Below are 56,548 nucleotides of genomic sequence, written 5' to 3'. Positions count from 1 at the left end.
ACTGTAAAATCCGCAGTCCATCAACTGTTTCGGATCAATCGGCCATGGCGCATCCCGACGCAAACCTCAGCGACATCCTGAACACCGCCATCGGCATCGCCCGCCATGCCGGCGGCATCCTGCGCGAAGGCCAAGCCGCCATGCGGGCGCAGCGGGGCGGGGCGCTGAAGTTCAAGAGCAGCGACATCGATCCCGTGACCGAATACGACCTGCGCAGCGAGCAATACATCGTCGGCGAACTGCGCCGGCTGTACCCCGGTCACCGCATCGTCGGCGAAGAAGGCGGCGAATATGCCGGCGACGGCCCGCAGTCGCAACCCTACACCTGGTACATCGACCCGCTGGACGGCACCGTCAATTTCGCCCACGGCTTTCCCATGTACTGCGTTTCCATGGGGCTGGCCGTGGAGGGCGAGCCGGCTTTGGGCGTAATCTACAACCCCGCCACGGACGAGATGTTCGCCGCCGCCCAGGGTTGCGGCGCCACGCTGAACGGCGCGCCGATCCGCGTTTCCGCGACGTCGGCATTGAGCCGGGCGCTGCTGATCACCGGTTTTGCTTACGATACCCATACCAGCGACAGCAATATGGGCAATTTTCTCGCGTTCCAGCGCAGCGCCCAGGCCACCCGCCGCATCGGCTCCGCCGCCCTCAACCTGTGCTACACCGCCACCGGCCAGTTGGACGGCCATTGGGAAATGAAGGTGCAGCCCCACGACATCGCCGCCGGCATCGTGCTGGTGCGGGAAGCCGGCGGCACGGTCACCGACTTCGACGGCGGCGACACCATGATCGCCTCCGGCCGCATCGTTTCCAGCAACGGCTTGATCCACGCCGCCATGCTGGCCGTGCTGCAAGCCGCCGGCGATCGCGGCTGAGGCGGCGCGCGGCCCATGCGCATCGCCATCCAAACCTGGGGTTCCAACGGCGATATCCGCCCCATGTTGGCCTTGGCCGGCGGTTTGGCGCGGCGCGGACACGCGGTGACGCTGGTCGTGAGCAGCCTGGACAACCGTTACTACACCGCCGAAGCGGCCCAGCTGGGCATCGCCTACCGCCAAGTGCCGGAGCGCATGGAGTTCGACATGGAGGACTTCGCCCGGCGCACGTTTCGCATGCACGGCCTGCAATGGTTGCGGGCGTTGCTGGACGAGGCGCTGTTTCCGTATGAGGACCTGATTTTCCAAATCGGCCTCGAATTGGCCGACAGCCATGACGTGCTGATCGGCCATCATTTCCTCTATCCGGTCAAATTGGCCGCCCGGCTAAAGCGCAAGCCCCACGTGTCGGTGACTTTGTGCCCGGCGGCGATTCCAACGCCCACCCAGCCGCCCATGCACTGTCCCGATTTGGGGGCGTGGGGTAATCCTTGGCTGTGGCGATTGGCCCACCGCCTGTTCAATTGGTATTTGCGGCCCATGGAGCGCTTGTGGCGCGAGCACGGCCAGCCGCCCGTCCGCCAAGTGTTCGAAGACCAGCTCGCCTCCGACCGTTTGGACTTGGTGGCGGCCGAGCCGCTCTTCTGCGCCGGGCTGGAGCCTTCCGCCCCCCACCGGATTTGCGGCGTATTCAACTGGCAGGACGATGCGCAGGCCTGGACGATGCCGGACGGCTTGCGCGCTTTTCTGGACGAAGGCGACGCTCCGGTTTATTGCACGTTCGGCAGCCTGCAACAGGCCATGCCGGAGTGGTGCATGGATTTGTTCGTCGCCGCCGTCGCCAAGGTCGGTTGCCGCGCCATCGTCCAGACCGGCTCAGCGCGTTTTCCAGCGGATACCCGTCTGGGGGACTGCTACTTTGTCGGCCGCCATCCTCACCAACCGGTGTTCGAGCGCTGCCGCGCCGTGGTGCACCACGGCGGCGCCGGCACCACCCAGGCCGCCAGCCGCGCCGGTTGCCCGTCGGTGGTGGTGTCGTTCATGGACGAGCAGTTGTTCTGGGGGCAGCGGTTGCACGCCTTGGGATTGGCGCTGCCGCCGCTGCCCGCCAAGCGGGCCAATGCCGACCGGCTGGCGCAACGCATTCGAGCCGTGCTCGACGATCCCGCCATGCGGCAGCGGGCGCTGGATATCCGCCGCCGCATGGCGGGGGGCGACGGCGTGGCGGAGGCGGTGCGCCGCATCGAAGCGCTGGGGGCGGCAGCCGATTGAACCTTGAGCGCCGCCGCCGACGGCGAGTCGGAGGGGGCGCAAACGCCGGGGGCTAGGCCGCTCAGGCCCGGCCTTCCGTCAGAAGAAACGGGCGTTGACCCAGAAATGCACGGCGATGCTGGCGAAGTAGCCCAGTAGGATCACCGGCATCCAGCGCATGTGGTAGCCGAAGGTGTAGATGCCTTTGATCTGCCCCAGCAGGCCCACGCCGGGGGCAGAGCCGATGGCCAGCAGGCTGCCGCCGACGCCCAGGGTCAAGGTCAGCAGCAGCCATTGTCCGATGGGCATGTCGGGGTGCATGTTCAGCACCGCGAACATCAAGGTGCCGTTGTCGATGAATGCCGAGGAAAGGCCGATGAGGATGTTGGCGATGGTGGTGTTGATTTCGCCGAACAGGTAGTGGGCGATGGCGTCCAGGTAGCCGACAAAGCCCAGGGCGCCGATGATCATCATCGCCCCGTAGAAAAACAGCAGGGTGTCCCATTCCAGATTGCCGATCTTCTGGAAGATGTCGTAGTTGCGGTCGTCCAGCCAGGCAGCGGGCCGCGGCTCGTCGATAACGCCGTCCGTTTCCCGGTCCTTGGCGGTTTTCAGCAGGTAGAAACTGAACATCTGCAGCAAGGCCAGGCCCGCCATCATGCCCGCCGCCGGGGGCAGTTCCAGGTAGACGTTGGACAGCACGGTGATGACCAGGGTCAGGGCGAAGAGCGCGATGATGCGTTTGCTGCCGCGCTTCAGATTGACGGTTTGCTTGGACATCAGCGGCACTTCCTTGGGCACGAAGAAGTGCATGATCGCGGCCGGCACGAGGAAATTGACCAGGCAAGGGATGAACAGCGTCAGGAAGTCGGCGAAATGCAGGATGTGGTGCTGCCAAACGAACAGCGTCGAGATACCGCCCAGGGGGCTGAAAGACCCGCCGGCGTTGGTGGCGCTGACGATGTGCACGCAGGCCAGTCCCACGAAGCGGTGGTTGTTTTTGCCCACCGCCATGGCGATGGTTCCCATCAAGAGCCCCACGGCCAGGCCGCTGACCACCGCCGAAAGAAAGAACGCCAGCGTGCCCAGTATCCAGAACAGCTGCTGATAGCTGTATTGCCGGTTGAGCAGCCAAATTCTCATTCCATCGAAGATGCCCCGCTCTTCCATGGCGTTGAGGTAGGTCATGGAAACCAGGATGAACAGCAAGAGTTCCACATAGGCGAGCAGATTGCTCTCGAATCCGGTAACAGCGGCCTTGGCATTGCCCTGCATGGCGTAGTAGATGCAAATGGCAAACCATACCAGGGCCGCGCCCAGCACCATGGGTTTCGATTTGCGCAGCTCGATGACATCCTCGGTCATGGCTGCCACGTAAGCCAGGAAAGTGATCGCCAGGGACAAATAGCCGACGATGTGATTGGTCAAGTCCATCGGCAACGCCGGTTGCAGGCTGGGCGCGTCGCCCGCGAAAACCAGGGTGGGCATGAGCAATAGGGACAACAGGCCAAACGATGTTTTCATCATGGGGTCGGCAGTGGTTCGAATGGGGGTGGAGAGCGTCGCGCGCGCCCGGAGACGCGGCGGGTGCGCCGGTCGGCGCGCAACACGCGGTCGCGAATACGCGGCGGCGGCTGGTAAATTCGTTGTTCGCCGCAGGGCCGTTGGGCGTCAGATGGCCCCGCGACGCACGAATTGTACCAGCGAAAGCGATGGCCCGAAATCCGGGCCGTGGAGGGGAGGGTTAGAACTGGCGCACCCCGCAGGCGACGCCCCAGGCCGTCGCCCAGCGCGCGGCTTGTCGTTTATCGATTTTGGACGTGGCGCGGGCCGCCCGGTCGATAGCCAGGCCTACGCGGCGGACGGCGTAGATGCGCTGCTGACAGCTATCGCGCTTCAAGTCAAGGCTTGGCCAGCAGGTTGTCGATTTGTCTTTCGGCCTCGGCCCAATAAGCCTTGGCGTCTCCGGCGAAGCCGTCCCGTTGGGCGATGTAATAGGCCGCGACTTCCGTCATTTTGTAACGTTCCTCCGGCGACACGTGTGCGCCGGCGGGCGCCGCCGGTTTTTTGGCCGCGGCCCTTTTCGGAGCGGCGGCGGCTTTGGTCTTCGGGACTGCGTCGCCGGCGCTTTTCTTGTTGGCGGAAGCCGGGCGTCGGGTTGCCGGTTTGCTTTTGGGTTCGTTCATTGGGTCGCTCCGGTAAATGGATGGGGACGGCGCGGCCGCTCAGTCGGCCGGCAGTTTCGTCAAGTGGACGCCGTGGTCGAGTCCGTACCGCTTGGCTTCCTCCGTGACGTACAGGTCATGGCTTTTTATTTCCGTCTCCACGCCGGCTTGGACGATTTGAATGGCGTCGTGCAGCAACGGCGGTTTGGCGCATTGCCTGCACTCGTGGCAACGGTATTCGCCCACCACCAGGTATTTGGTTTTGTGCGAGCCGGCCGCGTGGATTTTCATGCAATACCCGTGCGAGTCCACGCTCAATGCGTTCGAGTAAATCACGACTCGCGGTGCCGGCGAGGCCGCGTCGGCGGCTTGATCCGTTCCCATCGGATTGATTCTATAGACGAACAAGGACGCATTCCCTCGGCGTTTGAAGCCATAAAATCCGCAAAAGATGCCTGTCGATAACGGATGCGCGCGTCGCCGGGGAGGTGCCGCGGCGTGTCTCGATTCGAAAGCCGCCTCCGTGGCAGCGATCCCCGCGTCAGCAGGCGAGTCGGGAGAAAAAACGCGTTTTCGCGCCGCTAACCCGCGCTCGGGCCGAGTCCAAGGAAAGGTCGTTTCTCTTGGTTCCGCCGTATTCTTGCGCGGATTTATTGCAGCTTGATGACACGCCGAGCGGGCGTTCGGCGCCGAGTTATCTGTCTTCGATCGCGTTCCTCGCGTCGTCCGGTGCGAGGTGGCGGATATCCTTGCCGAGGGTGTAGTAAACGACGTACTCGCAGATATTGCAGCAACGTTCGCCGATCCGTTCCATGGCGCGGGTCGACCACATGATGTCCAGGCAGGCGGGGATGGAGCGCTGATCTTCCACGATAACGGCGACTTGCTGGCGCATGACGCTCTCGGATTCGACATTGGCCGACTTGCAGTCATCCATGACCCGGAACGCCTGTTCCACGTCCATGCGGTCGAACGCGTCCAGGGCGTTGCGCAGCATCGTTCCCACGTGGGCGGCGAGATGCTTCTGCTCGGCGAACCGGCGGCGGTCGGGGAGCTGGTTGGAGAGGTCGATGGCGCGGTGCGCGATGAGTTTGGCCTCGTCGCCGATGCGTTCCAGGTCGACGGTGGTTTTGATGACCGCCAGCACCAAACGCAAGTCGCGGGCCGTCGGCTGCCTCCGCGCTAAGATCTGCGTGCATTCTTCGTCGATGGACGATTCCAGCGAGTTCACGGCGGCGTCATTGACCACCACTCGCCTGGCCAGGTGCGCGTCCCTGTCTTCCAGGGCTTTGATCGCTAGTTTTACCTGTTCCTCCACCAGCTCCCCCATGCCCTGGATACGGCGGCGGATGTCCTCCAGCTCCTGGTCGAACGGTTTGGAGATATGGTGCCGGGAGTCGTTGTTGTCGGGCATAGGAGTCACCGATTGGGTTGCGCTCGGGGTTCGGGATCGCCGGAACGGCTTCGCGCTCGCGGCGAAGGTGCAGGACGATGCCGGCTTATTATATGGCGGCTAGAGGCCGTTGGCCGCTGCCGTGGCCCCGTGCCGGCGGCGGCGGCGCTTAGCGGGGGCGCTGCGTCGGTTCTGTCGGCATGGGGCCGGACGGGTGATATGACGCCGGGTCGTCCAACGGTTCGATATGGGTGGATACAGCGGCGCCCGGCAGCGCCGCCTGGATGTCCGCCTCGATACGGTCGGCCAGGTCGTGGGCCGCTTTGACCGATAGATCGCCCGGCACCAGCAGGTGCAAGCTGACGAAGCGATGGGCTCCCGATTGGCGCGTGCGCAAGTCATGGAAGTCGACGCCGTCGCTAAGGCGATATTTCTCCAGCACCCGCAAAATGCCGGCGTTGTCCTCCGCCGGCAGGGCCGCGTCCAGCAATCCGTGGACGGACCGGTAAATCAGCGTCAGGCCGGACCAGACAATGTGCGTCGCCACCAGCAGGGCGATGATGGGGTCCAGGATGTATTCGCCCGTCAGCCACGCCAACCCCAAGCCGGCGGCCACGCCCACGGAGGTCCAGACATCCGACATGAGATGGGCCGCGTCCGCTTCCAGGGCGATGGAGCGGAAGCGTCGCCCCGCGGACTTGAGCGCCCGTGCGGTCAGCAGGTTGATCAGGGACGCCGCCGCGGCGACGGCCAGTCCCCAGTCCAGTTGCTGCAAGGGATGCGGCGCCTGCAGGTGATCCAGCGACGACAGGATGATCAGCGCCGCGGCGATCAATACCAAAAGGCCTTCGATGGCGCTGGAGAAATATTCCGCCTTGCCGTGGCCGAAGTGGTGCTTCTCGTCGGGAGGCTTCGCCGCGACGGTCAGCGCATAAACGGCGATCAGGGCCGCCAGCAGGTTGACGGAAGATTCCAGAGCGTCGGACAGTAGACCGATGGAGTTCGTCAGCCAGTACGCCCATGCCTTGAGCGCCATGGTCGCCAGAGCCGTTGCGACCGACAGCAGCGCGAAGCGGCGAGGGATCCCCGCTGCGGGGCGAGTGTTTTGCTGTGGAACCATCCGCTACCGTCGATTGATGCGAGCAGGCTGCGATCTGCCCAAGCAGAAGGAAGGGGCGGGCCGTCTTCCCGCTGAAAAATCAAAGTGGCGTCCCCAGGGGGGTTCGAACCCCCGTTGCCGCCGTGAGAGGGCGGAGTCCTAGGCCACTAGACGATGGGGACGTTGGAGGGCGCGTAGTGTAACCGAATGCGGTGCCTCGCGTAAAACTTTACGAGGCTCCGGCGCGAGGGCGCGCCCAAGGAAAGGGCGCGCCCGGCGGGATTACTTGGTGTTGTACATTTCCCAATTGGTGTTGTACGTCGTGTCCCGCGAGAAGTTTTCCCAGATGAACGCGGGGTTCACCATCGGCTTGGTGGGGATGAAAAACGTCAGCATTTCCACCGCTCCCATGCCGGTGCGGCCCATCATGTTGAACATGCCCTTGAAAAAGCCCATGGGAATGCCGGCGGCGGCTCCTTGCGTATTGGATTCCACATACATGCCTTTGGGGATTTCCCCGACGCCGGTGGCCATGTTGATGATGCCGTTGCCGAATTTGCCGCTGATGCGCGATAGGTAGGTTTCGGACGGTTCCGCGGCGTTGGCGCCGGCGGCGGCCAACAGGGCGCCGGCAAGCAGCAGCGATTGCAGTTTTTTCATGGTGCTTATCCTCGGTGTTTAGTGACGCGCGACTAGTATAACCAAAAAGCCGGTTGGGGAATTGCGTCTGAATGTCCGTTTAAACTATGGCAAATACCCGGGAGATTCTCGATGAAAGCCATAGCCGTCGATAGCGATCGTCAATTTGTGCCAGTGACTTTGGAAACGCCCAACCCGGGCCCGCGCGATTTGCTGGTGCGGGTGGACGCCGTCGCCGTCAATCCCATCGATACCAAACGGCGCGGTTTGTTGCGGCCGGGCCAGCCGCCCCAAGTGCTGGGCTGGGACGCCGCCGGCGTGGTGCAGGCAGTGGGGGAGGCCGTCAGCTTGTTCCGTCCGGGGGACGCGGTGTATTACGCCGGGGATGTGATGCGCCCCGGCTGTAACGCGGCTATGCAACTGGTGGACGAGCGCCTCGTCGGCCGTAAGCCGGCCACCCTGGATTTCGAGCAGGCGGCGGCGTTGCCGTTGACGACGCTTACCGCCTGGGAGTCACTGTTCGATCGTTTGGGCATCGCCGCCGACGGCGGCCATCGGGGCCGCAGCCTGTTGATCATCGGCGCGGCCGGCGGTGTCGGCTCCATCGCCATCCAGCTGGCGAAACGGGTGGCCGGCCTTCGGGTGATCGCCACCGCTTCCCGGCCGGAATCGCGGGAGTGGTGTCTGGAGTTGGGAGCGGACCTATGCGTGGGCCACGGCGACGGCCTGGTTGCCAATCTCAAGGCGGCCGGCGTGGCAAACGTCGATTACATCCTCAACTGCAGCAACGTCGATGCCTACTGGGGCGCCATGGCCGAGGCGGTGCGGCCGCAGGGAGCGGTGTGCTGCTTGGCGTCCGCCGAGGGACCGCTGGACATCAACCTTTTCAAGACCAAAAGCGCCGCTTTCGTCTGGGAGTTCATGTTCACCCGCGCCATGTACCAGACCGACGACATGGCGCAGCAGGGCGCCATTCTCAACCGGGTGGCGGCGCTGGTGGAGTGCGGCGCGATCCGTTCCACCCTGCGCGAATGCCTGGGGGCGCTGACGCCGGCCAGCTTGGCGCAGGCCCATGCCCGCCTAGAAAGCGGCCGGACGTTGGGCAAGTTGGTGTTGAAAGGCCTGGTTTAAACGGGGCGGGCGGCGCGGCTCAGCGCGGCAGCTCCGCCGTTTTCCCTCCTTTGCCAAGCCCACCCCTCGGGCGGGATAGGGGCGCGTCTTCCAGCGGCGGCCCACTTGTCGTTTCACTGAGTCCCTATAGCGGCGCGCCGCCTTGATCTCCGCCGGCCTGGCTTCCAGATCGGCGGTCGTCGGCGCGTCGGCCCGACCGGGCAGGACATTCTGGTGCCTCCCGCTCAAGCCGTGGTCTCGCCTGGCACGCTGCCGTTAACTACCGGTCGCCCGTTTGGCCGGGTAACCCTCGCCCGACTTAGCCCCGACGCCGTCGCTGTCGGTAGGTCTGCAAAAAACGTTACCAGGATTTGCAGATAGATCCCTTTTCCCCGCAGTTTTACTTCCTTTGGTCATTCCCAATGAACCGCGTCATTCGATGGAATACGTGGCTTTGCCGTGAGTTTCGATGCGTGGGTTTGTCTTGGCATGAATGATGCCTTTGCTGTCGATGTATCGGCTTTTGAATTTGGAAAAGCGTCGGCGTTCGATGGCGGCTTGGTCGGAAACGAGCGAACGTCGCGAAACGGCGTCATTTATGAATTTAGTTGTGCTTTGGTTAACGGCCTTCGCCTTATGTTTTGTCGTTTGGCGCGGTCTCGTGGGTAAGGTTTACTCGTTCGCCTTTTGGGCTGGTCAATTGCGTAAGACGGTATGTCAAGTGTTTGGCTGCTTATGGCATTGTCATGAATAGAGGACTTTTGATCCTTGCGTTGTGCGCGCTGTCGCTAACCGCTACTTTGCTATGGGCCGATACAGCGAACAACCCGTATACGCATGTCGTGACGACGCGGTTTCCTCGATGGATAGCGGCTCATCGAGGCGGCGAATTTTCCAACTTTCGACAAGGCACGATACCGCAGTTTCTGCGCGCGATCCACGATGGGGCCAACGTTCTTGAAATGGACGTGCGCTTGACTAAGGACGGTATCGCCATAATTCATCATAACGCCAGCCTCGGCAAGCTGAATTCCTGCTCTGGTAAGGTATCCGATTATACGCTGTCAGAATTGCGTGGCCGGTGTCAGATGGCCGATCAAGCACTGAAAGGCGAGTTTATCCCTACGTTGGAAGAGGTTTTGTCGACGGTTCACGGGGATGCGGTTGTGAATCTGGAGGCGAAGACGTTTGATTCGATCGGTCCCATGCTTCAACTGGTGGCGAAGCATCATGCATATAATTGGGTCTATATATCGGCTTATCCGGATTTTTATGCGGCAATTCGGCAGTATGAACGCCAATACGCGCTGTCTCAGCAAATCATGGTGGAATACAATCCTGCCGGAAGCCAGCAGCTGTTAGAGGAGGGGTTGCGCCTGAAAGACATCAACATCATTGCGATGCAGTTGCATCCGAAAACATTGACATGCAAAAACGTTCGAGCCATTCATGAAACCGGCTTGAGGGCATCGGCTAATTCCTGGCCATATGTAGGGTTCAACGAGCGTATGGCGTCGGGCTGCTCCGAGATTTTTCGTCGCGGCATTGACATCGCCCGCACCAATAACGTCCCGTCCTGTAAAGTCCAGAAAGTCGTCTCGCAGCACGCCGCGCAGAACGATTGCGAAAGCGGCTGAGTATTCCTTCTATTGATGCCGTTACCACGTCATGCCTCGAGGGCATAGCGCGTTTGCGCGCCTGTCTCAGCGGTCGCCGCCAACGCTCGGGACGCGGCCTCTTCGTGGTCTACCGTTCGCCGGATTACTGCCGCCTCGCCGGTTGCCGACGTGGTTGCGTCGTTGTCGGAAATGGAATTGTGCGCCGTTCACCGTTTGTTAAGGAAGGGGTGTCAATACTAATGCTCCCACACACAAAGCACTGCATTGTCATTCCTGCCGTTTCTCCCCGCCGCCGAATGCTGAGTCGTCATCGAGAAGCAACGAGATATTTTGCGAAATCAAATGCCCCGCCTGAATGAAAGCCTCAATATAAATTCATCCGAACCTTTTCAATTATCGGCTGGCGATCCGTATCGTCAAGATTACTTTTTAGAGCTTCATAACCGTTTTGGGTATAGCCCGCATGGACTGATCGGTATTTTGCCGAACTCGTGGGGCTGGATCGATTCGAAACAACGCGGCGCCATTAGTTATCTGGAGGTCGGGAATGTCTGGTTGGCTAGCGACCCTTTAGCATCCGAAAGTCATGTTCAGGATGTTGCCAAGCGTTTCATGAACGTGGCGAATGCTCGGGGTAAAATCGTCAGTTTTGTTCCGGCGACTATGCGGCTTGCGCAGGGCGCCGAATATCTCGACATGGACGCGGTGTCTATAGGGGCATCTCCGTATTTCGATTTGCAGGCGTGGAGCACTAAAGGCAGTGAGGCGAAAAAGGTGCGGGAAAGGGTGAACCAATCCATTCGTGCCGGCGTCGCGGTCGAGGAACTGCGTGGGGGCGATATTTCGAAAGCCGAATTATCGGAGCTGTGTAATGGCTGGTTGGATACTCGCCGGTCGATAGAATTCGGCTGGCTTTTTTCCCTCGATCCCCTGCGTTTCAGCGACCGCAAGCGGTACTTTTTGGCCAGGACTCCGGAAGGAAAAGCGGTCGGGCTGCTGGTGGCCAGTCCTATGCCTGTCCGGAGCGGTTGGTATCTGGAGGACGTGATTCGTCATCCCGCCGCACCGAAGGGCACTTCGGAGCTTTTAGTCGTCGAGGGGATGGCCGCGCTGGCCCGCTCCGGCTCTAAGATCGCTACGCTCGGAACGATGTTGGCCGCCTATTTGGACCTGGGCGAGCCGGTTAGCCGTGGCGATTATCGATTCGCCAAAAAGCTGTTCCCGCTGGCCTGTGGCCATATGGAATCGGTTTACAATTTCAAGGGCGTGCGGTGTTTTAAGGAAAAATTCGCGCCGAGCTGGATGGAGCCGGAATTTATTATGTTTCCGGCGGGTTTTTCTCATCCGGTGCGTATTGCCGTTGCGGCGGCTCGCGCGATTTCAGAAGCCGGTCTTAAAAACGCCATCGGGAAAAGAATTTCGGCATGGCGGCGCGCCCCTAACCGGGTTGTCCGTCAGTATTTGCTGAATTGCAATCAAGCTTGAACAGCGTCTTGCACGGCGGACGTCACGTACCTTGCCCTAGGTTTTGTTTCTTGGTTCCGGCTAGTCGGCTGTTGCCGATTCGATGCCTTCCATCGCCACTTCGGCCATAAGGCGGATTTCGTCGGGAGTGACGATATAGGGCGGCATGAAGTAGACGACGTTGCCCAAGGGGCGCAGCAGCACGCCGCGTTCCAGGCCATGGCGGTAGACGGTTAAGCCGCGGCGCTCCTGCCAAGGGTAAGGCTCTTTGGTCGCCTTGTCCTTGACCAGCTCGATGGCGAGGATCATGCCGGTTTGGCGGATTTCGGCGACGTGGGGGTGGTCTTGCAAAGGCGCGGCGGCTTCCGCCATGCAGCGGGACAAGTGGCGGTTGTTGCTTAATACGTTGGACGTTGGATGCGCCATGGTTGCCGACGCTTCCTTTAACTCCCTCACCCTGCCCTCTCCCTGAGGGAGAGGGGGCTCCGGCGGTCTGTCCGTGAGTTGGAATTCAAACAAATCCAGCGTCGCCAGCGCCGCGCGGCAGGCGAGGGGGTTGCCGGTGTAGCTGTGGGAGTGCAGGAACGCCTTTAATGTGGCGTAGTCGTCGTAGAAGGCCTGGTAGATCACCTCCCGCGTCAGCACCGCCGCCAGGGGCAAATAACCCCCGGTCAATCCCTTGGACAAACACATGAAGTCCGGCGCGATGCCGGCTTGTTCGCAGGCGAACAGGGTGCCGGTGCGGCCGAAGCCGACGGCGATTTCGTCGGCGATCAGGTGCACGCCGTGGCGATTGCAGGCTTGGCGCAAGAGCGTCAAATAGACCGGGTGGTACATGCGCATGGCGCCGGCGCACTGCACCAGGGGTTCGACAATGACGGCGCACACCTCCTGGGCGTGCCGTTCCAGGGCTTGTTCCATGTGGGTGAAGGCGCGGCGGGAATAGGCTTCCCAGCTTTCGCCTGCCTCTCGGTGATAGCAGTCCGGGCCGGGGACGGTGATGACGTCCATCAGCAGCGGCCGGTAGGTTTCCTTGTATAGGGCCACATCGCCCACCGCCAGGGCGCCGAGGGTTTCGCCGTGGTAGCTGTTGCTCAACGTGATGTAGCGCGTCTTCTGCGGCTTACCCGTGTTGCGCCAGTAGTGGAAGCTCATTTTCAGCGCCACTTCCACGGCGGCGGAGCCGTTGTCGGCGTAGAAGCAGCGGGTCAGGCCGCTGGGGGCGAGTCGGGTGAGGCGCTCGGCCAGTTCGATGCCGGGCTGGTGGCTGAAGCCGCCAAATATGACGTGCTCCAGGTTGTCTACCTGGTCTTTGAGGGCGGCGTTGATGTCGGGGTGGCTGTGGCCGAACAGGTTGACCCACCAGGAGCTGACGGCGTCCAGGTAGCGCTTGCCGTCGAAGTCTTCCAGCCAGGCGCCCCGGCCGCGGCGGATGGGAATCAGCGGCAGTTGTTCGTGGTCTTTCATCTGGGTGCAGGGGTGCCACAGCACCCGCACATCCCGCTCCATCCACCGCCGGTTGTCCATGGCCTTACTGCGGGGCGGGCAGTCCCAGGTTTTTCCAGAGGGCCAGCATGGTGTCCGCCTGGTTCATGGTGTAGAAGTGCAGGCCCGGCACGCCGCCTTCCAACAGGCGCCGGCACAGGTCGCTCACCACTTCCAGGCCGAAGGCGCGGATGGCGTCGCGGTCGTCGCCGTAGCATTCCAGTTGCTTGCGCACCCAGCGGGGGATTTCCGCGCCACAGGCTTCGGAGAAGCGCGCCAGCTGCGAGTAGTTGGTGATGGGCATGATGCCCGGCATGATGGGAATGTCGACGCCCGCCTTGTGCGCCCGCTCGACGAAGTTGAAATAGGCGTCGGCGTTGTAGAAGTATTGGGTCAGGGCTTCGTCGGCGCCGGCGTCCACCTTGCGCTTGAAATTGAGGAGGTCCGTTTCGGCGTTGGCCGCTTGCGGATGCACTTCGGGATAAGCCGCGACTTCGATGTGGAAATGGTCGCCGGTTTCCCGCCGGATGAATTCCACCAGTTCGTTGGCATAGCGGAACTCGCCGGTGGCCAGCATGCCGGAGGGCAGGTCGCCGCGCAGGGCGACGATGCGTTTCACGCCTTTTTGCCGGTAATCGTCCAGGATGGCGCGGATGCCGTCCCGGCGCGAGCCGATGCAGGACAGGTGCGGCGCGGCTTCGATGCCGGTGTGTTGGAGTATGTCGCACACCGTTTCGACGGTTTTTTCCTGGGTGGAGCCGCCCGCGCCGAACGTGACCGAGAAAAATTCCGGCTTGAGGGCGGCGAGGCGCTGGTAAGTCTGGCGCAGTCTGGCCGCCGCTTCGTCGTCGCGCGGGGGGAAAAATTCGAAACTGAACTTGTGGTTCACGGGCAATGTCCTTGGGGCGGGTGGGCCGATGCCCGGAGGGCGGCATGGCGTAAGGCGGTTATTTTATGGGGACGGCTAAAAATTGCCATCCTGGCGATTTTCGCCCCGCCATCCCAATCACTTGAGCCAGCCGATTTCCTCGGCGGTTTTGGCGCCGATTAGCACTTTCTGCAGGGAGGCGGGGATGGTGGCATGGTCGGCGCTGACCGGGGTGCGGCCCGCCATCAGTTCGGCCCATTGCTGCGGCAGGCGCGGGTTGGCGTCGGGCTCGGCGAACCCTTCCGGATAGCGGGGATAGTTGCCGACGGGGTCGTATTTGTCCGTGGCGCCCAGGGTGTGCAGCAGTTCGTGGGCGATGATGACGGCGTTTTGCTTGTGCTGCTTGCGGATACCGTACAGGTTGGCGGTGCCAGCCATGGATTCGCGCAGGGCGAAGGAGTTTTCCACCACTTCCCGTTGGGTCGGGTCCACGTAAACCAGGAACAGCTTGACGTGGGGCTTGAGGCCCGGCGCATCGCCGTGCCGCCAGGCCCACCAGCGGAACTTGAGGCTCCACAGCATGATATCCAGCTTGCTGCGGCCCTGGCCGGGCGGCGCGGGCGGCAGTTCGCTCACGGTCGGGCCGAGGAACAGGGTGATGGGGCGGAACATGCCCTTGCCGTAGCGCTTGGCTTCTTCTTGGAAAAACTCCTCGATGTCGTCGAAGTCCGCGTCTTGCAGGGTCTGGATATAGGCCGCGGCCTCCTGGCTGTTGTCGCCGTTGATGGGATAGACGGCTACGTCCAGCCCCATGGTCCAATCGGTGCGGTGATAGGCGCGCCAGCGTTCGGTGGCGACCACTACCAGGATCAACAATAAAATCGTGACGCGGATTTTTTTGAACATGGTCCTTTTCCGATGCGGTCCTTCGAGGAGGGGGAATTCTTGCGCCTACTGTAGCGCGAAAACGGCACCGCCGTAGCCCGGATGGAGCAAAGCGGAATTCGGCGTGGGGTATTGCCTACCCGGATTGCATTGCGTCCCATCCGCGCCACATCTGCCGCGCCCATGAAAAAGGGGCCTTGCGGCCCCTTTCTCTTTCCGGCTCTAACCGCGGATCAATAGCGGTAGTGGTTCGGCTTGTAGGGGCCGTTCTTGGGCACGCCGATGTAGGCGGCCTGTTCGTCGGACAGCACAGTCAGGTTCGCGCCGATTTTGCCCAGGTGCAAACGGGCCACTTTTTCGTCCAGGTGCTTGGGCAACACGTACACTTCGTTCTTGTACTTGTCGCCGTGGCAGAACAGCTCGATCTGCGCCAGAGTCTGGTTGGTGAAGCTGTTGGACATCACGAAGGACGGGTGGCCGGTGGCGCAGCCCAGGTTCACCAAGCGGCCTTCCGCCAGCAGGATGATGCGGCGGCCGTTGGGCAGGATGATGTGGTCCACCTGCGGCTTGATGTTTTCCCAGGTGTACTGCTTCATGGCGGCGACTTCGATTTCCGAGTCGAAGTGGCCGATGTTGCAGACGATGGACTGGTCTTTCATCTTCACCATGTGGTCGTGGGTGATGACGCCCACGTTGCCGGTGGCGGTGACGAAGATGTCGGCCTGGTCGCAGGCGTCGTCCATGGTCACCACGCGGTAGCCTTCCATCGCCGCCTGCAGGGCGCAGATCGGGTCGATTTCGGTGACCCACACGGTGGCGCCGAGGCCGCGCAGGGACTGGGCGCAGCCCTTGCCCACATCGCCGTAGCCCAACACCACGGCGATCTTGCCGGCGATCATCACGTCGGTGGCGCGCTTGATGCCGTCCACCAAGGACTCACGGCAGCCGTACAGGTTGTCGAACTTGGACTTGGTAACCGAGTCGTTGACGTTGATGGCCGGGAACGGCAAGCGGCCTTCGGCCTGCATGGTGTACAAGCGGTGCACGCCCGTGGTGGTTTCCTCGGTGACGCCCTTGATGCCCGCCTGCATTTTCGAATACCAGCCCGGCTTGGCGGCCAGGGTCTTCTTGATGGAAGCGAACAATACTTCCTCTTCTTCGCAGGTAGGGTTGTCCAGCAGGGACGGGTCTTTTTCCGCGCGGGAACCCAGGGTCACCAGCACGGTGGCGTCGCCGCCGTCGTCCAGGATCATGTTGGGGCCGGCGTCGCCCGGCCATTCCAGGATGCGGTGGGTATATTCCCAGTACTCTTCCAGGGTTTCGCCCTTGTAGGCGAACACCGGGATGCCGGCGGCGGCGATGGCGGCGGCGGCGTGGTCCTGGGTGGAGAAGATGTTGCAGGAAGCCCAGCGTACCTCGGCGCCCAGCGCCACCAGGGTTTCGATCAGCACGGCGGTCTGGATGGTCATGTGCAAGGAGCCGGAAATGCGAGCGCCTTTCAGCGGCTGGCTGGCTTTGTACTCCTCGCGGGTGGCCATCAGGCCCGGCATCTCCGTTTCGGCGATGCGGATTTCCTTGCGGCCCCAATCGGCCAGGGACATGTCTGCGACTTTGTAGTCGTTCATTCGAGTGGTCTCCAAGAGAATGAACGGGCGCCGTTGCGTTGATGAAACGCTTGCCACCGAGCCTGGCCCCGTAGTTTTCGGGGTTGCAGCGCCCCTCGGCGGCACGGCGTGAATTTAGCTAGGCATGGTTTTCTTGAGCGGTCGGCACGGTTTTTCTGTGCGGCCGAAAGCGGAAAGCGCGTTGGAGCGCTTTCCACTGCCAGTGGAACGGCGGATTGCCGGACTTGTCAGCTTACAGCCCAGCCGCGGCGCGCAGGGCGGCCGCTTTATCGGTGCGTTCCCAGGTGAAGTTGTCGCCGACGCGGCCGAAGTGGCCGTAGGAGGCAGTCGGACGATAGATGGGGCGCAGCAGGTCCAGGGCGGCGATCAGGCCTTTCGGGCGCAGGTCGAAGTGCTCGCGCACCAGTTGCACGATGCGTTCCTCGGCGATGCGGCCGGTGCCGAAGGTGTCCACTTCGATGGAGGTGGGTTCGGCCACGCCGATGGCGTAGGAAATCTGGATTTCGCAACGGTCGGCCAGGCCGGCGGCGACGATGTTCTTCGCCACGTAGCGGCCGGCGTAGGCGGCGGAACGGTCTACTTTGGACGGATCCTTGCCGCTGAAAGCGCCGCCGCCGTGACGGCCCATGCCGCCGTAGGTGTCGACGATGATCTTACGGCCGGTCAAGCCGCAGTCGCCGACCGGGCCGCCGATGACGAACTGGCCGGTGGGGTTGATGTGGAATTTGGTGTCCTTGTGGATCCATTCCTTCGGCAGCACGTGCAGGATGATTTCGTCCATCACCGCTTCCTGCAGGGTCTTGTAGGGCACGTCCGGCGAGTGCTGGGTGGACAGCACCACGGCGTCCACCGCCACCGGCTTGTCGTTCTCGTAGCGCAGGGTCACCTGGCTCTTGGCGTCCGGGCGCAGCCAGGACAGCATTTTGCTCTTGCGCACTTCGGCCTGGCGTTCCACCAAGCGGTGGGCGTAGGTGATGGGAGCCGGCATCAGCACGTCGGTTTCGTTGGTGGCGTAGCCGAACATCAGGCCTTGGTCGCCGGCGCCTTGTTCGTGGCTGGCCGATTCGTCCACGCCCATGGCGATGTCGGCGGACTGCTTGCCCAGGGCGACCATGACGGCGCAGGTTTCCGAGTCGAAACCGATGGCCGGGTCGTCGTAGCCGATATCCTTCACCACGCCGCGCACCAGCGCTTCCATGTCCACCCAGGCGTTGGTGGTGATTTCACCCGCCAATACCACCATGCCGGTTTTCACCAGGGTTTCGCAGGCCACGCGGGACTTGGGGTCCTGCGCCAGCAGCGCGTCCAACACAGCGTCGGAAATCTGGTCGGCCATTTTGTCCGGATGGCCTTCTGACACCGATTCGGAAGTGAAGATGTAATTTCTGCTCACTGTTGGGAACCCTTTTACTAGTGCGGTAAATTTGGAATTTCGGGAATCGTCGTCGATGCGGGCGAGCGCCCTGGGAAAACGATTGAAAACCGCGCAATTATATATCAATGGTCTTTTTTCGCCAGCTTCCTGCCCTGGGGGCCGCGGCGGTATATCTTCAGCACGAGCCGCAGGAACCACGGCGGGCGTTTTAGCACGATGTATAAAGCGATGAAGCCGAATATGGGCAGCGGCACCACCGCATCGACGAGGGAGATAAAAAACAGCGCGACTAGAAGTTCGAACCGCATCATGGGGTTCGCGCGCCTCTTTCGTGTTCCAAACGGCGCAGACGCTGGCGCGCCGCGCTGGCATGGCGCCGGCTGACCTCCACTGGTTCGGCCAGTCCCGCCAGACGCACGCGCAGCGTGCCCGCCGGGCTTTTTTCCAAGGCTACGATGTGCGCCAAAGCTACCAGGGCGTTGCGATGCACGCGCAGGAAACGGTCGGGGAATTCTTCTTCCAGGCTTTTGAGGGAGTCGTCGATCAGCGCTTCTTCCTTGGCGGTGTACAGCGTGGTGTATTTCATGTCGGCGCTGAAACAGCGTATTTCCTCCAAGGGAATCAGGCGTAGATTGCCCTGTTGCCGCACGCAGATGTGGCTGCGGGGGGCGGCGGGAAGGTCGCGTTGCAGTTGTTCCCAGCGTTCGGCGCCGAAACGCCGCGCCTTGCCCAGCGCCAGGGCGAGTCGTTCTTTGCGCACCGGTTTGAGCAGATAGTCCACCGCGTTCAAGTCGAACGCCGCCAGCGCGTGCTCGTCGTAGGCGGTAACGAACACCACCGCCGGCGGTTCGTCCATGCGCGCCAGCTCCCGCGCCGTCTCCAGGCCGTCCATCAACGGCATGCGGATGTCCAGCAGGACCAGGTCGGGGCGGGTTTCGGCCCAGGCCAACAGGGCGGAGGCCCCGTCCGCGGCTTCGCCGACGACGGCGGCTTCCGGCGCGGTTTCCGCCAGCAAGTCCTGAAGCCTTCGCCGCGCAGGGGCTTCGTCGTCGACAATGAGGATTCTCATCGGTAGCGTGGCCTCCCATGGTTATTCGTCATCGGCCCGGCTCAAATACGGGAAAGCCAGGGACGCGTGGAATACGCCGCCGCTCTGTTCCAGTTCCAAGCTCCCCTCACGGGGGAAGCAGGCGCTCCAGCGCGCCCGAAGGTTGTCCAGGGCTTGGTGGCTGCCGTCGCGCCGCTGTTTGTCCGGGCCGATGGGGTTGCTGACCGTCAGGCACAGTAGCGCGCCGCGCCGTCCCCGTCGAGTGCCGGCTATTTCCAGGCAGCCGCCTTGCGGCAAGGGCTCTATGCCGTGGTACACGGCGTTTTCCACCAGCGGTTGCAGGCTAAGGGGCGGCAGCAGGGCGTCTTCAGGCAGCGCATCCAAGCGCCATTCCACCCGCAGGCGGTCGCCCAGCCGCTGCTGTTCGATGTTGAGGTAGCGTCGGGCCAGGGCGGTTTCATCGGCCAGGGTGGTCCAGCGCTGGTCTCGTCGCAGGCTGGTGCGGAAGAGGTCGGCCAGATCCAATACCAGTTCCTCGGCTTGATCCGGCCGGCTACGCAGCAGGCTGGCGATGGTGTTGAGGCTGTTGAATAGAAAGTGCGGCCTCATGCGCGCTTGCAGGGCGTCGAGCCGCGCTTCCGCTTCCGCTTTGATCTGGCTGCGCCAGCGGGCGTGGATGGTCATGTGACGCAGCAGCACGGCGGCGATGATGCCGCTAACCGTCATATTGCGCGCCAGGACGGTGGGGATTTGGTCGGCCGGCACCAGCACGAAGAACCAGCCCATCGCCGGCAAGCCGAGGTAGACCAGCCAGTTGGTCAGCAGGGCTACCGCCTGCACCAGCAGGAAGGCGAGCGGACCGCTCCAGTGGTCCGGCAAGCGAGCCAGGGGGCGGTGCAGCAGGGTCAGCAGGATGGCGCTGCCCAGGGCGATCCACTGCATGAACAGCGACCGGCCGCCCAGGTCGATCCAGAAGTTCGTCGGCTCCGCGGACAGCGACAGCACTAGCGCCGCCAGCTCGGTGAGCAGCAGCAGCGGGAACAGCGCCTCGAATCGCCGGAAGTCCGGCAGGAAGCCGGCGGGCGGAGACTGCTCCAATGGCTTAGCGGCGTTAAGCGGCATGGTCTCTCGTGTCGTGGGCGGGCAAATAACCGGGCCGGCGGCGGCTTGGGACGCGCCGCGCGCTGTAAGGTCGATTATAATTAACGTCCGATATTGAATTAATCAAAGCCATTATGTCCAGCGACACCGCCAAACCTTGGGCCGGCCGTTTCACCCAGGCCACCGACGCATTCGTGGAAGCTTTCACCGCCTCGGTGGATTTCGATCAGCGTTTAGCTCCTTACGACATCCAGGGTTCCCTGGCCCACGCTCGCATGCTGCACAAGGTCGGCGTGCTGACCGAGGCGGAGTGCAAGTCCATCGTCGACGGCCTGGAGGCCATCGCGGTGGAGATCGAGCGCGGTGACTTCTTCTGGTCGGTGGAACTGGAAGACGTGCACATGAACATCGAGGCGCGCCTTACCGACCGCATCGGCATCGCCGGCAAAAAGCTGCACACCGGCCGCTCGCGCAACGACCAAGTGGCCACCGACGTGCGTTTGTACCTGCGCGCCGAGATCGACGCCATCGTCGCCGAGCTGGATCGCTTGCGCCAGGCGCTGCTGGACCTGGCCGAACGGGAAGCCGACACTATCATGCCCGGCTTCACCCATCTGCAGGTGGCCCAGCCGGTGACTTTCGGCCACCACATGATGGCCTGGTTCGAGATGCTTTGCCGCGATCGGGAACGGCTGCTGGACTGCCGCAAGCGGGTCAACGTCATGCCCTTGGGCGCCGCGGCCCTGGCCGGCACGCCCTATCCCCTGGACCGCGACTACACGGCGGAGCTGTTGGGCTTCGAGCGACCCAGCTACAACTCCCTGGACGCGGTCAGCGACCGGGATTTCGCCATCGAATTCACCGCCGCCGCCAGCCTCATCGCCGTGCATTTGTCGCGCTTTTCCGAAGAGCTGGTGCTGTGGACCTCGGCGCAATTCGCCTTCATCGACCTGCCTGACCGCTTCTGCACCGGCTCGTCCATCATGCCGCAGAAAAAGAACCCGGACGTGCCGGAACTGGTGCGCGGCAAGACCGGCCGGGTGGTGGGTCATCTGATGTCGTTGATCGTGCTGATGAAGAGCCAGCCCTTGGCCTACAACAAGGACAACCAGGAGGACAAGGAGCCCTTGTTCGACACGGTGGACACCATCAAGAACTGTCTGCGCGCTTTCGCCGACATGATGCCCCACGTGCAGCCCAAGCGGGAGCGCATGTACGAGGCCGCAAAGCAGGGTTTCGCCACCGCCACCGACCTGGCCGACTACCTGGTGCGCAAGGGCGTGGCCTTCCGCGACGCCCATGAAATCGTCGGCAAGGCGGTGCGCCTGGGGGTGGAAAGCAGCCGCGACCTGGCGGAGATTTCCCTGGCGGAATTGCAGGCGATTTCCCCTTCCATCGGTGAGGATGTGTACGGCGTGCTGACCCTGGAAGGCTCGGTGGCGGCGCGCGATATTCTCGGCGGCACCGCCCCCAACCAGGTGAGGGCGGCCATCGCCCGAGCGCGCGGGTAATTGGGATAAGCAAGCCTGAAGCTATGTCCGCTAACATCACGACCCTGGTGGACTTGATTCGCCATGGGGAGCCGGTGGGAGGGCGCTGTTATCGCGGTCATCGTGACGATCCCCTCAGCGAGAAAGGTTGGGCGCAGATGCGCGAGGCGGTGGGCGATCGTTGTCCCTGGCAGGCGGTCGTCAGCTCCCCTTTGAGCCGTTGCCGCGCGTTCGCCGAGGAGCTGAGCCGCCGTCACGGCCTGCCTTTGCAGCTGGACGATCGCCTGAAGGAAATCGGTTTCGGCAGCTGGGAAGGCCTGACGGCCGACGCGGTGGAGCGGGAGCAGCCCGGTGCTCTCATGCGCTTTTACGCCGATCCGGTGGCCAATCCGCCGCCCGGCGCGGAGCCGCTCGAGCGGTTTCGCCGTCGCGTTGCCGAGGGCTGGGAGGATTTGTGCCGGGATTACGCCGGTCGGCACGTGCTGGTGGTGGGCCATGCCGGCGTGATGCGGGTGTGCGTCGCGTTGGCCCTGGATTTACCCTTGGCGAGTTTGTTCCGCATCAAGGTGGACAATGCCGCCGTGACCCGCATACAGTGTGATCGAGCCAGCGACGGGCCGCCGTTTTACCAGTTGCTGTTCCATGGTGGCGTCTTATAGTTTTTAGTTTTCGGGAACCGCGCTTCGGGCGTTCCCGTTAATTTCGTTCGTGCGGAGTAGGGGCCTCAAAGGCCAATGTGGAACTGCGGATAGTCATTAACAGTGCATCGATGAGCAGCCAAGCGGAAAAACCGAGCGGAACGCAAACCATCACGACTCCCAGCCGTCGGGAGCTGGACACGGCGATTGCGCGTTTCCGCGCGCTCAATGGCCAGCGCATGCAGCGCATGATGGATACCTTGACGGCGCGTCAGGGCGATTTCCTGCACCTGCTGCCGCTGTTGTTCCATTGCAATTATCCGCAGCTGCCGGGGTACGTGACCGCCAGCACCCCCTGCGGCATCAGCGGCTACGCAGCAACGGAGGATACTCGCAAGGCCGTTTCCCGGCTGGCGCGCAACATCAGCATCCGTAGTCCGGCGGTTCGCCGTTTCCCCATTTACGGCTTGTACATTATGGGCAGCGTCGGCACAGTCGCTTATTCCAAGTCGTCGGACCTGGATATTTGGCTGTGCCACGCCCCATTCCTCGAGGCCGATGAATTGGAGGCGCTGGGAGAAAAGGCCAAGGCGGTGGAATTGTGGGCCGCCACCCTGGATCTGGAGGTCCATTTCTTTTTCATGGACGTGGATCAATTCCGCAGCGGCGTCGGCTGTCCCATTTCCAAGGAAAGCACCGGCAGCATCCAGCATCACCTCTTGCTGGAGGAGTTTTACCGTAGCGCGTTCTTTATCGCCGGCCGCATTCCCATTTGGTGGCTGGTGCCGCCGGAGCATGAGCATAGTTATGGCCTTTATACCGATATGCTCAAAGGCAGCGGTTTGGTGGCCGAATCGGAATACCTCGATTTCGGCGGGTTGGAGTCCATGCCCGCCGACGAATTTTTGGCCGCTTCCCTCTGGCATTTGTACAAGGCCATCGCCTCGCCGCACAAGTCGCTGCTCAAGCTGCTCCTCATGGAAAGCTACGCCAGCGAGTATCCCGCGGTGGAATGGGTCAGCACCCAACTGAAGCGCGCCGTATACGGCGGCTTGGTGGATGCCAACAGCTTGGACCCGTACATCCTCATGTACCGCAAAGTGGAGCAATACCTCGACGCCAAGGGGGAGCACGAGCGCTTGGAGTTGGCGCGGCAAAGCTTCTACCTCAAGGCCAACGAGGCGCTCAGCCAAGACAGCACCGGCCGGTCCAACCAGCAGCGCCGCAGCACCTTGTTGGGATTGATCCAGGAGTGGGGGTGGGGCAATCGGCAGCTGCATATCCTGGACAGCCGCCGGCGCCGCATGCTGCTCAGCATGATCGAGGAACGCAAGGAAATCGTGCGCGGCTTGCGCGGTTGTTACCAGTCCATTCGCCAGTTTTCCGGCGAGCACGTGCAGACCACCTCCTATGAGGACCAGGAGGTGGTGCTGATCGGCCGCATGCTGTTCGCGGCGCTGGAAAAAAAGCCGGGCAAGGTGGATATTTTCGCCGTGGACCAGGAAAAAGGCGTCGAGGAGCAGGAGTTCTCTCTTTGCCAGGTCCGCATGGCGGACGAAACCTACGGTTGGTGTCTTTATATCGGGCGCATTCGGCCGGCGGACGCGCGGCGCCGCGATCCGGTCAAAAAGGCCAGCAGCCTGCTGGAAATCCTGGTGTGGATGGTCGCCAACGGCATCTACAACGCGCAAACCCATTTCACCATCGAGACCATTCACAGCATCCTGCCGTCTCAGGAACTGAGCCGCGTCATGAAGCTGCTGGACAAATTCCTGGCGCACAATGTCCATGAGGGGGATTCTCTGGATGTGTACCTGAGCCCCTCGAAAATCCAGAACGTTTGCCTATTGATCAACGTGGGCGAGGAGTCGGCCGTCACGCGCATCGCCACCCAGCCGGCATATACCGGGCGCAACGATCCGTTTTGCTATGGCATGAATCAATCCAGCCTGGTGATCAGTACCGAACAGATCAGCCTCACGTCGTGGCGCGAGGTGATGACGCATCGCTACGAAGGGCTGGAGGGGTTGTTCGAGTGTTTGTGCGATATATACAACCAAGCCGGCGAGGGGCAGGCCAAGCCGGGGTTCCAAAGCCATTGCCTGATTCCTACCCGGGGCGACGCCATCGCCCGCCGGGTGCAGCAGCTGTACGACGATTTGGGGCGGGTGTTCTGCACGGCCGCGGAGCGCCAGCCCCGCTATGTGGTGCGGGGGGAGCGGAGCTTCTATATTTTCAGCCGGCGCGAAGGCGTCTTGCGCTACGACAAGGCGGCCAGCGTGGAGCGGCTGTTGCAGGTGATGTCGCTGCCCATCCCGGAGTTCAGTCCGGTGCGGTTCGATCCCATCGCGCTGGACGGTTTGCCGCTGCCGGACATTTGCGCCCTTAATCGCGAAGGGGTGGTGCAGGTGTTTGCCATGTCGGATAAGCAAAACGTCGACATGTTTATACTCGACGAGCGCGGCTCCCTGTATTTCCGCCGCCATGCCAGCTCTCAGGTGCAGCAAGTGCTGAATCCCTACGCCACGTTTCTGGAGGCGGTGCAGCAACGCTATGCGTTGGCCGGCGGCTCCGCCGTGGAGTATCACTGGGTGGCCAAAGGCAGCGGCAACGAATATGTCATAGAAAAAATCTCCTTCGTCGCGCGCGGCATTTCTTCCAAAATCGACATCCGCGTCATCGGCCAGGAAATGGCGCCGGGTCGCGTCGCCTACACGATCTACACCGACGAGCGCGAGTTTTCCACCATGGAGGACGGCCGCGAACTGTTCAAACGGGCCGCGGAATATGTGTATCAGCGGCGCCAGAGCGGGGAGCGCTATCCCATCTATGTCACCGACATGGACGTGCCGGTGTCCGCCATGGGCATCGATAGCCAATCCCAGCTGCAAACCATTTATTTCCTCAAATACAAAGACAAGATCGAGGCGATGCTTAGCACGGGCGGCGAGCCGGTCACTTAGTCGGCGCGGCCTGCTTCCGCAGGCCTACGCCCATTTCGTTCAAGTTTTTCAAGAAAATGCCGACAGCTTCACGGACAGCGCCGTGAAATTGTCGCGGCGCTCGACAACCCTTAGGAGGTCGCGCCATGCGTATCGAATCAGCCAAGATCAGTGCCGGTGCGCTGCATGAAGAGGTGCAGTCATCGGTAACAAAAGAGTCTTTGGAATTTTGGGTGGGCGATCGGCGGCGCCGAGCGCCGGAGCCGGCCAGCCCGCCGCCGGCTGCCGACAAGCTGTCCTTGACGCCCCAGGCCCAGGCCAGCCAGCCGGTCAGCAAAACGCTGAACGTCGACGACGATCAGCAGCTCACTCCCCGCGACCGGCTCATCGCCGACATTTTGCGGTCCATGATTAAGGCGCTTACCGGGCGCGATCTCAAGCTGTTTTCCCCGAGCGATTTGGCCGACAAAATCGCCCAGGCGCAGCAGTCCTCCGCGGAGGCGACCGCCCAGTTGCAGCAAGCCGCCGCGCAGCAGCCGTCGGCCGGCTTCGGCTTGGTTTACGATCATTACGAATCCCACTTCGAATCCGAAGCGGTTTCCTATAGTGCCCAGGGAACGGTCAAAACCGCCGACGGCAAGGAAATCCAGTTTTCCGTGCAGCTCAACATGAGCCGGGAGTTTTACACGGAAAACCGCGAAACCCTGCGTTTGGGCGATGCCAAGAAAGTCGATCCGCTCGTGATCAACTTCGACGGCAACGCCGCCGAGTTGGGCGACACCAAATTCCAGTTCGATTTGGATTCGGACGGCCGCCAGGAGCAAATCGCCGTGCTTAAGCCCGGCAGCGGCTTGTTGGCTTTGGACAAAAACGGCGACGGCGTCGTCAACAACGGCAGCGAGCTGTTCGGCCCGGCCAGCGGCAACGGCTTCGCCGAACTGGCCGCTTACGACGAAGACAAAAACGGCTTCATCGACGAAGGCGACAGCATCTACAACAAACTGCGCATCTGGCAGCAGGACGGGCAAGGAAAAGGGCAATTGCTGGCGCTGGGAGCCAAAAACGTCGGCGCCATCTACCTGGGCCACGTGTCGACGCCTTTTACCTATAAAAACGCCGCCAACGTCACCCAAGGCGACGTGGTCAGCACCGGCCTGTTCCTGCGGGAAAACGGCAGCGCCGGCACCGTGCAGCAAATCGACTATTCGGTTTAATCTCCCCGGCTTACGCACGGCGGAATCGGCTTCGACAGCCGGTTCCGCTTTTTTCTGCGGTCAGCGATGGCCGTCGGCGGCTGCGTCATCCGCCACCGTTACCCAGCGGGCGGCGAAAAATACCAAGCCCATCAGCGCATAGGCCTGTGCCCAAGGCCAAGCGGGCGTCAACGACAGGGCCGTGTCGGCGGGGGTCCAGAGGTAGCTATGCATCAGTCCGAGGGAGGATAAGAGCGCTGCGACGCCGCACCACGCGGCGGCCTGCAAAAAGCGCCGCTCGATGACCGCTACGGTGACGGCGGCAAGGATGGTGGATGTGAAAATAGCGCCCTGCTCCAAGGCGAAAGCGCCGTGTATCCACACATCGGCTTGATGGAACGCGTCCAGCAACGCGGGGGAAAAAGCCGGGCCGTCCGGCGTGCCGTAGCCGGCGGCGCGCAAGCCGCTTTTCGCCATCAGCGCGCCCCAGGCGGCGATGCCGGGCAGGATGCCCAGCACCACGGCCGGGCCATGGGCCGTGGGCGTCGCGCTGAAGGCCTGGGCGGCCATGACGATGCCGATCCACAGCATGATGGCCATGCCGGCATCCACGGGGACCGCCCAGGCGATGTAGCTCAAGGTGCCGGTTAGGCAAATGAAAGTGATGAATACGCAGTTGAGCACCGAGTACCCGGCGCGGGCGCCGAGGGCTTTCCAGCCGGGGTGGCCGATGTAGATGGTGGTGGGGAAGCAGGAGCCGAAGGCGCAGGCGGCCAAGGTGCTCAAGCCGTTCATCGCCAGCGAGCTTTCCGTGGAATAGCGGTCGCCGGCCGCTTCCGCCGACTCGATGTTTTGCAGCGAACCCAGCAGGTTGAACAAGCCCATGGGAATGATTACCGACAAATAGGCCGTCAACAGGTCGGCGCGCATGGACGCCAGCAAGTCGCCCAATACCGGCACCGGCCAGTGCCAGCCGGCGCCGCTGGGCGATGGCCCCACCGGTGCAACGCCGCTGAGCCACGCCAGCATGGTGCCCAGCAGCACTGCCACCAGGCCGCCGGGCAGGCCGCCTTTGAAACGCACCCGGCCGAAGTAGGTCAGCAGGATCACGCCCAGGGTGGTCAGTCCCACCACGGGATGGGCGTAGGCGCGAAACAGGAAACCCAGGGCGATGAAACCCAGGGCAATGCCGGCCAAGGTGGATAGCAGCGCCGCCCGAGGCGTGGCTTTGCGCAGTTTTTCCGCCACAAAAGCCCCGCCGAATTCGATGAGGCCGGAGCCGAAGCAGGCCAGCAAACCCGCTTGCCAGGCGGTCCGCGCCGGGTCGGCGGCGCCCGCGGCTTGGGCCGCCAGCTTGGCCGGCAGCATGACCAGGAACACGAAAGCGAACAGCGATACGGTGTTGATGCCGTAGGGCAGGGCGCAAACGTCGGTGCGGCCGGTGCTTTCCGCCAGCTTTTTCGCCTGCCAGGCGTAAAAGCCGTTGCCTACCAGCAGCGATACCGCGACGCCGGGCAGAATATGCCCGTACAGCAGCTCGGCGGGAAATCCCAAAAGGCCGCCGCACAAGCCGACGATCACCAAGAGTTGGACCAGGTTATCCAGCGCCAAGCCGAAAAAACCGTCGATATCGCCGCGCACCAACCAAGGCATTTGGCCCCCTTTCCGTTGCCGTAGAGAAAAGCCGCTTTTATAGGCCCGCCGGGTCATCGGCGCAAGGCCAATGACGGGTTCGTTTACATACAAGCGCTAGGGTTGGCTGAAAGGTAGAATTCGAGGGCCGAAGAGCGGTTTTACGGTGCGCGGCGAATGGAACGCGATTCGCCGGGTAGCGGAAGATCGCTTCTGCCTCGTAAATAAGAGCAAATTTCGATTGTTAAAACTCTGGAGAGATCTATGGCTAAAGTGAACAAACTGTTGGTCGGTGAAGCACTGTGCGGCGGCGGCAACGAAATCGCCCACATCGACCTGATCCTGGGGCCGCGCGGCAGCGCCGCTGAAAGCGCCTTCGCCAACTGCGTCACCAACAACAAGGACGGCTTCTCGTCCCTGCTGGCCGTGGTAGCTCCGAACCTGATGTGCAAGCCGAACACCGTGATGTTCAACAAAGTGACCATCAAGAACGGCAAGCAAGCCGTCCAGATGTTCGGACCGGCGCAGCGCGGCGTGGCCATGGCAGTGATGGATTGCGTGGAAGACGGCACCATCCCGGCCAACGAAGCCGACGATTTGTTCATCTGCGTGGGCGTGTTCATCCACTGGTTGGCCGAAGACGACGCCAAGATCCAGGACTACAACTATGAAGCCACCAAGCTGGCCATCAAGCGCGCCGTAGCCGGCGAGCCGAAGGCAGCCGACGTAGTGGCTCAGAAGGGTTCGGTGGAACATCCGTTCGCCGCCCACAAGTAAGCTGCTTCATCGCCGCCCCGCGGGTCGGGGCGGCGTGCGGTTTATCGCGAAAGCGCCCCTCGTGGGCGCTTTCGCTTTATGGGGCCGCGCTTTTCCTCCGTGGTTTCGCGGCCAAGCCCTGGGCGCGCAAAAACGAACGGCCGGTCGGGCATCCTGCGCCGACCGGCCGTGTCGCCGTCGAAAATCTTAAAAACTACCGGCTCTTCACCGGCACGGCAACCTGCCGACTGCGGCGGTATGCCCATGTGCTGGCCGATAGCACCAAACAAAAGCCCACGGTAAACATGATGCGTTCTCCTGGTGAAAAGCGGGCGATGATTCGTCCCACGATCAGGTTAGCGTCATGGCGGCGGAAAACTTGATTGCGGCGTTATCCGGCAAGTCGAGGTTTTATGCATAAGTTGCATTATATGAAAACCAGAAGAAATACTGAGTATCGCTAATAACTTGGCTGGATTAAAGTAACCACCAAGATGAACGACACCCCAGACCTTGCGAGGAAAGAATCATGACTCTGTTGGAAGCCGTATTGATAGCCGTCATGAGTGGCGTAGTTGGCGGAACCGTGGCCTTCTGCCGCGCCCACTACATCAGCGCCGAATCGTCGCAAGCCTCCTGATCGACAGACTCCTTGGTGCGAGAAACTTGGCCAGGCTTAGTTCTGGCCCCTTTTTGCCCTCCCAGCTATTCCGTTGTCTCCTCCCTATGGCCCGTCCCCGACGGGCTTTTTTTTTTTGCCCACCGCAAGGGCGGTTTTTCAGTCTTTCGTCGCCAAACGGAAATGTCGGTGTGCGCTGGTGGGGAGGGTAGCCATGGCGGCTAGCGGGAGCCGGGGCGGAGTGATTCCCGACGACGCCCATAAAAAAACCCGCAACAGTCGGGTTGCGGGTTTTCGAACTGGCGGAGTGGACGGGACTTGAACCCGCGACCCCCGGCGTGACAGGCCGGTATTCTAACCAACTGAACTACCACTCCAGTGTTTGGTGGGTGCTGCAGGGATCGAACCTGCGACCCTCGCCTTGTAAGGGCGATGCTCTCCCAGCTGAGCTAAGCACCCGGTCACTGAGCCAACCATTATACGGTTTTTTTTTGTCGGTGGCGATTTTTTGTCTTCTTTAAGTGATTGCGGAAAGGACGGCTTGCGTCTTGTTCTCTAAGTTGACGACCGGATCGGAGTATCGAACGATTTTTCCTTTGCCCGCCGCCTTGGCTCTGTACATGGCGATATCGGCGCACCGGATCAACGCATCCATGTCCGCCTCGCCGTCCGTGTCATCGGGATAGAGCGCTGTGCCGACGCTGGCTCCGATCTGGCAACGAACCTCGCCGAGCTGGAAGGCCGTGTTCAGCGCCTCGATAATTTTTTCGGAAACCCGCTGCATATCCACAGGGTCGGTCAAAGCGCCCAGGATTAAAGTGAACTCGTCCCCTGCGAGGCGCGCCACCATATCGGATTCGCGGACGCAGTCGCTGATCCTGTCGGCCGCCTGTTTGAGCAATTCGTCCCCCGCCTCGTGGCCGTACTGGTCATTGACGGCTTTGAACCCGTCCAGGTCGAGAAAGAGAACGCCCAGGCGCTCGCCGTTGCGGCGCGCCAAGGCCAACGCGGTACGCAGGTGGTCGTAGAATAGCGCGCGGTTAGGCAGCCCGGTCAATGTGTCATAGTGGGCAAGCCTCTCCAATCGTTGTCCGTACTCTTTTTGGGCGGTGATGTCGGTGAACAGGCTGACGTACTGCGCGAGTTCGGTCTGGGGGCCGCGTACTTCGCTGATGGTGAGCCGCACGGCGTAGCGCTCGCCGTTCTTGCGCCGGTTCCACACTTCGCCCTGCCAATGCCCTTCCTCCAGCAAGCGCCGCCACATCGCCGCATAAAATTCCGGCGGATGCTGGTCCGAGCGCAATAAACGCGGATTCTTGCCTATCACCTCCTTGCGGCTGTAGCCGCTGAGGCGGGTGAAGGTTTCGTTGACGTCGAGAATGGTTCCGTCCGGCCCGCTGATGACGATCCCTTCGTTGGCGTGGTTGAACACGCTTGCGGCCAAGCGAAGCTTTTGCTCGACTCTTTTGCGTTCGGTGATGTCCCTGGAACTGTTGAATACGAACTTTTTATCCCCCAGCACGACCGCAAGGCCGCTGACCTCCATGTCGATCATGCTGCCGTCCTTGCGCCGGTTGCGGGTTTCGAATTGGATCCGTGTCGGCGTTTCAAGTTGACGTTCGATTAAGCTGTTCAACTCCTCGTTGCCGAAATAGGCATCGATATGGGAGACATGCATGCCCAGGAGTTCCTCCCTACGGTATCCCAGCATGTCGCACAGCGAATGGCTAACTTCCACAAGCCGGCCCTCTGAATCCAGGATACCGATGCCGTCGCTTGCGTTGATGAGCAACGCCCGGTTTTTTTCGCTTTCCGCGCGCAAGGCCTGTTCGGCTTGTTTGCGTTCGCTGATATCACGCCAGACGCAATAGACGGCCCGCTCGCCCCGCAGGGTGATGTGGGTGAGGGTAACTTCGACGGGAAGCTGCGTGCCGTCCGCTTTGGCGTGGACCCATTCGAAGCGAAGCACGCTTTGCGATTCCAGGGCCTGCAAATGCCTTTCCGCTTTGGCCTGGGAGGGCTCGCCGTCCGGTTGCAATTCGGGCGAAAGCTGCGAAGGATGCAGGGACAGGAAATCGGCTTTGTGGTTGTACCCCATCACCTTCAGCGCGGCTTGATTGGCTTCAATGAAACGATGCCCCTTGGTAATCCACGCTGGGTCGGGCATCTGCTCGAACAGGGCGCGGAAGCGGCCTTCGCTTTCCTGATAGGCGGCCGACAGCCTGAAATAACGTAAGGCCACCAGCCCCACGCAGAGCAGCCCGGCCAACGTTGCGCCCAGGCTTTTGTAGAGCCAGGCGTGGTCGGCGGCGGGGTCGTTTTCGTAGAGGAATCCCTTCAGGTCGGCCGCTCGGTCGATCATGCCCACTTCCGCATAGGTGTCGGCGATGTGCTGCCAACGGCCTGGGTACATGTAGCCGGGTTCGATCAGGCCGACCTGCATAAGCCGCGCCATCGCAGCGGCCTCAAACTCGAGATGTTCCTGGGTTTTGTGGCGCGAATAGCGCTCCCGGATCAGCCGGATGATTTCGGCCGGATTTTCCATTGCGTATTTCCAGCCTTTCAGGCTGGCCGCCCTGAAAGCTTTGACGCGCTCGGGGTGATCCCGTATCTGGGCTTCCGTGGTGAACAGGTTGTCGCCGTAGAAATCTATGCCGGAAGTCAGGGGGCGGAACAGCAAATGCGGTATGCCTTGGCGTTCCACCTCGTAGAGTTCGTCGGTCACGTAGACGCTCATGGCATCCACGCGTCCTTTAATGACGTCCCGGACGTCGAAGTTATGGGATTCGATTCGCAGCGATGCGTTGTCCGGCAGCTTTTCACGGCGCAACATGGCGAACAGTTCGGCCGAGCCGGGCTCGATCATGATCGAACGTCCGGCGAGATCCTGGATGTTCTGGATACGGGGCGGCCCATGGCTCAGTAAGGCGATGGGCGAATGCTGCATGATGACGCCCAGCACCACAACGGGCTTTCCCCGCATGCGCAGCAACAGCAGTTCGCTGGTGCCCACCCCGAATTCGGCCTTGTTTTCCAGGACCGCATCCACCGCCGATTGTCCCGGCATCGCTTCGGCCAGTTTGACCTCCAGGCCCGCCTCTCGGTAGTAGCCTTTTTCCAGCGCGGCATAGTAGCCGGCGAACTGGAATTGATGGGTCCATTTGAGTTGCAGCGTAACCGGCTCGAGGGCGTGAGCCGGGGCGAACAAGGGCAAAGCGATCCATAGCGCTAAGAACCAGACCGCCCGCTTCGGAAAGATGTGTTTCGTATCGGCTCGGCGATCCAGCCTGGTCGAGCCTATTGGAGGGCGCCTAAAACTGAGCATTTTCAACGTTGATTCTCTTTGTTCATCCTTTGATATTAGCCAAGGAAAGGCTGTCGCGCCGAAACCAGGCGGCTGCGGTGCGGGGTCGTTTCTCGCAAAAATTTAGGCGGGTGGCAGGGAGCGAAAATGCGCCGGAAACAGGGCGCCCGGAGGAAGGCGCTAGGCGGCTCGTCCTTGGCCCGCATCCTTTCGGGGCCAGTCTCCGGCTGTTCAAGATCGCTTCGGGCGATGGAGTGAACCCGCCCCGCGGGTAAACAAAAAGGGCCGCCCTTTCAGGCAGCCCTTTTCGTTTAAGTTGGTGGAGGAGGCGACTACCGAAACACTGTTGTAGGCTATGGTTTTATAATTATTTTTATTTGTTACGCTTCGTTTATGCCCCCGTAAATGCCCCCGTGTTTGCTGTTCCAAGGTTGGTAAAATTTTTCCACGTGCGCGATTGAGCAACGTTCTGGACTGGGGGGGGGGCTGTTGTGCGTCACCCGCTGTCGTTGGATTTGATCGCAACCAGCTGGGCAGCCAGCGCTAGGTCATCACGGCCAGCGCGCACCAGCTTTTCGGTAGCGGTGCGCATTAGCTTTGTCGCTTCTGCCAATTCTTCGGCGCGTTCCGCTTCAGTCGCACGCGGCGGCAGCAGGAACACAGCGGCGTTTCGTTCAGCTTGGGCTACGGTCATCTTTTTCATAGCTCTTCGATTTCCTCAGGGGTGGGGACAGAATCGGCGGCCCGGTTCAGGGCGTCTTTGATTTCTGCGGTTAGAACATCCTTTATGCGGCGCTCGTTGGTCTCCCCGACGAGTGCAGTAATTACGCGCTGCGGGAGCTGCATCATGGTTATCTGAATTAGCCGGCAGCGGTGGCCCCATACCTTTTCAAATTGCTCTACCGGGGCCACCAAGCCCTTCTGACGTGCCAATTCCAGTTCAGCCAGGTCAGCATCGGCGCGCACCTTGCGCGTGCGCTCGCGTTGCAGCTCGCTTCCCTTGTCGGCGGCATCGTCCAGCAGCGCGCGGATGCTCGGCCCCAGCTCGTAGCGGCCACGCTCCACGCGCTCCAGAGTGCCGGCCTCGGCCAACTGGCGGATGCGTCGCGATGACACGCCGGTCAGGGCGGCCAGCGTGGCGTCTGTCACCAGGGTTTGTGGCGGGATGCTTTCAACCATTGCTACGCATTTGGCCCAGAATCGGGCGGTCAGCGTCCAGGCGCGCGGGGCCACGGTAGGCGCATCCCTTGGCCTTCAGCTTGCGGCGGCGGCCGGCTTTTGGGGTGGGCTTTGCGGGGGCTAGGGGTTCGGTGGTGGGCTTTTTTCTGAAGGGCATTTCCGCCCAGTAGCCCGCCAAGCGGGAAATGGTGTCGTAGATCATTGCTCGGCCCTCAGGCTGTCAGATATTTGGCCGCAGTGTCACGGCGGAAAAGGTCCCGGCTCCCTGTGCGCGCCGGGTTACGGTGTAGGCCCCACAGGGGGAGCATTTAGGCCCCACACAGCCTTTTGTCTCAGGTTCCTGCCACCCACCTGGAGGGGGCCGCGCTTCGCCGGCAGTACGAGAGGAACACCAGCGCGGGCAGTGTTGACCAAAAGCTAGTGGCCTTGTGCGGCGCGCTTCGCATCCAGGCCGGCGCGGATTAGCGCAGCAGCGGCGGCGGACATGCTCACACTCAAGCCGGTCAGGCTACGCAGGCTTTCGCGGTGGCGTTTGATGCTGTCCAGCAGTTCACGGCCAGCAACTACGGTCACTTTGGTTTGCTTGTCGTCGTGGGTTTCGGTTTTCATGGCGTGTGCTCAGTGGAGTTCTTCAATGCTGCGGATCGGCTTCCAGCTGGCCCACTCACTGCGGCGGCGAGAAGGTGCTGGCCCTTCGGATTGCGCGGCGCGCACCAGGCCGGCCACAGCAAGGCAAGCCTGGTCAAGCTGAATAGATGTCAGGGCAGGGAACGCCTCGGCCATTCGGGCGCGGGTGGTGTCCGTGTTGTGATACCAGGAGGCAACCCCGCCATCGGTCACCCATTGCAGCAGCGTGCGCGGGCTGCCTTCGCTATCGGGCCGGCTTATCACCGACAGGCCACACAGAGCGGATTCCACGCTCAGGGGTAGGGCTTCTACGGCTTCGGGTGCAGCCTTGCGGCGTTTAAATATGCCCAACATTTCAAGCCACCATGCCGAAGAAGGCCTTGTCCACCAGGCCGGGTTTGACGTTTACGTGGCACAGCACGTCCATTGCGCCAAGTACGTCATTCCGACGCAGCACTATGCGGGTTTCGTCACTCAGTACGACAAAGGCGCGATTGAATGCGCCGGCCACGGTTTCAGGAATGGCGGGGGCTAGTTCGGCGGGGATGTTGGCAGCGGTAAACATGCCATCGCCGCGCCAGGCAGCACCGGCAGCATTGGTGCCCACAATGGCGCGCAGTTCGTCAATCCGCACGTCATTGCCGGCCAGGGTGCCCAGACTGAACGCGCCGGGCGCGGCGGCCTTGATTGCCTCCAGCATGATTTTGTCCACCAGGTTAGCCACACCACGCGAAACGGCCAGCGCGATTTCGTAGGCCAGCAGGTCAGGGGCCAGGCTCTTTTGGCTCTTGCGCGTCACCTTGAAGAAAACGGAGTAGTTGGCGGCGTCGCCAATCTTCACTTCCAGCTCTTTGGCGGGGTAGTCGGTTTCGGCCACTTCCAGGCCATCGCCCAGCAGGGAGAAGGCGGCGGGTTTAATCAGGCGCAAACGCTCGGGACGGGTGTAAAAGCCAGGATCGCCGCCGGCTTGAGTGGTGCCCTTCGGGGCTTGGTTGGCTAGCACCAGATTGCCGCCGGCTTCACAAAAGCGGGAATGCTTGACCACCAAGTGCGACAGCTTCACAAGCTGGCCCACGCTGCCATCGGCCAGCGGCTGATAGTGAAGGCCCAGGGCTTCGGCAGCAGTTGCAGCCGGCAGGGTTTCGCCATCCAGGGACACAGTGCCGACAACGGCGGGCGTTACCGGGATGCGGTGGGTCGGCTCGTGGTAGCCGGTGGGCGTGTGGGTTTCAACGTTCGGCGCGGATTCGACTTCCGTCAGCATGCTGCGAAGGCTGCGGGTCTTGACTGCATCAAAAAGGGCTTGGCGTTTCATAAAGTGGCGGATTTCTCAGTAGTTGAAAGGGTTCCGCCAGTGTCGCCGGTCATTCGAGGCTATCCACTTGCGGGGATTTCCTCGAATAATGCCACGGTGTTCGGGGGTGTTCTTCCTGCGGGATTTCACCTCTTGGAAGTTTGGTAGTCGTTTTTGAAGCCCTCGGAAATGGTTAGCTACATGGGTACGTTACACCCGCCAGGCATACGGCCTGAATGGGACCCGCGATGCTCTAGGTGGCTCGCGTCCTCACTGGGCTTGCCGGTAGCCACCACGCGCCACTGCCGCCTGCATCGCTTCTGTGGCCTTCTCGCTATCCAATGCGCTGCCCAGGACATACTGCCCACCAGGAAGGACACGCACCACGCCCCGCGCTTCCAACTCCCTCAGCTTCCTGATTGTGGTGGCCCTTGGCATGCCAACATACAGCGCCCCCTTGCCCGCCTTCATCGGCTTGCCTTCTGCCTGCCCTACCGCCACACCAGCCACCAGCAGCAGGTCATCAGCATTTGACGCGGTGCGCTTCTTTCCCAGCAGCCTAGACACGTTCAGCACCAGGCGCAGCAGGTCGGCAGTCTGTTGTCTGTCCGTCATGTGGTCCATGTGGTCCAGGTAGAAAAAAATACCCGGACCGCTGAACCCCTTGCCATTACTGGCTTGGTCCGGGTGGTCCGGGTGGTCCAGGTAAAAATCAAAGTCGGTAAAAAGGTGGGATGGTGCGCTGTGTTACAGCATCGAAACTGGTCTGCAATTTCTCACAGCGATTTGGTTAAAAATACCCGGCCCACATGGACCACCCGGACCAGCCCAGTATTCATGCGGGTTTCGCCGGTCCGGGTAAATTGGGTGGTCCGGGTGCGTACCCGGACCAGGCGAAAAAAACCCGCCATGCGGGCGGGTTGTTGGGTTTGGTTCTCGATTAATACGGGCGGTCGTCTTCTTCTTCGATGCGCTCAACATCGACACCGCAGCACTTCTGAAAATTGACGGAGGCAGCAGCCCATCCCGGAACACGGTACGAAGGCACGCGGTTGTAACCGTCGCGCAGCTTGGCGGACGTTGCGCCGGTCGCGTTGATGAACTTCTTGGCGAAACGTGCCTTGTCCAGAAGGTGCAGCTTTCCGCGCTTGCGGCTGGCCCCCACGTAGGCGTCATACAGCGCGTCCTTGCCAACCTCCAGCGGTCCGTCCCATTCCTTGCCAACCAGCACGCCGTCAGAAAGCGCATCGAAAACAAACTGGTCGTGCGGCTCCAGGCTCAAGGCGCGTTGCTTGCGCAGGGCTTCGGTTTCCGGCACTTGGCGCAACTGGACGGAATGAAGCGGGAACTTCAGCAGCAGCGTCAGCAGCGCGGCCAGCCCGCCCTTGTCCAATTGGTCCTTGATCGCCTGAAAATATGCGAAGTCCTGTCGGTGGCGGTCACTCACGTCCAGCACGAAATAGCGGCGTTCGTCGCTGCTTGCCGGCGCTGCCCATTCGTTGTTCGTAATCATCATGATCCGGCACAACGAAGGCATTTCCACCGCGTCGATTCCCTTGGCCTCGATAGTCAGGCGGTCACTGGTAATCATGTGTTTCAGCGGCCCTTCGTCGGCCTTGTCGCCCGCCCAGTAGGATTCCTCTGCAACAATCAGCAGCTTGTCGGCCAGGTGGCGGTTAAAGTTGCCAGTCAGGTGGCGCATGTGCGAAACGCTCATGGCGTGTCGCCCCAGCAGTGCCGAAAGCGCTTCAGCGAACGTCGATTTACCGGTGCCCTTCAGGCCGCGCATAACCAGCGCCACGCCCTTCTTCCGGTCAGGGTCTTGCACCATGTCGGCGGCCCATGCCAGCAAGTAGCGGAAATACCGCTTGTTACCACCGCACAGGTTGAATTTCATGTGCGACAGCAGGCGGCGGCACTTCATGGCGGCGCGGGCCAGCGTGCAATCAACCGGCTCGGCAGTGAACCCGGACCACAAATTGTAGTAGCTGCTTGGCGCATTTTTGGCCGGCGCGAACGTTACGCCCTCATACTGGCGGCGCTCGGGCGATTTCAGCCACAGATCAGAAATCGGCACATGCTTGGTGATCGCCTTGCCGTTCTTGTCGGTCGCCTCCACGGCGGCGGTGCGGTTCATGTACCAGGTCTTGAAAGCACTCGTTGAGAGATACAGCACTTCCTTGCCGTCGCGCTCGCCGATAGTTTCGCGCAGCACCACCACCTTGTCGCCGGTCAGAACCAGGGCATGGCTTTGGTTCAATTCGGCAACCACCTTGCGATGTTCGGGTAGGTCGTTGTCATTCGCCGGGATGATTTCCCCGGTGTCCTTGTCGATCCTGCTAGCTGGTGCCCTCGGTGTGGATCGCATGCCTAGTTCAGAGGCTGCGGCGCGGACGGCGGCGCTAACGTCATTGCCGTGCTCGTAGTGCCGGAACAGATCAAACGGCGCGACAGGCTGGCCCGATTCGGTCGAGCACAGCGGGTCCGATGCATGATGAATAAACGTCCGGTTGTCGCCGATCAGATTGACGCCAGGCAGGCCCGTGGTGCTGTGCGGGGACAGCCAGCGGCGGCCCTGCCCGGTGTAGCCGTAGCGGGACAGCGCGGATTCGATGCTGTGGGCCGCGTTGTAGGCGTCAATGACGCTATCCCCGGCCTGCTGCACTCGCGGCTTGGCGGTCGTCTTGGGTAGCCGGCACGGTGCCCAAGGGCATACGGCCTCAAGCTGCGGCTTCAGGGCGGCCCAGTTGTTCCACAAGGCCAGCAGCCAGCGCGGCGGTTCGCTGAAGCCTTGTACGGCCTCGGGTGGCGTGATCCAGGTGTAGGGGCTGCCTGTATCCGGGTGGATTGAAGGCGGCAGCACGTCCTGCCGCTGCTGTTCATCGGCTGCACGCACCTCGAACACGGTGAAACGGCCTTTGCTCTCGCGCTTCGGCCAGGTAAGCGCGTGGTATGGCAGCGTTTCTCCCTCGGGCACGCGGAACATTACGCGCACACCAGGGGCCTGGCCTTGAATGGTCGGGTGGGCGGCGGTTAGGTCGGCGAGGCTCCAGCCGAATTCAGCGCAGATCAGGTGGAATGCTTCGGCGTCGTCAATGTCGAGTGAGCAAAGCCTTGAGGGTCCCAGAGCCGCCCCCAGGTTCTTAGAAGGGTTTGCCAGATAGTGGGCGCGGGCGGCTTCGGGCGTGCTCAGCAGATTGCACGGTAGCCCCCAATCGTCAACTTTCGGCCGCTTCATGCGAGGCGGCAGCGGGACGATGTGGATTCCGTACTCGGAAACATAGCGCGCGGCATCATCGGCGATTGGCGGCACGTTGTTTTTTGCGGGCGCACTCATACTTCACCCCTCATTTTCAGGAGGTGCAGCGCATCAATCGCCATCCGCTCGAATGCCAGCCGGTCAAGCGGGCAAGGCGCATCTGGCGGTGCTAGGTGCGCCCAAGTTGCCAGTGTGGCGGCAATGCGCATCCGGTTATAACGAGGATTCACCCGTTTGGACGTGAAAACCATCCGCAGCAGCCACCAGGCCATATATTGCGTGCAGGCGTGCCGGTGGGCTTCGCTCAGAAATTGCGCAGGGCGCGGTGTAACGATGTGGGTTGCACAAGCCCCCCAGGCGCGGACCAGACCCTTTTCCAGTGGCTTCCCAAAATCCCGGGCTTCAAACGGTGGACGCTTCATGCTGCACCGCCTTTACGAACCAATGCGGCGGCGGTCACAATTTCAGCCACCAGCAGCCTGGGAAGACCTGCATCATTCAGCAGGCGCAAATAATGGATGGCGGTTGCTTGAGTTTGGCTGATCTTCAGTAATTCGTGGGATAGGCGATAGATCGCTGCGCAGGCTGGCGTGTATTGACGGGCCTTCGCAACTTTTCGAAAAAACGGAAGGTGCTCACGGGTGGATTGATTCCCGTTTTTTCTTTGTTTAAACTTGCGAGCGGAAGTATTTTTAAGGGGTGCCATGTCGGTGGTATCCCTTTTTTATTGGCCGTTGCGGGCGTTTATACGCTCGGCAATCCACTGTTCTATTTCAGCTAAAACCCAACCGGCAGCGCGCGGACCAAGGCGGATAGGTCCCGGGAAGTCGTTGCACGAGATTTTTGCGTAGATTGTGCTGCGAGCCAGCCCGGTGAGGTCCATTACCTGCGGCAAGCGGACGATGCGATTCAAGTTGCTCATAAGGTCTCGGTGTGTCCAGTTAAAACCGGGACGCATTTTCAAAACTTGGCTGGCTTCGCTCTTCCTGCGGGATTTCCAAAAAGTCGAGTTTCCGCCGTGATGCCGACGGCAATAAGCCGGCATATTTCACGGCGAGTCATGCAACTTCAGCCCCGGTCATAATGAATAATCACTACGGAACTTATAGTTGCCTAAAGGTGAATAGATAGCTTCCTTGTTGTGGAGTTTTTTGTATAAAAAAGCCCGCCAGGTGGCGGGCTTTAGTGAGGGCTTATCCTCGGCTTTCGCGTAACTGCTCGAGGTAGTCCGCCCATTGCTGCATCATCTTCCGGCGTTCAGAAAGGTGCGCTGTACGGTTATACGCTCGGCCGTTGGGGTCGCGCACCGCATGGGCCAGTTGGTGTTCGATGAAATCGGGACGGAAGCCCAGGACTTCATCAAGAACGGTGCGGGCTAGCGCCCGGAAGCCGTGGACGCTCATCTCATCTTTTCCAAAACCCATGCGCCGTAGGGCGGCCAGCAAAGCAACGTCTGACATAGGCCGCGAGCCGTTGGGTGTTCTCGCGGAGGGGAACACATAGCGACCATGCCCGGTTAGCGGATGAAGCTCGCGCAGAATTTCCACGGCCTGAGTTGCCAGCGGGACAATATGCGGGGTTCCGGTTTTTGTCACAACGTAACTCCACTCTGCGGCGTCAAGGTTGAAGTGTGCCCATTCCGCCTGCCGTAGCTCACCGGGGCGGACAAAAACCAGCGGAGCCAGTTTCAGGGCGCAACGCACGGGGAGGGTGCCCTCGTATGCCTCAATAGCCCGGAGCAATTCTGCCGCCTGTTTCGGGTCGGTCATCGCTGCAAAATTTCCTCCCTTGACGGGTGTGAGCGCTCCCTTTAGGTCACCAGTAGGGTCTCGCTCTGCTCGGCTGGTGGCAACGGCGTAGCGGAATATCTGCCCGCAGTTCTGCAAGGCCCGGTGTGCGGTTTCCACGGCTCCCCTGTTTTCGATTCGGCGAAGTGCCCCAAGCAGTCTGGGGGCATCAATGCTGCGAATGGGGGCATTTCCTAGCCAAGGAAAAATATCCCTTTCCAGTCGGCGCAAAGTGCGGTTGCTGTGATTTTCGGCCCAGGTAGGCGCATTCTTGGCGAACCATTCCCGTGCTACCACTTCAAACGTGTCAGCGTCAGCCGCTAACGCTGCTTTCATAGCCTTGCGGTTTTGGCTAGGGTCAATGTTTTGGGCTAGTTGCTTGCGGGCCTCGTCGCGCTTGTCGCGGGCTAGTTTGAGTCCGGTTTCTGGATAGACGCCCAGAGCAAGCCGCTTCTCCTTGCCGCCGAAACGGTATTTCATGCGGAAGTATTTCGAGCCGTTCGGCATGACTTCCAGATAAAGCCCTTTCTCGTCGGCCAGCCTGTAGGGTTTCTCCTTGGGCTTGGCATTTTTGCAGGCGGGATCGTTTAGCATGTCCTACTCCGTCCAGTTGTGATGCGGCTTGCGCGTCGCTTGGGGGCATCCGCGCCGGGGGCATGAGCCTATGCCCCCGTATGTGCCCCCAAAATCACAGGGATGTTGGGGCATCTTGTTGGACGCCAGTGGACGAAGTATAAACAAAAAAGCCCGCATTTAGCGGGCTTGGTAGGTGTCTTTGGATGTTGCTAGATATTGAATTGGTGGAGGCGGCGGGAATTGAACCCGCGTCCGCAAACCCTCCGCCTTCGGCTCTACATGCTTATCCCTGTCTATTGATTTAACTGGCGGCTGCCCGACGGGCAGGGAGCGCAACCAGCGATTCCGAAAAGTTTTAGCGGATCGGTCCCGGACCTACCTCACCGCGTAGCTTATGCTTGGATGCCCCCCGAGAAGAACGCCCATAAGCAGGCATTCTCACGAAGGCTGGCTGACTTAAGCAGCCAGAGCGTAGTTGTCGTCGTTGGCAACTATAAAGTTTGCAGTTGGATTTACGAGGTCCTCTGCGCCTCGGCATGCACCTAGGGTTTCGCGATCCACGTCGAAGCCAAGTCGCCCCCGGTACTAACAATATGACAGTATACCGTCCCAAAAGGTTCCGTGGTAGTGACAGATTTTTGACGCCCGTTTGCCGATGGCTTCAGCGGCCGTGTTTCATCAGCTGTTCTTTCTCGCGCTGCCAGTCGCGGTCTTTCTCGGTGGCGCGCTTGTCGTGCAGTTTCTTGCCTTTGGCCAGGCCGATTTCCAGCTTGGCTCGGCCGCGCTTCCAATGCAGCTTGAGGGGAATGAGCGTATAGCCCTTGCGTTCCACCGCGCCGATGAGGCGGCTCAGTTCTTCCCGATGCAGCAGCAGTTTGCGGGTGCGCAGGGCTTCGGGGTGGACGTGGGTGGAGGCGGACAGCAGGGCCGAGATGTGGCAGCCGAACAGGAAGGCTTCGCCGTCCTTGATGACGACGTAGCTTTCCTTGAGCTGGGCGCGGCCTTCGCGCAGGCTCTTCACCTCCCAGCCGTGCAGCACCAGGCCGGCTTCGAAGCGGTCCTCGATGAAATAGTCGTGGGTGGCTTGGCGGTTCAGCGCGATGACATCGTTGTCGGACTGGCCTTTGCCTTTTTTCGCGGACATTAAATCGCCTTAAAACGAACTGACGGAAGGGGAGAAGTTTGCTATTTTACCCGATCTTTTCCCAGCCCATCGCCGTAAACGCCCGGCTTCATCCATGACAGTCATTCAGAAGAGCGCCTTGGTGCGCTTTCCCGCCGCCGCCATGTACGATTTGGTGAACGATATCGAACGTTATCCCGAGTTCCTGCCCTGGTGCAGCGCCAGCCGCGTGCTGAGCCGCAGCCCCGATGTGGTGGAGGCGGAACTGGACATAGCCCGCGGCGGCTTCAACAAATCTTTCGCCACCCGCAACCTGCTCAAGCCGGGGGAGGAAATGCGCATGACCTTGCTGCGCGGGCCGTTCGATTTCCTGGAGGGGGTGTGGACATTCACGCCGCTGCGGGAGGACGCCAGCAAGATCGCGTTGGACTTGCGTTTCGAGCTGTCGGGCGCCTTGGCCAGCTTGGCGTTCGGGGCGGTTTTCAATCAAATCTGCGGCACCATGGTGAGCGCATTCAGCGAGCGGGCGAAGCAATTGTATGGTTGATACGAAAATCCGAGTGGAAGTGGCCTACGCCAAGCCGGAAGAACAAGTGCTGTTGAGCATCCTGGTGGAGCCTGGCGCGACGGTGGAGGAGTGCATCCGCCGTTCCGGCATCCTGGCGCGCTTTGAGGAAATCGACTTGGCCGAGGCCAAGGTGGGCATTTTCAGCAAGGCTTGCGGCATGGACCATGTGCCCCGCGCCAACGATCGCATCGAAATCTATCGGCCGCTCATCGCCGATCCCAAGGAAGCCCGCCGCAACCGCGCGGCGAAAAAAGGCGACGCCGCCGAAGGCTGAGGCTCAGCCGGCGCCTTCTTGGCGCCAAGCCTGCGGCGCTTGCCATTGCCGTACCCACTCTATGACTTCCTCCGCCGGCATGGGCTTGGCTATGCCGTAGCCTTGGCCTAGCTCGCAGCCCATGCGCAACAGCTCCTGCCCGTGGCCGACGGTTTCCACGCCCTCGGCCACCACTTGGCGGTGGAATGCCTTGGCCAAGCCGATCACGCCCTGCACGATGGCGTGGTTTTCGTCGTTGCTCAACAGGTTGCGCACGAAGGACTGGTCGATTTTCAAAGTTTTCGCCGGCAGGTGTTTGAGGTAGGACAGCGAAGAGTAGCCGGTGCCGAAATCGTCCAGGGAAAATCCGATGCCCAGGGGTTCGCACTCGGTCATCAACTGCGAAATATGGCGAAAATCCTGCAGGGCGACGGTTTCGAGGATTTCCAGCTCCAATAGGTCGGCCAAGTCGGCTTCGCCATGCCGCTTGAGCAGCGCGCGCAAGCGGTCGGTGAAATCCGGGGTTTGCAGCAGCCGGGCGGACAGGTTGACGCTGACCGGCATCCGCACACCTTGTTTCAGCCAATCGGCCGTTTGGCTCAGCGCGGTTTCCAGTACCCACCAATCCACTTCCTGAATCAGGTTGCCGTTTTCCAGCGCGGGCAGAAATTCTCCGGGCAGCAGCAGGCCGAGCTCCGGATGGCGCCGCCGGATCAGCGCTTCCATGCCGACGACCCTGCCGCGCCCCATGTCCACCTTGGGCTGGTAGTGCAGCAGGTATTCCCCCCGGGCCAGCGCCTCGCGCACATTGGCCTGGGCTTCGAGACGGACGCGGGCCTGCCGGTCGCGCTCCGGGTCGAACAGGTGTATGCGATTGCGGCCCGCTTGCTTGGCCTGATACATGGCCTGGTCGGCGTTACGCAGCAGGGTGTCCGGATCGCTGCTGTCTTTGGGGAACAGGCTGACGCCCAGGCTGGCGGAAATCTGCGCCACGCCCTGGTCCAGGGTGAACGGCCGTTGTATCGCTTCGTGGACGCGCCGCAAGGAAAGGTCGCAGGCCGCGGTGTTGTCCAGCCCGCCGAGCAATACCACGAACTCGTCGCCGCCGATGCGCGCCACGGTATCGCCGGAGCGCACTGCTTCGCGCAGGCGCTGGGCGACGGCGATCAGCAAGGCGTCGCCGGCGGCGTGGCCCCAACGGTCGTTGACCGGCTTGAAGCCGTCCAGGTCCAGGTAGCACACCGCCAGCAACGTTTCGTCGCGGCGGCACTGGGCCATGATCTGCTGCATGCGGTCGGCCAGCAAAGTGCGGTTGGGCAGCTGGGTCAGCGGGTCCAAATAGGCCATTTTTTCCAGCATCAACTGGCTGTTTTTCACCGCCGTGATGTCTGTGGCCAGGCAGATGTAGTTGAGCACCTCGCCTTTGTCGCCGTATATGGCGCTGATGCGGGTGAGCTGGGCGTAAAGCTCGCCGTCGGCGCGCCGGTTCCACAGGTCGCCGTGCCAGTAGCCGTTTTCCAGCAGGCTGCGCCACATGTCTTGGTAGAAGGTTGCGTCCTGGGCGCCCGATTTGAGCAGGCGGGGATTGCGTCCGCGCAGCTCGTCCTGGGAATAGCCGGTCAGCGTGCAATAGCTGTTGTTGGCTTCGACGATTTCCCCTTTCGCATCGGTGATCATGATGCCTTCGTGGGCGTGGCTGAATACGCTGGCGGACAGGCGCAGCCGCTCTTCCGCCGCCTTGCGTTCGGTGATGTCGCGGAACAGCGCGATGGAACCGACGCGTATGCCCCGGCTGTCGTAGACCGCTGCGCGCAATATCTGGCCCAGGATGAGGCGTCCGTCGCGGTGCCTGAATCGGGCCTCGCCCAGGTTTTGCGTGCCGTTGCCGCTACCCAGCTGGGCGGTCGCTTCGTATTCTTCGCGGCTGGCGTAGACGACTTCGATATTGCGGTTTTGCAGTTCTTCGGCCGTGTAACCGAACATGGCTTCCGTGGCCGGGTTGACCATGCGCACCCGGCGCTCGTCGTCCGTCACGATCACCGCGTCGGGAATGGCGCGGAACATGGCGGCGAACTGCGCTTGGGAGTTGGCCAGCTTCTGGTGCGCGATTTCGTTTTCCACCGCCCTTTCGTGCAGGGCGTCCAACATGCGGTTGAAGGCGGCCGCCAACAGGCCGATTTCGTCCTCCCGCCGCACGTCGGCGCGCTCGTTCAGGCTGCCGCCTTTGACCCGCGTCGCCACGCGGGAAAGCCGCCGCAGGTCGGAGGTGAGCCCTCGCGCCATGAGCAGCGCGAACGCCGTGCCGAACAAAATGGCCATGGCGGTATAAATCAAGCCGTTGCGCGTTACCAGCGCCAGGCCGTTGGCGATGTGCTCCTGGCCGATGCCGACGCGGGCCCAGCCGATAAGCCGGCCGTTGGCCAGTACCGGCTCGGCCACGTCCACCGAGCGGGCATCGTTCTGCAAGGTTTGCGGATTGGGGTTGTGGATGCGCAGCAGCGCCAAGCTGGTCGGGTCGCTGATGTACTGGCCGGTGAAGGCCGGGTCGCTGTGTCCCAGCACACGGCCCTGGGGCGACAGCAGCATGGCGTAGCGCAGATAGGGATAACGGGTTTGCGCGCGCAAAATTTCCTGCAAGCCGGAAACGTCTTCGGCCAGTACCCAGGACACGCTGTTGGCGGCGAGGGTGCCCGCCAGGGAATGGGCCTGGTCCAGGCTCTGCGCCAGCAGGAAATCCCGCTGGCGTTCCACCAAGTCGTAGACGAACAGGGTCATCAGCACCGCGTGCACGGCCATGATGCCCAGCACCAGCTGGCGACGGATGGAGCGCGTGAAAAATTTTACCGGTCGGTGCCACATCGCTTCAGTCCACCGGCCGCACTTGTTTGCCGAAGCGCTGCAGAAACTCCTCCACCGGTTTGTAGGTGCTTTCGTCGGCCGCTTCGAAACGGCTCAGCGCCATGCGCGCCAGCCATAGCTTGCCGTCCTTGTCTTCGTGCAGGGTCAGCAGCAGCCGGGCCACTTCCTGCACGACCGCTTCCGGCACGTCGTCGCGGGCCACCAGGCCGTTGTTGGGCAAGGATTCCGTCGTCCAGGCCACGCGCAGGTTTTCCGCCACTTCCGGGTGCTCGCGGCTGAAGGCCTGCCACGGTGGCGGCCAGGTGGCGCCGGCGGCGACGTTGCCGAGGTGGACGCTCATGATGGAGGATTCCTGCGAGCCGACGTAGCGGATGTCGATGTCGTGCATGACGTCCAGGCCGTGCTGGTAGAGGAAGTATTGCGGCAGCATGGTGGCGGCCAAGGCCGTGGGAGCGGGGAAGCTCACCGCCAAGCCCTTGAGATCGGCCACTTCGCGCACGGGGCTGTCCTTGCGCACCAGGATGATGCCGCGGAAATTGAAATCGTCGCCCATTTTGCCGAACACGCGATAGCCGTGCTGCAGGGACTTGATGGTTTGGTAAGGGTTGGGCAGGGCGAAATCGAAATCGCGCCGGACCAGCTTGTCGTTGAACGAGGCGTAGTCGCGGGACGCTTCCAGGCGAAACGACGCGCCGGGAATATGGGCGCTGAGGTGGTCCATGATCGGCCCGAACAGCACGTGCAGCCGCTCCGGATTGTGCAGGGGGTGAACGCCGAAAACATATTCCTTGAAAGGTTCCGGCGGGCTGCGGCTGTACTGCGGATGATAAGCCGCCGTTGTCGATGCGTCCTCGCATCCGATCAGCATCCCTACGAATAGCAACAGGTACAATAGGCGCATAGCTGCATTCTAGCATTTCGCCAAATTGCCGTTTGGCCGGGCGATGGATGCGCGGCGCTTGCTGACGTAAGGACCATGCTGGACGACCTCGACCCGAAAACCTTCGCCGCCCACCTGCTGCAACAGCTGCCGGTGCCCACTTTCGTGCTGGACGGCCGGCACCGGGTGTCGATGTGGAACCGCGCCTGCGAGCAATTCACCGGGATCGCGGCCGCCGACGTGGTCGGCACCGATCAGCACTGGCGGGGGTTTTACACCGAGCGGCGTCCCTGCCTGGCCGACCTGCTGCTGGACGGCGAACTGGGCGGCCTGTCCCAGCTCTACGCCCACGCCGCCCGTTCCACCTATTTGGCCGACACCTGGCACGCGGAAAACTGGGGCGTGATGCCCGACGGCCGCCCAGTCTACGTAGCCGTGGTGGCCGGACCCATCACCGACGCCCAGGGGCGGGTGGTGGCGGTGGTGGAAAGCCAGCGCGACATGACCGCGCAAAAGCTGGCCGAACAGGCGCTGCAGGACAGCGAACAGCGCTTGTCCGCCATCCTCGGCTCGGCCATGGACGCCATCGTCACCGTGGACGACCGGCACCGCATCACCCTGTTCAACGCCGCCGCCCAGCGCATGTTCCGCTGCGCCGCCGACCTGGCGCAGGATCAGCCGCTGGAACGCTTCATCGTCCCGTCCCACCGCGCCTTGTTCCAGCAGTTCCTCGACACCCGCCAGGCGCCGGCCGCCTGGGCGCCGCAGGGACTGATCGCCCAGCGCGCCGACGGCGAGGCTTTCCCCATCGAGGCGACTTTCTCGCCCCTGGAACTGGCCGGCCGCCGCTATTGCACGGTGATCCTGCGCGACGTCAACGACCGCCGCCAGGCCGAGCAGGCACTGAGCCGCTTGCAGTCGGAGAAGGGCTATCTGGAAGAGCAGGCCAACAGCGACCACAACTTCCAGGAAATCGTCAGCGGCGCGGCGGAAATGGCGGCGGTGTTCGAACAAATCCGCCTGGTCGCCCCCGCCGATACGCCGGTACTGCTGCTGGGCGAAACCGGCACCGGCAAGGAACTGCTGGCTGGCGCCATCCACAACCTCAGCGGCCGCCAGGACGGCATGCTGGTCAAGGTCAACTGTGCCGCCCTCCCGGCCGAGCTCATCGAAAGCGAGCTGTTCGGCCACGAAAAAGGCGCCTTCACCGGCGCCACCCAGCAGCGCAAGGGCCGTTTCGAGCTGGCCGACGGCGGCACGCTGTTCCTGGACGAAGTGGGCGAGCTGCCGCCGGCGGCCCAGGCCAAGCTGCTGCGCGCTTTGCAGGAGCAGGAATTCGAGCGGGTCGGCGGCACCGTTACCTTGAAAGTGAACGTGCGCCTCATCGCCGCCACCAACCGCGACCTGGCGGAGGAGGTGGCCGCCGGCCGCTTCCGCGCCGATTTGTACTACCGCCTCAACGTCTTCCCCGTGCAGGTGCCGGCCCTGCGCGAGCGCCGTTCCGACGTTCCCCTGCTGGCGCGGCATTTCCTGGCGAAATACGCCAAAAAGTTCGGCAAGCCGGTGACGGACATCGCCCCCGCCGCCCTGGCCCGTCTGTCCGACTACGCCTGGCCCGGCAACGTGCGCGAACTGCAAAACGTCATCGAACGCGCCGTCATCCTGGCCCGCGGCCCGCTGCTGGAAATCGACCAAGCCTTGTCCCTAGGCCTGCCGGACAGCCGCCCCGCCGCCCCCGCCGGCACCCTGGAAGAGGTGGAACGCAACCACATCCTGCAAGTGCTGGAACAAACCGGCGGCGTCATCGCCGGCCCAAGAGGCGCCGCGGCGGTGCTGGGGCTCAATCCCAACACCCTGCGCTCGCGCATGCAGAAGCTGGGCATCGCCAAGCCGCGTTCGTATTAAGCCCCCGTATTGCCGACGCTGGCCGGCGCATCGCGCGTTGATTCAGGACGAGAGGATCATCCCGGTCAATGGGGCGTGCGACGGCGCATGGAGATGCGACTCGATTGAAAAGCGCCAGATAAACCGGGTAGGCTGGGATGAAGCGCTAGCGTAATCCCGGCAGCTCCTATCCAAGCACCCCCCGCCATCCATAGGAAGGAAAATCCGATGCGGAACTACAAACGCCTGAGGATCGCCGGGGCCATGAATTTCTTCACGGTCAATCTCGCCGAGCGACACGGAAACGATCTCCTCACGCGGCACATCGCCGAGTTGCGCCATGCGTTCCGGAAAACCCGCCAGGATCACCCGTTTCAGATGGTGGCAGCCGTGGTTCTGCCGGATCACCTGCATTGCCTTTGGCAAATGTCGGAGAACGACGACGACTTCTCCACCCGCTGGCGCTTGATCAAGGCACGCTTTTCCCGCAGCATCGAAACGGGCGAGCGGATTTCCCCGAGTCGTCGACGCAAAGGGGAAAGAGGTCTATGGCAACGCCGCTATTGGGAAAACGCCATCCGCGACGATTTGGATTGCCAACGCCACATGGATTACATTCACTACAACCCGGTGAAGCATGGCTATGCACGCTCCCCGCAAGAATGGCCGTATTCCTCGATACATCAGTGGGCCAAGCGCGGCGCGTATCCTGTGGATTGGGCCAAGCCAGTGGATATGGTCGAATATCCCTGGGATTGATGCGGCAGGGAAGGTTAATCACAGCGGTCGTGTGGGCTGGGATGCAGCGCAGCGAAATCCCTGCAATGACCCAGGAATGCTGGGTTTCCGCTTCGCTCCGACCCAGCCTACGTGCTTTATCGCAGGAGATATGCGTTGAAAGATAGATTTACATCGGTTACGTTCAAGAACTACAAAGCGCTAAAGAAATATTCCTTGTCTCTGAATGAGTTTAATGTGCTCGTTGGGCCAAATAATGCTGGAAAATCTACGATTATAGGTGCCTTTAAGATACTGTATGAGGGTATGCGTAAGGCATCGGCGCGTAAGGCTCAATATATTGGCGCGGCTGGTGTGAGCGCATGGGGGTATAATATACCTTTGGATGATATACCGGTTGCAATTGATAATATTTTCACGGATTACGATGATTCTGAGCCGGCTATTATTGAGTTTAGGTTGTCTTCTGGTAATAAGCTGCGACTGGTGTTTCCGGAAAACCGCGTTTGCTACCTTGTATGCAATCCTAAAGGAAAGCCTGTCAGGACGCCATCTGAGTTTAGGGCTGCTTATCAGGCTTCTATTGGGTTTGTGCCAGTGCTCGGTCCGGTGGAGCATGATGAGCCACTTTACCAACAAGAGGCTGCCAGGCAAGCATTGCTCTCGCACAGGGCATCGAGAAACTTTCGAAATATTTGGTATCATTACCCGGAAGATTTTAACGAATTCCGGGAGATGCTGCGTACAACTTGGCCTGGAATGGATGTCGATCGGCCAGAGGTAGATCGGACGCATGATAAGCCTTTGTTGCATATGTTTTGTCCGGAGGAGCGCTATCCTAGGGAGGTGTTTTGGGCCGGTTTCGGCTTTCAGGTATGGTGTCAGATGCTCACTTACATTGTAAGGTCCCGGAAGGACTCGCTTCTAATAATTGATGAGCCAGATATATATCTTCATTCCGATTTGCAAAGGCAGTTGGTTGAGATACTAAGGCGTGTGCCGCCTGATATAATAATAGCAACCCATTCTACCGAAATAATTTCCGAGGCAGATCCGGGGGATTTGTTGGTTGTAAACAAGAAGAGCCAGTCAGCAAAAAGAATCAGCAACCCTTCTCAGCTTCAAAGTATTTTCGGTGTTCTTGGTTCTAACCTTAATCCAATACTGACTCAGTTGGCAAAATCTAGAAGAGCTGTTTTTGTTGAAGGAAAAGACTTTCAGATATTGTCTGCCTTTGCACGAAAGCTCGGAAAACAGAGTGTCGCAAATAGATCAGATTTCGCTGTAATTCCTGTTGAGGGATTTAACCCGGTAAAGGTTAAGGATTTCTCAGAGGGTATTGAGCTTACATTGGGGGCAAAGATCTTGAAGGCTGTTGTTTTTGATAGGGATTATCGGGCTCCGCATGAGGTTCTAGATATGCTTAAAACCTTTGATGGATATTGCGCTCTTTCTCACATACATAGCAGGAAGGAAATGGAAAATTATCTGCTTGTCGGCAGCGCATTGCAGCGCGCTATAGAAGGCAGAGTAAGTGAGCGATCCGCGCGATCAGGGGTAATAACGACTTTTACTGAGAACGTTGAAGACATCCTTGATAGGTTAACGGGCTGTATGAAAAGCAGAATTAGTGGCCAGTTTCTATCTAAGCAAGGCGCTTATTTGAAATCGCTAGATCCCGGATTGGATTTTGCTACGATTAACCAGCGCTTGCTCGATGAGTTTGAGGCGCTGTGGATTAACTTAAAGGATAGGTTGTCTCTTGTTCCTGGCAAAGAGTTGATAGGACAACTGAATGGATATCTCCAAGATGTGTATGGCGTTACAGTTACGCATACAGCGGTTATTGGGGCAATGAAGGCGTCTGAGGTACCAGATGAGATTGTGCAGTTAATCGAAAACCTAGAGAAATTTAGATGTGCTTCTGTATGACGCCTTGAGCGTATGGCTCTGGGCGGGTTCCCTGCCGATCACCAGAGTTGGTGTCAGATCTTGCTTTTTTGTCGTTCCCACGCTCCGGCGTGGGCATGTAGCCGACGGCGCTCTGCGCCGTGTCACGAAAGCCGCGGGGCAACGCAAAGGTAGGGTGTGGAACGCAAAGCGTCCCTGGTATTGTTCCCACGCGTGAGCGTGGGAACGATGAAAAACTTTGCTGTTTACGTCTAAAGGCGGAGTCGCCAAGGGGCACTGGCATCCGCGGCACATGGGGCGGGTTAGCGTCCTCACGTAACTCGTCCCACAGCACTCGCGGTATGCAGAAGCTGGGAATCGCCAACTGCGTTGAGTCACGCCATGTCGTGTAGTCACGATATATCGTTTCTCGTTGCGCGTTTCCCATAGCGACTGGCTTCTTTCTTTGTAAGCCAAGTCATTGAAAGTCATTCACTAAATTCCTATTGACCGGCATCGGCAAGGGTTTTGCTCAGAGCCAGGTAACGCGGTGCAGCCGCCTTACCTCGTTCACCAAACCCAGCCATGTCCTCCATAGCCCATCCCGCCGCCCGACCGTCCGTCCCATCGCCGTCGCTACGCGCCAAGCATGCTTTGCGGCTGGTGGCCGTTGCCGGCGAAACGCCGCGCGATTCCCGCTTCTACGCTCTCAACCTGGCGCTGATGCTGGGCCACCTGCTGGTGCTGTTCAATTCCGGCGCTTTCGCCGCCGTCACCCTGCACGCCACCGGCGCTTTGGCGGTCAGCCCCAGCTACGGCACCTGGACCCAGACTTATTACTTCGTCAGCTTGGGGTTGGCGCTGCCCCTGGCCGGCCGCTTTGCCCAGCGTTTCGGGGCCGGCCGCGTGTTCGTCGCCGCCATGCTGGCGATGGCGCTGGGGTCGGCGGCTTGCGCCGTCACCGGCGATTTCGCCTTGTTCATCGCCGGCCGCGTGCTGCAAGGCTTGGGCGGTGGCGTGGCTCTGCCGGTGGCGCAGAACCTGTTCCTCGCCGGCTACGGCGAGGCGCAGCGGCCCCGCGCCATGGCCTTGTGGAGCGTGGCTTCCCTTAGCCCTTTCACCGTCGGGCCGCTGCTGGGCGGTTGGATGGCTGAGGTGTGGGGCTGGCGCGGCCTGTTCCAGTTCAACCTGCCCCTGGCGCTGTTGTCCGCCGGCCTTGCTTGGGCCTTGCTGGACGCGCAGGAAACCCGGCGCAGCGGCGCTCCTTTCGACTGGATCGGCCTGGCGCTGCTGGCCGTGGCCCTGGCTTGCTTGCAAACGGTGCTCAACCGCGGCCAGGACGAGGACTGGTACAACTCGCCGCTGATCCTGGCGTTGGCCGCTGTCGGCCTGCTGGCTCTGCTCGGCTTCGTGCTGTGGGAGCTGGGCGAGCGCCATCCGCTGCTCAACCTGCGCCTGTCCGCCAAGCGCAATGTCGCCGCCGGCGTGGCCGGCCTCAGCCTCAGTTTTTTGATGATGTACGGCCTGCTGTCGGTGCTGCTGGGGCGCTTGCAGTCGCTGGCGGGCTACAGCTCGTTCCTGGCCGGCGCGACTTTGGTGCCGCTGCTGTTCTTCGCCAAGCCGGTGGGCGCGCTGCTGCAGCACTGGGTGCAGCGCTACGACCCTAGGGTTTTGGCCTGCCTCAACCTGTCGGCTTTCGCCGTGTACTGCTTCTGGACCGCGAGCTACGACTTTTTCGGCCGGCTGGGCTGGTTCGGCGACATGCTCTGGTCGCAGGTGTTCGAAGGCGTGTGCCTGGGCGCGCTGTTCGCGCCGCTCACCGCGCTGTTCCTGGCCGGGCTGCCGGCGCGGCGCCAGGGCCAGGCGGCGGAACTGGGCGGCATGTTGCGCGTGCTGGGCGGTGGCGTCGGCTCGCCATTGCTGACGGCGGTGTGGGAGCGGCGCAGCGCTTTCCACCAGTCGCGGTTGGCCGACGGCCTGTCGCTGTACGAGCCCTGGGCGCGGGAGGGCATGGCCAAGCTGCACGCGGCTGGTGTTCCGCTGCAGGCGGCCCAGGCCAAGCTGGCCGGTTTGGCCCACCAGCACGCAGCCATTCTCGGCCTGGACGATGTGTTCTACCTGTGCGGCTGGCTGTTCCTGCTGCTGGCCGCTGTCGTCTGGCTGCTGGGCCGTGCGCGCACCGCGCGTCCGTTGACGCCCAAGCAGGCCCTGCGCCGCGCCGCTTTGCAGGATTTGGTGGAGGAGCCATGAGCATGCGTACCCAATCTCTATTGATGTTGCTGCCTTTGCTGGGCGGCTGTGCCCTGTTGCCGGAAGACGGCAGCCAGGCCCAGTTCATGGATACGCCGCAGCTGGAGCAGACCGTAAGCGACGCCGGCCACGAGGTGGAGCGCAGCGCCGACGCCTGGCCCCATGCCCGCTGGTGGCAGGTATTCCGCAATCCCGGCCTGGACCGGCTGATGGACACGGCCCTGCAAGGCAACCCGGACCTGCGCATCGCCGCTGACCGCTTGCGCATGGCCCAGTCCCTGGCCGATTACCAGGCGGCGGAAATGCTGCCCAGCGTCGGCGCCAGCCTGGCGGTGCGGCGCTGGCACGTGTCCGAGCACGACATCTTCGGGCCGCTGGGCGGGCAGACGGTGAATGCCGCCTATCTGGACCCGGTGGTGTTCCGCTACCACCTGGACCTGTGGGGCAAGGACCGCGCCGCGCTGGATTCCGCCCTCGGCCATGCCAAGGCCCAGGCGGCGGAGCTGGCCGTGTCCCGTTTGGTCCTTAGTACTAACCTAGCGCGGGCCTATTTCCGCCTGGGCGCCGCGGCGGAGGAAACGCGCCTGGCCGGCGACCTGCTGCGGCGGGCCGAGGCGGTGCTGGAACTGGCCCGCGTGCGCTGGGAGAAAGGCTTGGCCGCCATGGACCCGGTCCGCGCCGCCGAACAGGGCGTGGCGGCGGCGCGCCAGCGCCTGGCCGCCCTGCAAAAGGAAAGCGAACTGTTGCGCCATCGCCTGGCGGCCCTGGCCGGCCAGGGCCCGGACTGGGGCAAGGGCATCGCCGTGGCGGATGGCGGCCTCCATGGGCCGTTCCCCTTGCCGGAAAGGCTGCCGCTGGAGCTGTTGGCCCACCGCCCCGACGTGGCGGCGGCGCGCTGGCGGGCGGAGGCGGCGGCGCAGCGGGTGAAAGTGGCCAAGGCCAATTTCTATCCGGACGTGAACCTGGTGGGCTTCGCCGGCCTGCGCAGCATCAACCTCAAGGACCTGTTCCTGTCCCACGGCTCCAGCCTGGCGTATTCGATTGGACCGACCGTCACCTTGCCGCTGTTCGAAGGCGGCCGGCTGGAGGCGGAACTGTCCCACGGCGAAGCCGGCTATGACGCGGCGGTGGACGCCTACAACGCCGCCTTGCTGGGCGCGGTGCAGCAGGTGGCCGACGCCCTGGCCGAATGGCGCGACAGCCACGCCCAGGACGCCGCCCAGGAACAGGCGGTGCGGGCGGCGGAACAGGCTTTGGCCCTGGCGCAGCGGCGTGATCAGGCCGGCCTCAACACCCGCGACGAGCTGTTGGCCGCCGACGCCGCCTTGCTGGAACAGCGCTTGAAGCTGAGCCGGCTGCAGGGCGAACACCAGCAGGCCGCCGTGGCGCTGATCGAAGCGCTGGGCGGCGGTTTCGACAGCAACGACATCCATTGACCTTTAACCCGGCCTGAGCGGCCTACGACCATGACCACTGCATCCATTCACGGCAAACGACGTTTCCACTCCGCCCGCCGGCAGCGCATCCGCCGCCTGCGCGTCGTGCTGGCGGTCGCCGTCGTGGCGGGATTGGCGTTCGCCGCCTACTGGTGGGGCTACGCGGCGCGCTACGTCACCACCAACGACGCCTACGTCGCCGGCAACCTGGTGCCCCTGAAGGCGCAAACCGACGGCACGGTGGTGGAAGTGCGCGCCGACAACACCCAGTTCGTCCGCCAGGGCGAGGTGCTGGTGCGACTGGACGGCCTCAACGCCCAGGTGGCCCAGGAAAAGGCCGAGGCCGATCTGGCGGAAGCGGTGCGCCAAGTGGAAACCCTGTTCAGCGCCGCCGAAACCCTGCGCCAGCGCCTGGCCGCCCAGGAAGCCCAGGCCGAGCGGGTGCGCCGCGACTTGGCCCGCTACCGCAGCGTGCGCGGCGACGGAGCGGTGTCCGCCCAGCAGGTGCAGGACACCGAATTCCAGTTGCGCGAGCTGGAAGCCGCCGCGCGGCAAATCCGCGCCGAACTGCAGGGCGCCGAAGCCCTGGTGCAGGGCACGGCGGTGGCCGAGCATCCCAAGGTCAAGCAGGCCGCCGCCGCCTTGAAGCGCGCCTATCTCGACCGGGTGCGCCAGGACATCGTCGCGCCGGTGTCCGGCTACATCGCCAAGCGCGCCATCCAGCCCGGCGAAGCGGTGCACCCGGAAACGCCGCTCATGGCCATCGTGCCACTGGACTACCTGTGGGTGGACGCCAATTTTCTGGAGCGCGACCTGACCGAGGTGCGCCCCGGCCAGCCGGTGGAACTGAGCGTGGACCTGTACGGCTCCCATGTCGTCTACCACGGCAGCGTGCTGGGCCTGAACCCCGGCACCGGCAGCGTGTTCGGCCTGCTGCCGCCGGACAACGCCAGCGGCAACTACATCCACATCGCCGAGCGCGTGCCGGTGCGCATCGGCCTGGATACGGAGGAGTTGAAGGCCCATCCGCTGCGGCCGGGGCTGTCGGCGGTCGCCCGCATCGACACGAGCCGGCCGGGAAGTCCTGTGCTGGAGCCGGCCACCGCCGTGCCGGACGGGGCTTACCGCAGCGAGGTTTACGCGCGGCAGTTGGAAGGGGCGGATACGTTGATTGCGGGGATTGTGGAGCGGAATGCCGTCAAGAGGGATATAAGTCTGTCTCGTTAAAATGCAGGGGCTTCCGGTCCCCTCTCCCTGCGGGAGAGGGCTAGGGTGAGGGTGGGTTAAATGGTCGCGACCTTTGATGGTGTGGTTGAATGGCCTCCACACCACTTTTTAGGCCCAAATCATGGCCCACTGATGCCTC

50 protein-coding genes, 3 tRNA genes, 1 other RNA gene and 1 riboswitch are annotated in these 56,548 nt (G+C 61.9%); of the genes, 18 read left to right on the top strand and 36 right to left on the bottom strand.

Going from position 1 to position 56,548, the window contains the following annotated elements; all coding sequences use genetic code 11:
* Window positions 1-44 precede the first annotated feature (44 nt).
* Together K5607_RS14210 and K5607_RS14205 are read left to right on the top strand one after the other, a co-directional pair.
* Complete coding sequence (locus K5607_RS14210; protein WP_054773520.1) at window positions 45-878, top strand: inositol monophosphatase family protein; 834 nt, start codon at window positions 45-47, stop codon at window positions 876-878.
* 15 nt (window positions 879-893) lie between these two features.
* Window positions 894-2,150 (top strand): glycosyltransferase, encoded by a 1,257-nt coding sequence (locus tag K5607_RS14205; protein WP_221047400.1) that lies wholly within the window; start codon window positions 894-896, stop codon window positions 2,148-2,150.
* Between the two features lie 78 nt (window positions 2,151-2,228).
* Here K5607_RS14205 and nhaD read toward each other — a convergent pair whose 3' ends face one another.
* From nhaD to K5607_RS14165, 8 genes are all read right to left on the bottom strand, one after another.
* Window positions 2,229-3,653, bottom strand: a complete 1,425-nt coding sequence (gene nhaD / locus K5607_RS14200; RefSeq protein WP_221047399.1) for a sodium:proton antiporter NhaD — start codon at window positions 3,651-3,653, stop codon at window positions 2,229-2,231.
* 220 nt (window positions 3,654-3,873) lie between these two features.
* On the bottom strand, window positions 3,874-4,029 hold the full coding sequence (locus tag K5607_RS14195) for a hypothetical protein (protein WP_156302258.1): 156 nt from the start codon (window positions 4,027-4,029) through the stop codon (window positions 3,874-3,876).
* Between the two features lies 1 nt (window position 4,030).
* Window positions 4,031-4,315 carry a DUF2934 domain-containing protein gene (locus K5607_RS14190; protein ID WP_221047398.1) on the bottom strand — a complete coding sequence of 95 codons (285 nt, stop codon included), beginning with the start codon at window positions 4,313-4,315 and terminating at the stop codon, window positions 4,031-4,033.
* Window positions 4,316-4,354: 39 nt separating this feature from the next.
* Window positions 4,355-4,585, bottom strand: coding sequence for a hypothetical protein (locus K5607_RS14185; protein ID WP_156302259.1), 231 nt, complete (start codon window positions 4,583-4,585; stop codon window positions 4,355-4,357).
* Between the two features lie 403 nt (window positions 4,586-4,988).
* Window positions 4,989-5,708, bottom strand: a complete 720-nt coding sequence (gene phoU / locus K5607_RS14180) for a phosphate signaling complex protein PhoU (RefSeq protein WP_054772650.1) — start codon at window positions 5,706-5,708, stop codon at window positions 4,989-4,991.
* A 148-nt stretch (window positions 5,709-5,856) separates the two neighbouring features.
* Complete coding sequence (locus K5607_RS14175; protein ID WP_221047397.1) at window positions 5,857-6,807, bottom strand: cation diffusion facilitator family transporter; 951 nt, start codon at window positions 6,805-6,807, stop codon at window positions 5,857-5,859.
* A gap of 85 nt (window positions 6,808-6,892) precedes the next feature.
* A tRNA-Glu gene (locus tag K5607_RS14170) sits at window positions 6,893-6,968 on the bottom strand.
* Between the two features lie 100 nt (window positions 6,969-7,068).
* Entirely contained in the window at window positions 7,069-7,446 is a 378-nt protein-coding gene (locus K5607_RS14165; RefSeq protein WP_221047396.1) for an exosortase system-associated protein, TIGR04073 family, read from the bottom strand.
* A gap of 111 nt (window positions 7,447-7,557) precedes the next feature.
* Between K5607_RS14165 and K5607_RS14160 the strand changes: the two genes are divergently transcribed.
* The 3 genes from K5607_RS14160 (at window position 7,558) to K5607_RS14150 (ending at window position 11,639) form a co-directional block, all read left to right on the top strand.
* Entirely contained in the window at window positions 7,558-8,556 is a 999-nt protein-coding gene (locus K5607_RS14160) for a zinc-binding alcohol dehydrogenase family protein (RefSeq protein WP_054772652.1), read from the top strand.
* Between the two features lie 725 nt (window positions 8,557-9,281).
* Complete coding sequence (locus tag K5607_RS14155) at window positions 9,282-10,172, top strand: glycerophosphodiester phosphodiesterase family protein (RefSeq protein ID WP_054772653.1); 891 nt, start codon at window positions 9,282-9,284, stop codon at window positions 10,170-10,172.
* A 312-nt stretch (window positions 10,173-10,484) separates the two neighbouring features.
* Window positions 10,485-11,639, top strand: coding sequence for a DUF2156 domain-containing protein (locus tag K5607_RS14150; RefSeq protein ID WP_221047395.1), 1,155 nt, complete (start codon window positions 10,485-10,487; stop codon window positions 11,637-11,639).
* A 60-nt stretch (window positions 11,640-11,699) separates the two neighbouring features.
* Here K5607_RS14150 and bioA read toward each other — a convergent pair whose 3' ends face one another.
* From bioA to K5607_RS14110, 8 genes are all read right to left on the bottom strand, one after another.
* On the bottom strand, window positions 11,700-13,145 hold the full coding sequence (bioA, locus tag K5607_RS14145; RefSeq protein WP_221047394.1) for an adenosylmethionine--8-amino-7-oxononanoate transaminase: 1,446 nt from the start codon (window positions 13,143-13,145) through the stop codon (window positions 11,700-11,702).
* A 4-nt stretch (window positions 13,146-13,149) separates the two neighbouring features.
* Window positions 13,150-13,992: a methylenetetrahydrofolate reductase [NAD(P)H] gene (gene metF / locus K5607_RS14140; RefSeq protein ID WP_246598868.1), complete on the bottom strand. Its 843-nt coding sequence runs from the start codon at window positions 13,990-13,992 to the stop codon at window positions 13,150-13,152.
* A 117-nt stretch (window positions 13,993-14,109) separates the two neighbouring features.
* The gene (locus K5607_RS14135; protein ID WP_221047392.1) at window positions 14,110-14,877 is read right to left on the bottom strand and encodes a hypothetical protein; all 768 of its coding nucleotides are present in this window, start codon (window positions 14,875-14,877) and stop codon (window positions 14,110-14,112) included.
* Between the two features lie 212 nt (window positions 14,878-15,089).
* On the bottom strand, window positions 15,090-16,481 hold the full coding sequence (ahcY, locus tag K5607_RS14130) for an adenosylhomocysteinase (protein ID WP_221047391.1): 1,392 nt from the start codon (window positions 16,479-16,481) through the stop codon (window positions 15,090-15,092).
* An 18-nt stretch (window positions 16,482-16,499) separates the two neighbouring features.
* Window positions 16,500-16,584, bottom strand: a riboswitch (S-adenosyl-L-homocysteine riboswitch).
* Between the two features lie 129 nt (window positions 16,585-16,713).
* Complete coding sequence (gene metK / locus K5607_RS14125) at window positions 16,714-17,874, bottom strand: methionine adenosyltransferase (RefSeq protein ID WP_221047390.1); 1,161 nt, start codon at window positions 17,872-17,874, stop codon at window positions 16,714-16,716.
* A 104-nt stretch (window positions 17,875-17,978) separates the two neighbouring features.
* Window positions 17,979-18,167 (bottom strand): hypothetical protein, encoded by a 189-nt coding sequence (locus K5607_RS14120; protein WP_054772655.1) that lies wholly within the window; start codon window positions 18,165-18,167, stop codon window positions 17,979-17,981.
* Window positions 18,164-18,925: a LytR/AlgR family response regulator transcription factor gene (locus K5607_RS14115; protein WP_054772656.1), complete on the bottom strand. Its 762-nt coding sequence runs from the start codon at window positions 18,923-18,925 to the stop codon at window positions 18,164-18,166. Before K5607_RS14115 ends, K5607_RS14120 begins: the two co-directional genes overlap by 4 nt.
* 21 nt (window positions 18,926-18,946) lie before the next feature.
* Complete coding sequence (locus K5607_RS14110) at window positions 18,947-20,026, bottom strand: sensor histidine kinase (RefSeq protein WP_221047389.1); 1,080 nt, start codon at window positions 20,024-20,026, stop codon at window positions 18,947-18,949.
* A 113-nt stretch (window positions 20,027-20,139) separates the two neighbouring features.
* On the opposite strand from K5607_RS14110, the gene argH reads away from it, so the two are divergent.
* The 4 genes from argH to K5607_RS14090 all read left to right on the top strand — a co-directional run bounded on the left by argH (window position 20,140) and on the right by K5607_RS14090 (window position 26,289).
* Complete coding sequence (gene argH, locus K5607_RS14105) at window positions 20,140-21,516, top strand: argininosuccinate lyase (RefSeq protein ID WP_054772660.1); 1,377 nt, start codon at window positions 20,140-20,142, stop codon at window positions 21,514-21,516.
* 23 nt (window positions 21,517-21,539) lie between these two features.
* Complete coding sequence (locus K5607_RS14100) at window positions 21,540-22,154, top strand: histidine phosphatase family protein (RefSeq protein ID WP_221047388.1); 615 nt, start codon at window positions 21,540-21,542, stop codon at window positions 22,152-22,154.
* A 110-nt stretch (window positions 22,155-22,264) separates the two neighbouring features.
* Window positions 22,265-25,096, top strand: coding sequence for a class I adenylate cyclase (locus K5607_RS14095; RefSeq protein ID WP_054772661.1), 2,832 nt, complete (start codon window positions 22,265-22,267; stop codon window positions 25,094-25,096).
* 125 nt (window positions 25,097-25,221) lie between these two features.
* Window positions 25,222-26,289, top strand: coding sequence for a hypothetical protein (locus K5607_RS14090; protein ID WP_221047387.1), 1,068 nt, complete (start codon window positions 25,222-25,224; stop codon window positions 26,287-26,289).
* Window positions 26,290-26,349: 60 nt separating this feature from the next.
* Here K5607_RS14090 and K5607_RS14085 read toward each other — a convergent pair whose 3' ends face one another.
* Window positions 26,350-27,921 (bottom strand): NCS2 family permease, encoded by a 1,572-nt coding sequence (locus K5607_RS14085; protein WP_221047386.1) that lies wholly within the window; start codon window positions 27,919-27,921, stop codon window positions 26,350-26,352.
* A 243-nt stretch (window positions 27,922-28,164) separates the two neighbouring features.
* Here K5607_RS14085 and fae point away from each other — a divergent pair, with 243 nt between their 5' ends.
* Window positions 28,165-28,677: a formaldehyde-activating enzyme gene (fae, locus tag K5607_RS14080; RefSeq protein ID WP_054773865.1), complete on the top strand. Its 513-nt coding sequence runs from the start codon at window positions 28,165-28,167 to the stop codon at window positions 28,675-28,677.
* 898 nt (window positions 28,678-29,575) lie between these two features.
* On the opposite strand, the gene K5607_RS14075 is transcribed toward fae, so the two are convergent.
* The 17 genes from K5607_RS14075 to smpB form a co-directional block, all read right to left on the bottom strand.
* Window positions 29,576-29,652 (bottom strand) — tRNA-Asp (locus K5607_RS14075).
* Window positions 29,653-29,658: 6 nt separating this feature from the next.
* Window positions 29,659-29,734: transfer RNA gene (locus tag K5607_RS14070), tRNA-Val, on the bottom strand.
* A 58-nt stretch (window positions 29,735-29,792) separates the two neighbouring features.
* On the bottom strand, window positions 29,793-32,483 hold the full coding sequence (locus K5607_RS14065) for a PAS domain S-box protein (RefSeq protein WP_162232389.1): 2,691 nt from the start codon (window positions 32,481-32,483) through the stop codon (window positions 29,793-29,795).
* A gap of 592 nt (window positions 32,484-33,075) precedes the next feature.
* Window positions 33,076-33,282, bottom strand: coding sequence for a hypothetical protein (locus tag K5607_RS14060; RefSeq protein WP_054773863.1), 207 nt, complete (start codon window positions 33,280-33,282; stop codon window positions 33,076-33,078).
* Complete coding sequence (locus tag K5607_RS14055; RefSeq protein ID WP_221047385.1) at window positions 33,279-33,758, bottom strand: type IV toxin-antitoxin system AbiEi family antitoxin domain-containing protein; 480 nt, start codon at window positions 33,756-33,758, stop codon at window positions 33,279-33,281. The genes K5607_RS14060 and K5607_RS14055 overlap by 4 nt, the downstream gene beginning before the upstream one ends.
* Complete coding sequence (locus K5607_RS14050) at window positions 33,751-33,960, bottom strand: hypothetical protein (protein WP_221047384.1); 210 nt, start codon at window positions 33,958-33,960, stop codon at window positions 33,751-33,753. Before K5607_RS14050 ends, K5607_RS14055 begins: the two co-directional genes overlap by 8 nt.
* A gap of 215 nt (window positions 33,961-34,175) precedes the next feature.
* Window positions 34,176-34,367, bottom strand: coding sequence for a hypothetical protein (locus K5607_RS14045; RefSeq protein ID WP_221047383.1), 192 nt, complete (start codon window positions 34,365-34,367; stop codon window positions 34,176-34,178).
* A gap of 9 nt (window positions 34,368-34,376) precedes the next feature.
* Window positions 34,377-34,739: a hypothetical protein gene (locus K5607_RS14040; protein ID WP_054773080.1), complete on the bottom strand. Its 363-nt coding sequence runs from the start codon at window positions 34,737-34,739 to the stop codon at window positions 34,377-34,379.
* A gap of 1 nt (window position 34,740) precedes the next feature.
* Window positions 34,741-35,700 (bottom strand): hypothetical protein, encoded by a 960-nt coding sequence (locus K5607_RS14035; protein ID WP_221047382.1) that lies wholly within the window; start codon window positions 35,698-35,700, stop codon window positions 34,741-34,743.
* A 249-nt stretch (window positions 35,701-35,949) separates the two neighbouring features.
* Window positions 35,950-36,303 (bottom strand): hypothetical protein, encoded by a 354-nt coding sequence (locus K5607_RS14030; RefSeq protein ID WP_054773083.1) that lies wholly within the window; start codon window positions 36,301-36,303, stop codon window positions 35,950-35,952.
* 316 nt (window positions 36,304-36,619) lie between these two features.
* Entirely contained in the window at window positions 36,620-39,016 is a 2,397-nt protein-coding gene (locus K5607_RS14025) for a DUF5906 domain-containing protein (RefSeq protein WP_082411403.1), read from the bottom strand.
* Entirely contained in the window at window positions 39,013-39,360 is a 348-nt protein-coding gene (locus K5607_RS14020) for a hypothetical protein (protein ID WP_082411404.1), read from the bottom strand. Before K5607_RS14020 ends, K5607_RS14025 begins: the two co-directional genes overlap by 4 nt.
* Window positions 39,357-39,644 carry a hypothetical protein gene (locus K5607_RS14015; protein ID WP_156302335.1) on the bottom strand — a complete coding sequence of 96 codons (288 nt, stop codon included), beginning with the start codon at window positions 39,642-39,644 and terminating at the stop codon, window positions 39,357-39,359. The genes K5607_RS14020 and K5607_RS14015 overlap by 4 nt, the downstream gene beginning before the upstream one ends.
* Window positions 39,645-39,662: 18 nt before the next feature.
* Window positions 39,663-39,860, bottom strand: a complete 198-nt coding sequence (locus K5607_RS14010; protein WP_246598867.1) for an AlpA family transcriptional regulator — start codon at window positions 39,858-39,860, stop codon at window positions 39,663-39,665.
* Between the two features lie 271 nt (window positions 39,861-40,131).
* A complete protein-coding gene (locus K5607_RS14005) occupies window positions 40,132-41,319 on the bottom strand; it encodes a tyrosine-type recombinase/integrase (protein WP_221047381.1) in 1,188 nt (395 codons plus the stop codon).
* Window positions 41,320-41,523: 204 nt separating this feature from the next.
* Window positions 41,524-41,882: a transfer-messenger RNA gene (gene ssrA / locus K5607_RS14000) on the bottom strand.
* 80 nt (window positions 41,883-41,962) lie between these two features.
* Window positions 41,963-42,445 (bottom strand): SsrA-binding protein SmpB, encoded by a 483-nt coding sequence (gene smpB, locus K5607_RS13995; protein WP_054773085.1) that lies wholly within the window; start codon window positions 42,443-42,445, stop codon window positions 41,963-41,965.
* Window positions 42,446-42,539: 94 nt separating this feature from the next.
* Between smpB and K5607_RS13990 the strand changes: the two genes are divergently transcribed.
* Together K5607_RS13990 and K5607_RS13985 are read left to right on the top strand one after the other, a co-directional pair.
* Complete coding sequence (locus K5607_RS13990; RefSeq protein WP_054773086.1) at window positions 42,540-42,971, top strand: type II toxin-antitoxin system RatA family toxin; 432 nt, start codon at window positions 42,540-42,542, stop codon at window positions 42,969-42,971.
* Window positions 42,964-43,266 carry an RnfH family protein gene (locus tag K5607_RS13985; protein WP_054773087.1) on the top strand — a complete coding sequence of 101 codons (303 nt, stop codon included), beginning with the start codon at window positions 42,964-42,966 and terminating at the stop codon, window positions 43,264-43,266. Before K5607_RS13990 ends, K5607_RS13985 begins: the two co-directional genes overlap by 8 nt.
* A gap of 3 nt (window positions 43,267-43,269) precedes the next feature.
* Here K5607_RS13985 and K5607_RS18190 read toward each other — a convergent pair whose 3' ends face one another.
* Window positions 43,270-46,104 (bottom strand): EAL domain-containing protein, encoded by a 2,835-nt coding sequence (locus K5607_RS18190; protein ID WP_221047380.1) that lies wholly within the window; start codon window positions 46,102-46,104, stop codon window positions 43,270-43,272.
* 4 nt (window positions 46,105-46,108) lie between these two features.
* Window positions 46,109-47,005 carry a phosphate/phosphite/phosphonate ABC transporter substrate-binding protein gene (locus K5607_RS13975; protein ID WP_221047379.1) on the bottom strand — a complete coding sequence of 299 codons (897 nt, stop codon included), beginning with the start codon at window positions 47,003-47,005 and terminating at the stop codon, window positions 46,109-46,111.
* Between the two features lie 75 nt (window positions 47,006-47,080).
* Here K5607_RS13975 and K5607_RS13970 point away from each other — a divergent pair, with 75 nt between their 5' ends.
* The 6 genes from K5607_RS13970 (at window position 47,081) to K5607_RS13945 (ending at window position 56,409) form a co-directional block, all read left to right on the top strand.
* Complete coding sequence (locus tag K5607_RS13970) at window positions 47,081-48,889, top strand: sigma 54-interacting transcriptional regulator (protein ID WP_221047378.1); 1,809 nt, start codon at window positions 47,081-47,083, stop codon at window positions 48,887-48,889.
* Window positions 48,890-49,096: 207 nt separating this feature from the next.
* The gene (locus tag K5607_RS13965) at window positions 49,097-49,627 is read left to right on the top strand and encodes an REP-associated tyrosine transposase (RefSeq protein ID WP_054774177.1); all 531 of its coding nucleotides are present in this window, start codon (window positions 49,097-49,099) and stop codon (window positions 49,625-49,627) included.
* 135 nt (window positions 49,628-49,762) lie between these two features.
* Window positions 49,763-51,538 (top strand): ATP-dependent nuclease, encoded by a 1,776-nt coding sequence (locus K5607_RS13960; protein ID WP_082411646.1) that lies wholly within the window; start codon window positions 49,763-49,765, stop codon window positions 51,536-51,538.
* 543 nt (window positions 51,539-52,081) lie between these two features.
* Complete coding sequence (locus tag K5607_RS13955; RefSeq protein ID WP_221047377.1) at window positions 52,082-53,746, top strand: DHA2 family efflux MFS transporter permease subunit; 1,665 nt, start codon at window positions 52,082-52,084, stop codon at window positions 53,744-53,746.
* A 2-nt stretch (window positions 53,747-53,748) separates the two neighbouring features.
* Complete coding sequence (locus tag K5607_RS13950) at window positions 53,749-55,182, top strand: efflux transporter outer membrane subunit (protein ID WP_246598866.1); 1,434 nt, start codon at window positions 53,749-53,751, stop codon at window positions 55,180-55,182.
* Window positions 55,183-55,212: 30 nt separating this feature from the next.
* On the top strand, window positions 55,213-56,409 hold the full coding sequence (locus K5607_RS13945; RefSeq protein ID WP_221047375.1) for an HlyD/EmrA/EmrK family protein: 1,197 nt from the start codon (window positions 55,213-55,215) through the stop codon (window positions 56,407-56,409).
* The last annotated feature ends 139 nt before the right edge of the window (window positions 56,410-56,548 follow it).

The organism is Methylogaea oryzae (assembly GCF_019669985.1).
Classification (GTDB): Bacteria; Pseudomonadota; Gammaproteobacteria; order Methylococcales; family Methylococcaceae; genus Methylogaea; species Methylogaea oryzae.
The sequence above is the reverse complement of the archived record's forward strand: the minus strand, read 5'-3'. Positions and strand labels throughout refer to the sequence as shown.

What these genes read in the sequence shown, in the direction of transcription:
- K5607_RS13970 (WP_221047378.1), top strand. Translation starts at nt 47,081, where the DNA reads ATGCTGGACGACCTCGACCCGAAAACCTTCGCCGCCCACCTGCTGCAA.
- K5607_RS13955 (WP_221047377.1), top strand. Translation starts at nt 52,082, where the DNA reads ATGTCCTCCATAGCCCATCCCGCCGCCCGACCGTCCGTCCCATCGCCG.
- K5607_RS14185 (WP_156302259.1), bottom strand. Translation starts at nt 4,585, where the DNA reads ATGAAAATCCACGCGGCCGGCTCGCACAAAACCAAATACCTGGTGGTG.
- K5607_RS14115 (WP_054772656.1), bottom strand. Translation starts at nt 18,925, where the DNA reads ATGAGAATCCTCATTGTCGACGACGAAGCCCCTGCGCGGCGAAGGCTT.
- K5607_RS13990 (WP_054773086.1), top strand. Translation starts at nt 42,540, where the DNA reads ATGACAGTCATTCAGAAGAGCGCCTTGGTGCGCTTTCCCGCCGCCGCC.
- K5607_RS18190 (WP_221047380.1), bottom strand. Translation starts at nt 46,104, where the DNA reads ATGTGGCACCGACCGGTAAAATTTTTCACGCGCTCCATCCGTCGCCAG.
- K5607_RS14210 (WP_054773520.1), top strand. Translation starts at nt 45, where the DNA reads ATGGCGCATCCCGACGCAAACCTCAGCGACATCCTGAACACCGCCATC.
- ahcY (WP_221047391.1), bottom strand. Translation starts at nt 16,481, where the DNA reads ATGAACGACTACAAAGTCGCAGACATGTCCCTGGCCGATTGGGGCCGC.
- K5607_RS14050 (WP_221047384.1), bottom strand. Translation starts at nt 33,960, where the DNA reads ATGATCTACGACACCATTTCCCGCTTGGCGGGCTACTGGGCGGAAATG.
- K5607_RS13985 (WP_054773087.1), top strand. Translation starts at nt 42,964, where the DNA reads ATGGTTGATACGAAAATCCGAGTGGAAGTGGCCTACGCCAAGCCGGAA.
- K5607_RS14010 (WP_246598867.1), bottom strand. Translation starts at nt 39,860, where the DNA reads ATGAGCAACTTGAATCGCATCGTCCGCTTGCCGCAGGTAATGGACCTC.
- K5607_RS14120 (WP_054772655.1), bottom strand. Translation starts at nt 18,167, where the DNA reads ATGATGCGGTTCGAACTTCTAGTCGCGCTGTTTTTTATCTCCCTCGTC.
- K5607_RS14015 (WP_156302335.1), bottom strand. Translation starts at nt 39,644, where the DNA reads ATGGCACCCCTTAAAAATACTTCCGCTCGCAAGTTTAAACAAAGAAAA.
- K5607_RS14135 (WP_221047392.1), bottom strand. Translation starts at nt 14,877, where the DNA reads ATGTTCAAAAAAATCCGCGTCACGATTTTATTGTTGATCCTGGTAGTG.
- K5607_RS14175 (WP_221047397.1), bottom strand. Translation starts at nt 6,807, where the DNA reads ATGGTTCCACAGCAAAACACTCGCCCCGCAGCGGGGATCCCTCGCCGC.
- K5607_RS14095 (WP_054772661.1), top strand. Translation starts at nt 22,265, where the DNA reads ATGAGCAGCCAAGCGGAAAAACCGAGCGGAACGCAAACCATCACGACT.
- K5607_RS14005 (WP_221047381.1), bottom strand. Translation starts at nt 41,319, where the DNA reads ATGCTAAACGATCCCGCCTGCAAAAATGCCAAGCCCAAGGAGAAACCC.
- K5607_RS14155 (WP_054772653.1), top strand. Translation starts at nt 9,282, where the DNA reads ATGAATAGAGGACTTTTGATCCTTGCGTTGTGCGCGCTGTCGCTAACC.
- K5607_RS14040 (WP_054773080.1), bottom strand. Translation starts at nt 34,739, where the DNA reads ATGTTGGGCATATTTAAACGCCGCAAGGCTGCACCCGAAGCCGTAGAA.
- K5607_RS14085 (WP_221047386.1), bottom strand. Translation starts at nt 27,921, where the DNA reads ATGCCTTGGTTGGTGCGCGGCGATATCGACGGTTTTTTCGGCTTGGCG.
- K5607_RS14045 (WP_221047383.1), bottom strand. Translation starts at nt 34,367, where the DNA reads ATGAAAACCGAAACCCACGACGACAAGCAAACCAAAGTGACCGTAGTT.
- K5607_RS14030 (WP_054773083.1), bottom strand. Translation starts at nt 36,303, where the DNA reads ATGGACCACATGACGGACAGACAACAGACTGCCGACCTGCTGCGCCTG.
- phoU (WP_054772650.1), bottom strand. Translation starts at nt 5,708, where the DNA reads ATGCCCGACAACAACGACTCCCGGCACCATATCTCCAAACCGTTCGAC.
- K5607_RS13945 (WP_221047375.1), top strand. Translation starts at nt 55,213, where the DNA reads ATGACCACTGCATCCATTCACGGCAAACGACGTTTCCACTCCGCCCGC.
- K5607_RS14110 (WP_221047389.1), bottom strand. Translation starts at nt 20,026, where the DNA reads ATGCCGCTTAACGCCGCTAAGCCATTGGAGCAGTCTCCGCCCGCCGGC.
- K5607_RS14025 (WP_082411403.1), bottom strand. Translation starts at nt 39,016, where the DNA reads ATGAGTGCGCCCGCAAAAAACAACGTGCCGCCAATCGCCGATGATGCC.
- K5607_RS14190 (WP_221047398.1), bottom strand. Translation starts at nt 4,315, where the DNA reads ATGAACGAACCCAAAAGCAAACCGGCAACCCGACGCCCGGCTTCCGCC.
- K5607_RS14090 (WP_221047387.1), top strand. Translation starts at nt 25,222, where the DNA reads ATGCGTATCGAATCAGCCAAGATCAGTGCCGGTGCGCTGCATGAAGAG.
- K5607_RS13975 (WP_221047379.1), bottom strand. Translation starts at nt 47,005, where the DNA reads ATGCGCCTATTGTACCTGTTGCTATTCGTAGGGATGCTGATCGGATGC.
- K5607_RS14205 (WP_221047400.1), top strand. Translation starts at nt 894, where the DNA reads ATGCGCATCGCCATCCAAACCTGGGGTTCCAACGGCGATATCCGCCCC.
- K5607_RS13965 (WP_054774177.1), top strand. Translation starts at nt 49,097, where the DNA reads ATGCGGAACTACAAACGCCTGAGGATCGCCGGGGCCATGAATTTCTTC.
- K5607_RS14055 (WP_221047385.1), bottom strand. Translation starts at nt 33,758, where the DNA reads ATGGTTGAAAGCATCCCGCCACAAACCCTGGTGACAGACGCCACGCTG.
- nhaD (WP_221047399.1), bottom strand. Translation starts at nt 3,653, where the DNA reads ATGAAAACATCGTTTGGCCTGTTGTCCCTATTGCTCATGCCCACCCTG.
- K5607_RS14100 (WP_221047388.1), top strand. Translation starts at nt 21,540, where the DNA reads ATGTCCGCTAACATCACGACCCTGGTGGACTTGATTCGCCATGGGGAG.
- K5607_RS14165 (WP_221047396.1), bottom strand. Translation starts at nt 7,446, where the DNA reads ATGAAAAAACTGCAATCGCTGCTGCTTGCCGGCGCCCTGTTGGCCGCC.
- fae (WP_054773865.1), top strand. Translation starts at nt 28,165, where the DNA reads ATGGCTAAAGTGAACAAACTGTTGGTCGGTGAAGCACTGTGCGGCGGC.
- K5607_RS14035 (WP_221047382.1), bottom strand. Translation starts at nt 35,700, where the DNA reads ATGAAACGCCAAGCCCTTTTTGATGCAGTCAAGACCCGCAGCCTTCGC.
- K5607_RS13950 (WP_246598866.1), top strand. Translation starts at nt 53,749, where the DNA reads ATGCGTACCCAATCTCTATTGATGTTGCTGCCTTTGCTGGGCGGCTGT.
- K5607_RS14060 (WP_054773863.1), bottom strand. Translation starts at nt 33,282, where the DNA reads ATGAAAAAGATGACCGTAGCCCAAGCTGAACGAAACGCCGCTGTGTTC.
- K5607_RS14160 (WP_054772652.1), top strand. Translation starts at nt 7,558, where the DNA reads ATGAAAGCCATAGCCGTCGATAGCGATCGTCAATTTGTGCCAGTGACT.
- bioA (WP_221047394.1), bottom strand. Translation starts at nt 13,145, where the DNA reads ATGGACAACCGGCGGTGGATGGAGCGGGATGTGCGGGTGCTGTGGCAC.
- K5607_RS14020 (WP_082411404.1), bottom strand. Translation starts at nt 39,360, where the DNA reads ATGAAGCGTCCACCGTTTGAAGCCCGGGATTTTGGGAAGCCACTGGAA.
- argH (WP_054772660.1), top strand. Translation starts at nt 20,140, where the DNA reads ATGTCCAGCGACACCGCCAAACCTTGGGCCGGCCGTTTCACCCAGGCC.
- smpB (WP_054773085.1), bottom strand. Translation starts at nt 42,445, where the DNA reads ATGTCCGCGAAAAAAGGCAAAGGCCAGTCCGACAACGATGTCATCGCG.